The sequence below is a fragment of the Pseudomonas sp. GM24 genome (assembly GCF_000282235.1).
Classification (GTDB): domain Bacteria; phylum Pseudomonadota; class Gammaproteobacteria; order Pseudomonadales; family Pseudomonadaceae; genus Aquipseudomonas.
In genome coordinates this window covers 1-57,421 of sequence record NZ_AKJR01000008.1, presented here as the reverse complement: position 1 = coordinate 57,421, position 57,421 = coordinate 1, and the positions used below count along the sequence as shown (strand labels likewise).

Sequence of the window (57,421 nt, the reverse complement as noted above, 5' to 3'; positions counted from 1 at the left end):
CTGCGATCTTTTGATCTGGGGATTTACTCCTCTTCGGAGGTGCCTTCGGCGCGCCAGTAGCCGACGGCTTTGATCAGTTGCTCATCCAACCCGTGCTCATCGATCAGCACCCGGCGGATCTGCCGTGAAACTTTCGTTTCGGTGGCTACCCACGCATACAGATTGCCCTTGGGCACCTGCAACTGCTTCACCGTACTCAGCAGGTTGTCCTTGCCACCGTCACGCAACACCCAGATCACATTGACCTGCGCTGCGCTTTCCAGCACTTGTTGCTCGGCGCCGTTCTCCACTTCGATCACCACCAACGCCTTGCGATTGGCCGCCAGGCCTTCGAGGCGGCGGGCGATGGCGGGCAGGGCGGTTTCATCGCCGATCAGCAGGTAGCTGTCGAAAATGTCCGGCACGATCATCGAGCCGCGCGGCCCGCCGATGTGCAGGAACTGCCCCGGTGTGGCTTGCTCCGCCCAGGTCGACGCAGGGCCGTCACCGTGCAGAACGAAATCGATGTCCAACTCCAGCGCGTCGAGGTCATAGCGACGCGGTGTGTAGTCGCGCATTTGCGGTTTCGGCCCATCGTCCTTGCCGGCGCCGAGCACCATCGTCTCCAGCGCGGCGGCTTGTTCGGCGTTCTGCGGGAACAGCAGTTTGACGTGATCGTCGGTGCCCAGGCTGATGAACCCGGCCAGCTCCGGTCCGCCGAGGGTGATGCGGCGCATACGCGGCGTCAGGTCGACCACGCGCAGGACTTCCAGCTTGCGGCGTTTGATTTCGTGCATCACGCGGTGAATGGTTTGGGTATCGACTGCAGTCATTCGGCTTTCTCCGGGGCAGGTTGAACGGCAGGGCCGTCGACGATGGCTTTGGCGGTGTCGTTGAGCAGGTCACGCACGCGCAGGATTTCTTCGGCGCTCCAGCGGCCGTGGTGCATCTGCAGGGCATGGCGCAGGTTGTGCACGGCTTCATGGATTTCCGGCGGCCGATCATGGCCGCGCAGCGAGCGTTTGCTCACATCGATGCGCATACGCACACCGTCCAGCGCCACGGCTTGCTCGCTTAAAGACAAACGACCGGCGTCGGTGGCGCTGTAGCGTTTTTTGCCGCCCTCGGCGTCGCCGGTGATCAACTCGCTTTCTTCGAGAAAGGTCAGGGTCGGGTAGATCACGCCGGGACTGGGGCTGTAGGCGCCGTCGAACATGCCTTCGATCTGGCGGATCAGGTCGTAGCCGTGGCACGGCTGTTCGGCGACCAGCGCCAGCAGCAGCAATTTCAGGTCACCGGGGGCGAACACCCGAGGGCCTCGGCCGCCGCGCTCGCGCCCGGGGCGCTTTTCGAAGCCGTCACGGCCGTCGCCGTGTTCGCGATGGGGGGAATGATGGTCTCTCATTTCTGTCTTCTCTCGTCGTGTTTAGATACAACTTAAGATATATCTTGGAGAGTGTGCAAGACGTTTTTCCCCGAGAAAGGGCGTCGCCTGACGAGCGGCAGATCCGATTCGGGCGCAAGCAGCGAATCTCGGCCGGTTGTCGGAAACGATAACTTGAAAGTTAAAGTCATCGCTCTATTGTGTGTAGAGTATATGTTCTAAATTGCACTAAGTTGCCGTGCTGTCAGGGTAAAGTTGCTGTATGGTTTTTTTACTGAAACTGTCTGTAGGGTGAAACTTACAGTCAATGTTTTGAATATCTGTTTTATGTTCTTTTTTCTTGCGGGTCATGGGGTTGTTTAACTACGCGGTTGTCGGAAGTTGCCTGCTTACTTCCAAGAGTTAACAGTCGATGATGCTTCGGCATTGAAAGTTCAAGTTGACCTGGCTCAACTCGGGCAGCGACTCGGGCAGTGATTGTCTTGAACTTTCAATGTTCATCCCCCTATCAAGAAAACAGGTACATAACGATGTTCAAGAAACTCGCAATCGCCGCTCCACTGGCTCTCCTGGCACTGGGTTCGACTGGCGCATTCGCCGCTGGTGAAGCGTCGCACTCGATCAGCCTTGTCGCGCATGTGCCGACCAACGGTTTCTATGTAGTGCCGACCGATCCGGACCTGGTCAACAAAGACCAGGACATGAGCTACCAGCCGAGCACCGGGAAAATGCGCGACGTCAATGGGTTCTTCGATGTGCGCAACAACAACGGTTCGGTACACGCCAGCCTGGAAAGCCAGCCGAAGCTGGTCGCTGGCAATACCTCGATCGACCTGCAAGTCATGCTTAACAACAAGGAACTGACCCTCACCCCGCAAATGGTTGTGGGTGAATCGGAGTCGGACGTCAACTACCGCGCACCGCTGAAAATCAGCGCGGTGGGCAGCAACTTCGTGCCGGGGGATTACACCGGCTCCGTGGCGATGATCTTTGATGCCGTGCCACCGGTTGCTGGCAACTGATCGCATTGATCAGGCACTAAGGCGCGCTTTTACCAGTGGCGCTAACCGACGGGGCAGATAGCAGTGTTTGTCCCGTCGGACTTTCCTTGTTTGTAAATCAGAGTACGAGTTCATGTTCCCGATGACACCCATCGCGGCTGCGCTTGCGCTGTTGTTTTGTGCCAGCGCAGCCGTGGCGTCCAACTCCACCGGTACCACGCCCCGCAGTCTGCTGGCGCAGGCCAAGGGTTTGCCGGCGGATTTCGAAGAGCATTTCTTTGATGTGCCTCTGGCGGTACGGGTCGAAGTCGATCAGCAACCGCTGGGTGAGGCCATGGTGGTGTTGTCGCACGATGATCGCATCACCCTGCTCGAATTCACTGACACCAGCGATAACCGTCTCGGTCCGGCCGAGCGGGAAAAATGGGCGAGCTATCTCAAGCCCGGCGTGCCCTTGGGCGCGTGCAGCGGTTCCTGTCCGGACCAGTTTCTGGCGGTGCATTACAACCTGGAAAACTCCCTGGTCTCGATCCTTACCGAAAATGCCGAGCGCGACGTTGAGGCCAAGCGCTATTACGAGCAGCCCGACAGTGGCAGTCACGGCCTGATGGTGCGTAACCAGCTCAACCTCAACGGTGGTCAGGAGCAGGATCTGGGCGGACGCTTCGGCCTCGAAGCCAGTTCAAGCCTGGGCAACTGGAGCCAGACGCTGAACCTGCAAGTTGCCCGTCTTGGTGGCCCGGACGACAAGCTTTATCACGCCATCCAGGAGCTGCACACCCAGCGCGAACTGCAAGGCAGTTTTTTTCGTCTGGGCTATTTCACCCCCAATTCCGAAGGGCTGATGCGCCAGCCGCGCACGTTCGGCACCAGCCCCGACACCGCCGTTGGTGTGATGTACGGCAGCTCCGACAGCCTGGCCATCAACAGCGCGATGCCCAGCGTTTATCCGATCTATGTCACCGCCAACCGTCAGGGCTCGGTGGAGATTTGGCGCGATGGTCTGCTGATCAATACCCAATCGGTGCCGGCCGGTTTGCAGACCCTCGATACCCGACCGCTGCCCGGCGGCATTTATGAAGTGGAAGTACGGCTGATCGAAGACGGTCAGATCACCTCCACCACCCAGGAGCTGGTGTACAAGCCCAACAACTGGCGCAACCTCGATGAGCGCTGGCGCTACAACGTCTTTGCCGGCGAAGAACAGAAACTGCTGAGCAACTGGGACACCCAGGCCAGCGGCAATCCGACGGCGGGCGCGTCAGTGAATTACCTGCTGCATCCGCGGGTGATCCTCGGGCTGTCGGCGCGGCAGATTCGCGAAAAACTGCAATACGGTACGTCCATCGACTGGACCCTGGCCAATCACCTCAGCCTCTACGCCAACGTCTACAAGACCGAGGATTACGGCACTGGTCTCGACTTGCAAAGCCTCTACAACTATGGCGCCGGAAGCATCGTCGTCAGCCACAGTCGTAGTTGGCTCGACACTACCTATACCTACGACACCCTGCCCGATGGCACTCGGGTTCGTCCGCGCAACGTGTTCATCGGCCAGACCAGCAATTCTTCGCTGGCGCTCAACCATCGCGTCAGCAGCAAGAGTTCAGTCAATGCGCGGGTGTCGCACAGCGAAGGCAATGTCGAAGGCATGGGTATGGATCTGGGCTGGACGCAGCGCACCACCCTGCTGGGCAGTGACGCCAGTTGGCGGCTTTCGTTGTTTGATCGGCCCGGCAGTTACAGCAGTGGTGATGCGCGCAATCGCGGGGTCGACCTGAGCATCAACATGGCGCTTGGCGCACCCGGCCAGCAGATCACCGGCAGCATCGGCTCACGCACGGCCCGCGACGGCACACGTGACAACAACGCCTCCCTCGGCTGGCGCAAGGATTTTCAGGATCACGTCCTGCAAAACGTGTCGCTCACGGCACTCACCGATACTTACGGGGTGGGCGTCGCCAGCCTCGCCAACTTCCGCACCGACGCGGTCAATGGTGATGGCTTCATTCAGCGCTCCTCCTACAACGGCAACTTCACCGGCGGCCTCAACGTTGACAGCACCTTGGTGGTCGGCGGGCAACAGATGCTCATGACCAGCCAGAGCGATGTGCGCGGCGCCGGGATGATCGTCGATGTCGAGTCGGATATCGAGGACATCGTCCTGCGGGCTGACGATTACAGCGGTGGCGGGGCGGCGTTGAAGCCGGGGCGCAACTTCATTCCGATCACCGCGTACCGGAACAGCTCGGTGAGTTTTGATTTCGAGGGTACCCACGTGCCGGCGGCGAGCATTGAACCGGCACGCACCCGTTATCACCTGAACAAGGGCGGGGTCGAGTACCGCAAAGTCCGCGTGATGAAAACCCTGACCGTGCTCGGTCGACTGGTGGACGCACAGGGACGGCCGCTCAAGGGCCATCACGTGATCAACCACGCCAGCCGCGGTGTAACGGAAGTCGACGGCTTCTTCTCGATGGAAATGAACGCCGGCTCACCGACCCTCGAAGTGCGTCAGGGCAACCAGTTGCTGTGCCAGTTCCGCCTCGATGCCGGCAGCCATCGCAGCGAAAACGATGTGTTGATGATCGGCGACCTGCGTTGCACGCCGGACACGCTGGCCGACGTTACGTTCACCGAACAGAAGGCAGGTTGATCCGATGAAGATAATCACAAGTGGATGTGTATTGGCGCTGGCGCTGAGCATGTCGCCGGCACAGGCCATCAATCAGGAGATCCGCGCGCTGTTTCAACCGGATGCTTCTCAGCCGGGCAAGAACCTGTTCGTCAACCAGACACCCAATAGTGGCTATTGCGTGAACTTCCCCGCGCAATGCGCCAGCAACAACATGTTCAGCATTGAGTTGCCCGTCCGCTACAGCTCAGGCGAGCTTAGGCCGGGTGACGATGTCTCAGTGCAGGTTCCGGCTGGCTGGAGACGGTTGACGGTCACCAATCAGGATACTCAGGAAACGGAAACCGTAGAGGTGCGTATCACCGGCATCGGTTCCCGATTTGTCCTCAGCGATAGCGTGGATAACCTGACCGGAGTGGCAGCCCCCACAGGCCATGACATCCTCTGGACGTCCCTTAGCGGTTGGCTTTATGCCCCGGCGCCTTGCCAAGGCACTAGCGTGGCCGGGTACAGCGATCGCACCTATCGCTTTTTCTGGCAGACGCCTGTGCAGGCGCCCTGTACCAAAACCGCCGCTTTTCGCATCCCCTCTATGTACTTCGAGAGGATTGATTTTGCGTATGAGCTGAAAACCCCAAACCCGTTGAACATGTCGAGCGGTCTGTACACCGGATCCATCTCCTACAGCATGGGTCCCAACGGTGATTTCGATATGGGCGCGACATTTCAACCGGATGACGGCAACCTCACCCTGGACTTCGTGCTGGACGTACAGCACACCCTCAAGGTCGATCTGCCGCCGGGTGGCAACCAGGTGTCGCTGGAACCCCAAGGTGGCTGGGCGCGCTGGATCGACAGCGGGCGCAAGCCGACACGGATTTTTCGCGATCAGCTGTTTTACCTGTCCGCCTCGTCGCGCTTCAAAGTCAAGATGGTGTGCAATTCCACTGGCGGCCCGGCGTGCAAGCTCGGCAGCCCCAAGGGCAATACCACCGAGGTCGAAGTATCCCTCAGCTTGCCGACGGGCATTACCGGTCCCAGCGGCAATGTCACCCGGCATCCGTTAAAACACGACGAGTGGGCGGGGCCGTTCCTGCCAAGCCTGTACGTGGATCGCAAGCCCGGCACGCTGCATTTCGACATGACCCCGTTTGCCATCGAATTCCTGTTGCGCCCCGGCCTGAGTGACCGGCTGCGCGGCAACATCACCATTATCTGGGACTCGGAAGCATGAGCGGTCCCGCCTGGCCATTCTCGACATTCATGGAGTTGAAAACGATGAACCGTGGTTTTCTGCTGGGCCTGCTCAGCGTGTTTTGCCTGACGGCGCAGGCCGGTCCGCAGATCAATGTCGGCACCGTTTACGACTATCTCGACGCCGATAAAAGTACCTATCTGAAACGCGTGTTCAATAGCGGCGACGCGACGGCATTCGTCAAGATCAATGTGCTGGAAATCATCTACGACAGCGATGGCAAGCCGCAGGAAATTGCAGTCGAGAACGCTGCCGACGGCGCCTCACGCAATGGTTTGATGGCTAGTCCGGCGCGGCTGATCGTCCCGGCTCAGGGCATGCAAGGCACGCGTTTGCTGTACATGGGCGAGCGTGATCGTGAGCGTTATTTTCGCGTGCGTTTTGTCCCGGTAGTCCCGGAAAAGGAAGACGACTTTGTGGTCAGTGGCGAAGAGCGGGATGAGTACAAAAAATCGCTTTCGGCCGGGGTCAATGTCATGACCGGATTCGGCACGATCTTTTTCGTGCGGCCCAAGGACGTTCGTTTCGCCACCGTGGTCAATGAAACCGAGAGCCGCTATGAGCTGCGCAATGACGGTAACACCGTAGTGATTGTCGATGAGTTCAAGAGCTGTTCGCTGAGCAAGGAAACCGACTGTGGTGCGACCACCAAGCACCATGTGCTGGCGGGCAAGACTTTCGCGTTCGACAAGGACAAGGGGCGCGAGTACCGCTTCTTCCTGATCGAGGGCAGCGCCAGAAAAACCATAAAGACCGCCAGTCGCTAGGTCTGTTTTCCAATGACGCATCGGGTAAACCACATGATCAAGCAATGCATCCTCGGCACGCTGATGGCCACTGCCGTGTTGGCCAGCGTTGGGGCCTGGGCCGCTCGCGAAGAACACACCTTTGAAGTGTCCCTGACCATTCCCAGCCGGCCGTTCTACATTATTCCCGCAGAGCCGGACTGGATTCACCGGACCCAGCGGCTTGCCTGGGATTACCCGCGTGCGACGCTTGGTGGCCTGGAGAAAAATTTCGACCTGCGCCACGACAGCGGCGCGATCGAGGCGCGCCTTGGCTCCGACCCTTATCTGGAAAACGGCCGCCCCGGCGAGGTGATCGAGTTACAGGTCACGTTCAATGCCGTGGAGTTGAGTTCACACATCACGCCGCGCCAGGTGCTGTCTCAGGAAGAGGCGGCGGCCGGCAAACGCGTAGCCCTGAAGATCAGCCCTGTCGAACCGGCGGGCGGGTATCGCTCCGGCGATTACAGCGGCAACGTCGTGTTGTTGTTCAACGCCAGGGCGCCGGGTGTCGAATGAGGCTGCTGCGTAGTCATCTTCGCGCCTGGCCCGATCCTGTGGCGGTCTGTTGCTGGCGCTCAACGTCAGCGCCGCAGCGGCCGTAGTGCATCACATCGAAGCCCGGCGTGGCGTGAAGTTACTCAGGCCACGTCACCGTGATTCGGGATTCGGGATTCGGAAGTGGCGCAGGCGCGATGAAGCTCTGCCAGCTTTGACCGGGCTGGCAGAGCAACAGCGTTGTCGTCAGAAACCCGCTCTGGCCAATGCTTCACGAGTCAACTGCCTGGACAGTTCATCGCGCTCATAGCCAATGTTGTCCGACAGCCGTCTGTGGCGTGCGGCGCTCATGGCTTCGCCGCTGAAGACCTCTGCCTGCGGTATGCCCAGTTGATCGGCAAGGCTTTCCATTTTTCGCGCCAGTTGATTGAGCGGCGTTTGTGGCGTGGCGTTGGCCCATTCAGCCTGCGCATCACGCAGCTCATCGAGCCGTCCCAGTTTTTCCGCGTAAAAATCATCATTGGTTTCATAGCGGTCCGGGTGGTTCTTGCGCAAATGAGTCTCCCAGAACTTCTTCGAATAGAGGTGGATCATTCCGTTGACCAGACCATCGCCCTGTTCGCGTTTGATGATCGTGTTATAGGCCGCGTCGAGTTGTTCGGTACTGACGCCGGAGCGAGGTCGGTAGAGCATACCCTCGGCCTGCCAGGGCAGCCCCAGTCTTTCGGCCAGCCCGGTCTCATAGGCCAGATGGATTTCTACCTCATCGGGAGCGGGGATGCTGTTATCGATCTTGTTTTGCTGTTTCTGACGCTGGTATTCAAAATCTGCCTCATCGGTCACTCGGTTCAGTCGGGCGGCACTGCGGGCGAGGCGTACGAGTCTGTCATCCAGAGCGCTGGCTGATGTCGACTCTTCGTAGGCTTTGGATACCAGTACTTTCATCCCCAGTGAATTGAACAACTGAGTACCCAGATCGCCGCAATCGTCGGGGGACACAATCTGTTTGAACAGTTCTGCGCGCAGTTGTGAATCGATTGCCGCCGCTTCGACCATTTCCCATACGCGCCGGGTCAAATTCTGTCGACCGCGACTCGTCCGGTAATCCGCGCTTTCCCTTTGCTTGCGGATAACGCTGAAAAAACCGGCGGAGTCTGGTTCGGCCATCAGGTCATGCCAGGATTCTTCGCGATATTTTTGCAACGCTGCGGACGGTCCGAACCCGCCAGGCTCAACGGGAAACATTTGCCAATGGCTGAGCTCGTTGCTGGCTGCCGGCAAATAGCTTTGCACCAGACCCAGGCCTGAAGATTGCCGATACAGGCCATAACGCACCCTGTCCTCATTGGTCAGTTTTTCCAGGTCAAAGCGCGCGCGGCTGAGGACAAACGCCTGATCGGAGCCGGGCGTGACCTGGGGCAGGGTATTGATCGGCGCCCGCCGCATGTCGAGCATGAAACCGCGCCGTCGCGGCCAGTCGCCGCTGCCGGGTTCGAACAACCCCTCGGGCCAGGTTTTAATGTCGGTATTGGCCAGGCCCAGTTCATACAACTGGGACATCCGCCCGACATCGGGTGGCACGCCCAATGGATTACCGTTCAGGTTCAGCGTGCGCAGACGCACCAGTGCGTTGAGGTGTTCGCCGGACTGTGGCGTCAAGTGAATCCGGTTGTCGCTCAGATCCAGATACTCGAGCCGGCGCATTTGGCCGAGGGTGGAAGGTATCTCTTTCAGACCGCACTGGCGGGCGCTCAATTGCCGCAGCTGCGGCAGGCTGCCGAGTAGTCCTTCAACGGTAGGCGAGAGGGGCATTTTGTTGACTCTCAGCGAGGTGATCTGCTCAAGGTGTTTCTGCAGGTCAGGTTGTTCGCGTAAATCTTTCCACCACCTTTCGAGCTCAAAGCTCAGGAAATCGGACGTCAGGTCCAGCGTATAGCCTTGTTCGGGATGATTGCTGCCACCTTCGAACAGATCGCTTTTTCGCTCGAAACATTCAATCAACTTGTCTTCGATGTGCCTGCCGCCGTTGTGCATGTAATCCAGGGATGCTCCGTAGGCCGGATCTCCCGAGTCGTCCATGCCGGCGGGGTAATTGTCACGCCATTTCTGCAGTGCCTGGTGCAGATCCTCGCGTTCGTTTTCCAGCTGTTTGATCGCGTTTTCGGGGTTATCACCCTTGCGTTTCAACACTTCGATGAAGGTGGTCACCTCGCTTTCCTTCATGTACGGGTAGAGCTGCCTGATTCGTTGTTCCGGTGTCTGTTTGGCAAACGGCCACGGCCAGCCGCGCAGCAGCGTTTCGGTTTCAATCGTCGCCACCGGGCGGATGGGTGGCTCTGCCAGCGCGGTTCGGCGCTGTGCAGGGGACGTGGCCTGTTCCATGATCCATAGCTTCAGCGGGCGTCCCTGACCGCGTTGATAACCCACTTCAGGCAAGGTCTGGACAGGCACCGCATGAAGAATCGACTCGTAGAAATCATCGCCTTCATGCAGTTGGCGGTTATTGGCGTCGAGCACTTCATAACGCCCCCGTTCGTCGCGGATCAGACGTCTGACGGTGGTTGCGTCAGCCGGCCCGACACTGCAGCGCAGCGGTCCGTCAAAGCTGCCATCGCGAACCTCCAGGCGCAGGTCGGCGAAGGTGTCGGTATTGACTCTGAGGGTGTTGAGCGCGAGGCGTTCAGTCTCCGCAGTGATCAACTCATCGTGATAAAAACCATCGTAAGCCCGGGTAGCGGACGCTTCGAAATCCAGTTCTCGGGCTTGGTTTTTGAGGCGCAGCGGCAGGCGTTGTTCATCGGCGATGCGTTGCAGTTCGGCGGGTTTGGCCTGCGCCACGACTTTTTCTGCAAGCTCGAGTGGAAGATCCGGGAACGTCTGTCGGACGCGCTGGATATCGGCTTTGCCTGATCGTTCCCCGGCTTGATAAACATGCCGGGATACGGCGCCGCTGCGTTTGTCGACGTCATCGGCGAGCTGATTGCGTAAGGCCGCAACACGCTCGCCAGGGGGAACCTCGCGCCCCAGCAGACTGTTGAACTCTGCCTCGGTAAGAAAACCCGCCACCCGATCCGGCAACTTGCCCGCGTTCAGATCGGCGAGACTGATGCTCAAGGTATCGGCCTCCAACGCTTGGGGGTTGCCGTACTTGCGCGAATAGCCGGCCAGGTCGGTGTCGGCAAACACCTCCAGCGCCCGGTTGTACGGCCAGCCTGGCAGGCTGGTCAGCACCGGTTCCAGCCACACCGATTCAGCGGCAATCGGCTGCCCGTTACGGATGTTGGCGGTGGCGATGCGAATATCGTCGTAGGCACTGAACCGCTTGACCGTGTCGGCCAGCAGCGGTGGTGGTGGACGGGTGTCCACATACATCTGGCGCAGAGCGTTGTGGTCGGTACCGCTGCTGATGCGGATCTGCTCCAGTTCCCTGGGGGAAAATCGCTCGACGCGATGGCCCAGGCGCCGCATCAGTGCTTCATTTGGCCAGTCTTGCGGGGTTTCCGCTTCATGCACCCAGGCGCCGTGGCCATTGTGTTCGATCCGTGGCTGGTAGGCGTTGGCGCGGTTCGGGTGCTTGATGCGGTGGGTGGTGGACGTCGCGTCAGTCGAGGCTTTTTCGACGAAGTACAGCTTGCCCTCCAGTGGCAGGACGTTTTCGTTGCCGTACTGATGCAGTCCCTGGTGGTCAGGTTTGGCGTCTGGCGAGAGCATCAGTTCATTGCGTGCGTAAGGGCTCAGATCCGGGTGCCATAAACTGTTTTTGCCATCGGGCAGCTTGACCGGTTTCATAGCGTCGACCAACGGCGACAGCTTCACGCGAAAGGCTTCGCCGATCTGCGCGCCCGCAGTGAAGGCGGCCAACTGGATGATGTCGGTCACCACGCTGATGACATGCCCGGCGGCTTCCTGCCAAAGCCCTTCGGCCAGATCGACGATGCCTTCGATGACGTCGCTGGTCAGTTGGTAAGCGGTGTAGGCCATCATCAGTTCGCCCAGACCCGGGACGAAGGGAGTGGCGATCAACAAGGCGACATTGGCAATGTCCGAGAGGATTTTCTTGAAGTTGTCCCACCACGCCCAGCGCGCCTTGCTGTCGGTGTCGGCGGTGGAGACGGCGATTTCCCGGGCATCGTTGAGAATCTTGTTGAGCTTTTGCTGATAGGCGTGGCGCCAGTAATCACCCTGTAATTTCAACCGGCTGAATTGCAGGTTGGGATTGTCCACCGGATCCTTGCGCCACGCCGGTCGCTGGTCGGCCGGATCCTGACGCGGGTGATACCTGACGATGAACAGTCGCTGTTCGAGTTCAGCGAAGAAGTGTCCGCGCTGCTGCTGGTCGACAAACTGGCTGAAGAATTGACGATAGGTCTGTTGGCTTGAGGCACTGAATCGGTCTTCGCGAAACTGCCGCGTCAATTCATCGCGCAATGCTGTCAGAGAGTCGTACTCCTTGAGCGGGTGATCCGGATCGTGAGGAATGTAGGCGATCACCCGTCGAACACCGCGGTTGTCCGATATCGCATGCGTCAGTAGCAGGATCCCGGTCAGGCGGGTGCCGAGCAGCGACAGGTCAGAGCACTGCATTGAACGGCCATTGAGCCGCAGTTGCGGTTTGCCTTCGGCCAGGGTCAGCAGCATTTTGTAGGCGTCGTACTGGATATCGTCCTTGATCAGTGCCAGGTGCGCCGCGACGGCGAGGGCGTCTTTCTGACTCTCGTTCACCTTGTGTTGCAGCACGCCTTCAGCCAGCGGTTCACCCGGTAGCAGATAGCTTTCCAGATGCTTTTTATACTGGGCGCCGATATCCAGGTCGCGGCACAGCGTCTGGAACTGGCTGATGGGCATGGCGCTTTTGATCGGCACGACATCGAACAGACCGCGTTCATCGGGTTGGCTGATGTAGTCCGAGCCAGGACCTACCGTTTCGCTGTTGGCGAAGTTGTGCAGGGCGGCGTCCAGCAAGGAGACAGTGCGGGTCACGACACCTGCGGAGAAATCGATGGCGTACCACGGTTTTTCTTTCGGCAGGTACAGGCGTAGAAAGGTGCTTTTGACGTCCGGCTCGATGCCGTGACGTTGTTTGATTTTTGCCTTGAGCAGCGGTTCGGCGAAAGCGTACAGATCGGTTTTCGCCAGCAGGTGGTCAACCTGGTTCTGCGAACCCCAGGCCTTGAGGTTGGCGTCGGCGAGTTTGTTCAGATAGGCGGCGGGCGCGGTGGTGTACCAGGCTTCATTCTTCAGTGGCGAGGCTGCCAGGGCGAGGCCCCGGCTGACGGTAGCGGTCTTGAAATTGTCGTCGACGGCGGATTTGATGAATTCGTAGTGCCGTCCTTTGTCCGTGTTTTCCGCAGGCTGGGGAGAGAGAGACATGGCCAATCATCCTTGATTGTTGAGGAGTGATCAGCCTACTCAGGGCAGGGCAAAACAAAAGTTCAAAGATCGGGAGGCAAACGGCGTTGCGCAGCACCAACCCGACGAAAATTCGAATCTGAAAAATACATGAATACCACCCGCCGAATCGAAAATTCGTCACTCTGATGCAGAAAAAACCGACACGATTTGTTACCTCGCTGTAGGGCGCGGCGCTTCGAGCATCGCCACGCTGGCGGTTTTCGTTGGCGTGCATTGCGAGTCGCTGCCCGGTTGCAGATACGGCGTCAGAATCGGCGCCATGCCCTTGAGCACCTGCACTGGCAGGGCCGAGGTGAACTTGAAGTTCTCCGCCGAGCGCCCCGGGACGAACGCGGTGAGGGTGCCGAAATGGTGATCGCCGATGTAGAACACGAATGTCGCCGTGCGGTTGATCGACTTCGAACTGAGGATGCGCCCGCCCGAACCGATGGCTTCGATGCGGTTGTCACCGGTCCCCGTTTTGCCACCCATGGCCAGTGGGCTGCCATCAGCCAGTTTGAAACTGCCGGAAACACGTTTTGCCGTACCGGCGTCGACCACTTGCGACAGCGCCTCGCGCATGGCCGTGGCGACTTCGGACGGCATCACCCGTTTGCCGACATGCGGGTCATTGACCAGTTGCGTTTCGTAGGGTGTGCCGGCGGCGAAATGCAGGCTGTCGATGCGCAGAGTCGGCATGCGCACGCCGTCATTGAGGATGGTGCCGATCAGCTCGGCCAGTGCGGCCGGGCGGTCACCGGAACTGCCAATGGCGGTGGCCAGCGAAGGCACCAGATGGTCGAACGGGTAGCCGACTTTCTGCCAGCGCTGGTGAATTTCCAGGAACGCTTCGATCTCGAGCATGGTGCGAATACGGCTGTCACGAGCGCCCTTGTGCTTGCTCTTGAACAGCCAGCTATAGACTTCCTGACGTTCGAAATGGCTGGCCTTGACGATCTCGCTGAAGGTCGCGTCCGGGTGGTTCAACAGGTAGCCCATCATCCACAGGTCCAGCGGATGCACCTTGGCGATGAAGCCTTGATCGGGCAAATCGTAACTGCCGGGGCCATAGGAATCGTAGAGGCGGATCAGGCGATCATCGGTGAGTTTTTCGCTGAGCTTGGCGCCTTTGAGGTGTGAGCGCACGAAGGTATTGAAGTCTTCCTGACTCGCCTCCGGCAGCAAGTAACGATGCACGGCGGCCATGCGAATCGGCGTCGGGCGCATGCTGTCGAGAAAGGTGTCGAGGCGCGCTTGAGTGTCTTTGTTTTTGTACTTTTTCCAGAACTTGAGCTGGAACGAGGTGCCTTCGCGGTCGGCGAAGCTCGCCAGGTATTCCTGCCGGCGCGGGTCACGATCATCCTTGAGCAACTCGGCACTGCTGTTGGGCCCCGAATAAGTGACATAACGCACCACGTCGCGCATCAGCCGAATGAACGGCAGGTTGATCGACTCGCGCAGGGAATCGCGCAAGGTCGGCAGGCGGCCGTTGTCTTCCTTGCGAAAGTTATGGAACGTGTGCAGGCCGCCGCCGGTGAAAAACGCCTCGCCGGGGCTGGCCGAGTATTTGCGGTCGAGGGCTGCGCCGAGCATCTTTGAAAGGTCGTGGTCTTTGTTCTGGATCAGGTAGTCGATGACCCACTGGCTCAAGCGGTCCTGATCGGGGACTTCGACTTTCTTCAGTTCCGGCACGCCCATTGCGCCGTACTTGTCGTGGAGTTCGGCGATGATTTGCAGGTAAGTGGTGAGCACGCGCATTTTCGCCGTTGAGCCGAGTTCGAGTTTGCTGCCTTCGTTGATGTCGAACGGCTGGTCGGTGCTGTCGGTCTGTACCCGCACGCGGGAACCGTCCGGGGTCAGCTCGAAGAGGGTGAAGCTGTAGCGCACTTGGGTGGTGCTGGTCGGCGTCAGCAAGCGTTCACCGAGCAGGCCGATTTCGGCGGCGTAGGCCGGGTCGGCGAGTTTTTTCAGGTAGGCGGTGGCCTGGGTTTGCAGGTCGCCTTGCAGCGTGCTGGTGGCGGACAGATCCAGGCGATCGAGATCGTACAGTGGCCGGTTGAGCATGCTCGCCAGACGACTGCGGGCGACGCTGATGCCTTTGTTGGTTTCGATCGGTTGCATGGTCGGCTGGGTCTGCCAGTCGCGGTAGGTGACCTTGCTGGCGAGGGCGGCATCGGCCAACGCGCTGTCGATCACCGCGTTCTGCTTGAGCAGGCGCAAGTGGCTGTCGGTGAGGTTGGCGAGTTCCTCGCGGCCCTTGGTCAGGTAATGCGAAGGGCGACGCTGGGCGATCATCAACGAAAGCATTTCACGCAGGACCAAGCCTTTGGCCGCCATGGTTTTCGGATCCGTGGCCGGACTGTTCAGCTGTGCATTGGCCTGGTTGAAATCACTGCCGTACCAGACGCGCAACCCCTCCGCCATGCCATGCACTTCACCATGCCCTGGCACCGCCGAGAGCGGCACGCTGTTGAGGTAATCGCGCACGATGTTCTGCCGTGCCCCCAGAGTTTGCGGGCCGGGCTGATAGGCGCGCACGCTGGCGGACATCATCTGCCGCAGCTTTTCGGCACCGGAGACTGTCAGGCCATCCGGTGAGTGCCGGTACTTTTCCAATTGCGTCGCCAGCGTACTGCCGCCTGCCGATTGGCCCGGCAATCGCAGCAGTTTCGCCACTTGCGACCAGGCGGCCATGCCGAAGCGCGGCCAGTCCACTGCCGGGTTGGCCAGCGGCTGTTTCGGGTCGAGCAGGAAGCGGTTTTCGATAAACAACAGGCTGCTGACCACCACTGGCGGGATGGATTCGAAGCTTGAATACAGCTGCTGCGGGTAGTTGTACTTGTACAGCGGCGCAGCCCGGCAATCAGTGATCGACAGCCCGGCCTGGATCTTTTCCGAATACGGCACGAACAGGCCTTTGTCGGTGTAGCTGAGCAGCGCCGGGGAAAAACGCGTCTGCTCGGTGATGACGTAATTGCGTTTGAGCAGGCGTGGCAGAAATTCATCCAGCGAGCTGTAGCCCAGGCGCAAATCGAATGGCCCATTGCCCGGATAGCGAATTGCTTCGCTGGGGCCGGGTTCGAGATGGTAAGTCAGCGACGCGGCGTACTGGCTGAGCTCGCGCGACTGGAAGCGCGAGGTGCGCATTTCCTTGGACGCGGCCAGTCCCACGACAATCGCGATAATCACCAGCAACAACCAGAAAGCCTTCCACCCATGCCGGTTGCGGCGGGTTTTTTCAGGGACAGGCGCTTCATCCACACGGTCAGTCGGAACCACGGCTTTACTCGAATCGGTTTGCCACAAAGCGCCCATAGTCGATTGATCCATTCACGCAGATTGATCGGACTTGTCTGAAGCTTAGACGGTGGTTGGCGAGGGGCGAGGGAATTGTGAGCGGGATGCGCCTCGAAGCACTGAGCCGTCTCGACCACTCGATGAGTGGCCGGGGCTTTTCGGTTTCTACCACGTGATCGTCCCCCGCCACACGATCACGCGGTTCGCTCGAACTTCGGTTGCCGGGGTGGCTGGTCTGATCGTTTTGACAGGCTCCTGACGGCTAAAAAGCATGACTGCCTGTATATGTTTTACAGCGAGCGAAGAGAGCGGGAACAAAACTTGATAAGGCTTTTATCGACTTGTGTTTTCCGGCTGTTTTTTTTCTTCGAATGATTTATTTTCATGATGTTTAGTGTGATTGCGCATTGTTTGTTAGAAGGAATCGTTGGTTGGATTTTACATACAGTTGGTAAAACACTTAATTGGTAATGGTTGTCGGCTTTTTCTTTAAGTGTTTTGGAGGTTTAATTTTTCCTTGTTTTAATCCTGAAGGAAAAGTGTATGTCTGAGTTTGAAAGTTCTACTTCGAATGTTGTTTCGGCAACTGACAGTGATACAAATAATATTGATTCCATAAAGCGTGAAGCCGAAAAGGTTTTGCCTTGCGCACTGGCAGATTTTGCCGGCGCTTTATCCTGGCAAATTCCTTTAAGTGTCGAGCAGAAGAAACAGGTGTTGGAAGCCGTTCGGCTTTTTATCGCCGGTCTTGATGACACGCCGCAGCCGGATCAAGGGCTGCTGGAACTAATGAACATAGAGCAACCGCTCGCCGCCGACGCCTTGCGCGATCCAGCCAGGGCACTGGAAACCCTGATTGCCGGAACTCGCGGTCAGGCATTGGGGCTGGCAGTGCAAACTCACTTGAAAGGTTTTGCCTCGGATGTAAGCGTCAACGACTACGCGCTGGCCGCACTTCAACTTGACCTTGATCCGCAGTCGATTGAAAACCATCAACGCAATAATGTCGCCGGGTTCGATCTGGACAGTAAGCAACATTGGGGGGAACCGGTTGCAGCAGTATTCAACAAACTGCGCGAACACCTGATCAAAGACCGTGTCTGCAACTCCGAAATGGCTGGGTTGGGCGCTTACTTGTTGCTGGCCAGGCATGCTCCATTATTTCTGATCAAAGACCTGCCGACCGCAGTTAAATACGGTGGGCCGGCATGGTTCAACCTGTCCGTTGCCGCTGCGACCATCGAAGCTGAATCGCCGGGCAAGGTTGCAAAGATGAAGTTCGCACAGGTCATGGTCTGCGCCGAAAGTGCAGCGTTGATCGACCCGGCCGTTACTCAGTACGCGCAGACCGTTACGCTGATTGATTGGGGCGTTGTCCACGGGCTGGTGGAAAGGAAAAACGATGGACATTACACCCCGGCTGAACTGGATGTACTCAAAACACGTTTCAATGAGGCCTTGGCCGACCGGCTCAACACGCCAATTCTGTTGAGCAGTGTGTTCCCGAGTCGCAAGGAAATAGCTCGGGCCGGCCTTAAGAAGGAGTTTGGCGAGAACTATCCGATTGAAGAACACGTCCTTGAATGGGACCGCTCGGTGGGGGCGAAAATAGTCGGCGCACTCTCCCCGGTACCCAGTGCAATCCAGGGGCCGGTCGGGATGCACACGTTGCTGGACGTTGCAATGATGGACGGGACGTACAAGTGGAAAACCAGCCACTCACTCGTTAACTTCCGTATTCACGACATCAACGAACTGGATCTGCGTGTACGAAGGATCTTCAACCGTGAGTTTGAAGCGACGCTCAATCACCTCAAGGAAGGTACCCGGTTAACCATACGCCATCTGATTTCCGAGTTACCGCTGGAAGACCGAGAGAACATTGAATACGGCAAGATCGATTTTTATCAGGACAAGACCATCAAAGCCGGTTTGCAGTTTCATGACAAGTTTGTGCGTGCCGGCAACCAAAATTTGACCCTGAGAGTGGAGCAGGGCATCGATAAAAAAGTCTCGGTGTATTACATCGATCTGAAAGCGGGCTCAATCACCAAAAAAGACGTTGATCCCGTCACACAGACAGACAGGGTCAGCGTGCATATCCCCAGCGTTTCGTATGGTGTGAGGCCGTTCTATCTTGCTGACAGGGACATCGCCAAAAAACTCAAGCGAAGACCCTCCCCGTCATGGACATTTCCCGTTCCCGACAGTTATTCCAGCGAGAGAACCCGCATCATTGCCGATGCCTTTGTCGAACATCTTGATTACGACAGTGAAGATATTCTCAAAGCCGCTGAAGGCCTGACCACGTGGGATCAGGAAGTGGAGGTGCTGGAGAGGAGTGTGAAGTTTCTGCTTAATCTGATTCCCTTCAAATCGGCCATCAGCAATTTTATCGACGGCAAATACCTGGACGGTGCAATTGACCTGTTTCTCGACGTGTTGGGATTCGTTACCGCTGGCGTGAGTGCCACGGCAAAGTTGGCACAATTGGGCGCCAGGACGGCATCGGCACTCAGCAAGGCGCTCAAGGCCGCGAAAATCATCGGCGCACTGGTTATCGGCGAACTAAATCCGTTCAGCGGGTTGCACGGTCTCGCATCGGGAGGCGCGCGGCTCGCAGGCAACGGAGTCAAGTTCCTTGCGAACCGCGGCCTGGGAAATATCGCCAGATTGCGCGGCGGGGCTGCGGGTAGCTACGAGCTGTTGCAGGCGGTGGGAAAACAACACGGGACTGCATTGCCTGGTACTTGGAAGGTAGGCGAGCAGAATATCGCTGGGATAGGCGTTTTGAAGAATGATCAGTGGTATCCCTACAATCCTGTAAACAACAGGATCTATGGCGCCCCTGGCAACTTTCAGCCCAGACAAGGCCGTTTGGGCAGCCTTTCTGGAGTGGATGCCGGCTATGCCGATCGCTATGCGGGTTTTAGCGCCAATATCGCGGCTGCCCGCACGCCACTCAACTTTCCAGCCTTTAGAAAAGCTTATGACGACGGGCTGGATATTCTGGAGGCCATCACTGATTACAGCTTCCGAATGGACACGCAGCAATTGGTCGAGTTGGCGGCCCAACCCGGCCGCCGCCCTGAAGAAATGGGGGCTCTGGTAAGGGAGATAGAAGACAGCCTGTTTGACGACGCCACGTTTTATACAAATCTTCTCCGTCAGGACATGCCCAAAGGCGTAACAGTGGAGCCGTTCTCGCAGTGTTATTTTCTGGCACGGGTCGATATGGCTTCCAATGGCAGATGCGCCGCCCTGTCATACGCCATGGCGTATGCCTATCTTCATCGGCGAGAAGGCACTCTTTTGAGCAATGTCTTGAAGGCCGCCGAGAAGCAAACTCATCCGCAAGCGGCGCGATTTATTTCCGCTCTGGAAAAGAGTCAACAGAGACTGGGTCCCAAGTATTCGTTTCATACAGGTGGGGCGCCTAAAAAAATGGATGCCCAGAACATCATTGATGAACTCGTCGCTTCTCGTGATTCAAAAATCCTCATGATCGGTACTAAAAGTCACGGAATGGTCGCCGGCACCCGATTCACAGGCGGCAAGCAGGAATGGTTTTTTTTCGACCCTAACTCTGGCATGGCGATATTTGAAACCAGACAAACCTTACAGCAAGGTTTGTCTAAAGCGTTCGGGAACGGGTCCTTGGCGAGCACCTTCAAGACCTATGGAAAAAAACGCGGCGGCGCTGATTATGCTGTCAACGAGTTCCGGCCTGGCGATGTCGAATTGACCGACGTCCGTGACACTCTCGAAAAATTTTCCGCCATGCCCCTGAGCGTGTGATCCGCCCTGAAGGGGCAACTCCTCGAACCTCGTCCGTACGGAGGGCGCGGAAGCGCCGGTAGCGCGTTACCGAGAGTGGTAAAAAGCAGGGCGAAGCAGAACGGCTTGCTCTTTTTGTGAATTACTCGCCGCTGTTTTCAGTGGCGAGTTTTCCTACTGGTGCCAGTTGATCCAACGGGTCTGCTGGCCTTCTCGCGACAACTCCCGCCTCAGGCTTTTTGCCGGTCTCAAGTACAAGATGTGGCTGTGCCCGGTCAGCTCGTACTTTGCGCTGGCGTTTCTGGTCCTGCTGACCGTGTTGTTCTACGTGTTCAAGCTGCAGCCGAATAATCTGCCGCAAAGTGCCGCGCGTTCGGTGCTGTAAGGTTTCAAGCGTTCAAGACCATCAACAAAGATCGCTGCCTGCAGCAATACCTACATCGTTAAATCATGTAGATATTGTTTCAGGAAGCGATTTTTTTTGTTGTAACAGTAATCTCAAAATTTTCATTTGTTATGTTGAGAAGCATTTTTGGATGTGCGTCTGGGCGGGTCAAATGAATATCTGTCTTTGCTGTGCGCCAAGTTATGGTGGTCGGTGTCTGTTGTTTATAATGTTCTGTGACATTCACTAAGTAACAGTTTTTTCATGGTTGTTGATTAAATTGTTGTCTGTCGGTGTTGGCGCGCTATATCGGTAATGGTTCTTCGGTTTATGTTCTGCCGAATTCATTATCTACTTTGGATTCTATTAATCCCGTCAAGGAACAACAGATGTCTGAATCCAATGTAGACGTTGTTGCTGAAGTATCGTTATCCGAAAATGATCAGCTGGAAAAAATCGCAACTTTTCTGCAAGTCGAAAAAGTCACTGTCCATCCGTTTGCTGACTTTGCCGGAGCATTATCCTGGCCGATTCCACTGACGGTCGCGCAGCAAAAAGAGGCCTTGCACGCCACGAGTGTTTATCTGGACAGCCTCGATATTGTGTCGATACCCGGTGCCGGAGTACTGGACTACCTGGACGCTGACGAGCCGCTTTCAAATGCGGCACTGAGTGATCCGCACTCGGCATTGGCTCGCCTTATTACCAGTCCTCGCGGGCAGGCGCTGGGGCAGGCGATCCAGACCCGCTTGAACGGAATCGCCACGGATGTCAGCGCCAGGGAATACGCAATGGCTGGCATCCATTTGAGCCTGCATGAGGGGGATATTGATCAACCGTCGCCTCGCAAAGTTGCCGGTTTCGACCTGGCCGGGGAGAAACTTTGGGGCAGACCTGTTTCGGCGGTTTTTGGCAATCTGACTGATTACCTGATCAAGGAACGTCTTAGTAGCCGGAAACTGGCTGGATTGACGGCGGCACTGTTGCTGCTTCGCAAGGCGCCCGAGTTTCTCGTCAAGCAGTTGCCTGCCAGTTTGAAATACGGCACGACGGCATGGTTCAACCTGAGAGTCGCTGCGCGAACGATTGAGGCTCACACACCCGGAAAAGTGGCGTATATGACGTTTGCCCAAGTCATGGCCAGTGCAGAAAGCGCTGCGCGGATCGACTCGCAAGTTGCGCCGCAAGTCAATGCCGCCGCCCTGGCAGATTGGGGCGTGGTCAGCGGCGTATTGCAGAAGAATAATGATGAACATTACCCCCAGGACGAGTTGGAAAACGTCAAGACACACTACAACCGGCAACTCGCTGACCGCCTCAATGCTTCGATCCTGTTGAACAGCGAACTTCCGAGCCGCAAAGCCATCGCGAAGCACAGACTCAAGCAAAAATTCAAAGGCGACATTCCTTTTGAAGAGCGGCTGCTGCAACAGCCCACTGTGGCCGCTGTTGACGGTGCCTTCTTGTACCCGACCCTGAACGGTCGATATTCGCTGCTCGACATCGCCATGATGGGAGGCCCTCCCTACTATCAATGGACGACCCGCGATCCTCGCTTGCAGCCGCTGCTTGACCAGATCAATGCGCCGCTGGAACTCGGCGTGGTCGACGCCTTCCAGACTCAATTCGAGAGTGCCGTCAGCAACATCAAGCAAGGTTCCCGGCTGCTGGTTAAACATCTGCTCGCCGAGTTGCCTCTGGAGGACAGGAAAAATCTCGAATACGGCCAAGTCTCTTTTTACCAATACAAGACTTACCGTTTGAGTATGGGCTTTTTCGGCAAAAACCTGACATCCACACATGGCACCCTGCGAGTGAAAGTTGATCTGGGCCATGAGTCGAAGCTTTATGAGATCGATCTCAAGCAAGGCGTTATTCATACCCGCAGCTACGATCCAGAGGAGGTGACGGAACGCACCGATGCTTTTGTTCCGAGCATCCAGTACACCATCGAACCGTTCAAGCTGGCTGACGAGTCGAAGGCCGGGAAGCTCCTGCCACAGACCGCAAACAGAACTTCGGTGCCCGCCAGTTACTCGAGCGAGAGGACCGAGCTGATTGCCGACGCCTTTGTTGAACATCTCGATCTGGACAGCGGGGCCATTCTGAAGGCCGCCAGTGGCCAGACTACGCAAGACCGGGAAAACGCAGCGGTGCAGAAGGTTATTGATTTCGTGGTCGACCTGATCCCGTTCAAGTCGGCGATCACCAATTTCGTCAAAGGCAACTATTTCGACGGTGCGATGGATCTGTTTTTCGATGTATTGGGATTCGTGACTGCCGGTGCGAGTGTTGCCGCGAAATTGGCCAGGATAGGCGTTTCCACGGCATCAGCCATCAGCAAGACACTCAAGGCTGCGAGAATAATTGGCGCGGTGGTGATTACCGAACTCAACCCGTTGACCGCTCTGCGCGACGTGGGGGTGGGAGTTACCCGGCTTGTCGGTCACGGGCTCCAATTCATCGGAAGGCACGGTCTGCAGCAAATCATGAAATTACGCAAGGCGATGGACCTCAGCGAATTGGTGCAGATGTTGCGTAAAGAACACGGGCCGACGCTGATCGGTGCCTGGAAAATAAACGGACTAAGCGTCGACGGCCTCGGTGTGCTGAAAAACGAGCAGTGGTATCACTACAATCCGCTGAGCAATCGTCTTTATGGCTCGCCGGGTGATTTCCGGCCCAAGCCTGGCCGCTTCGCACTGGGCGGATTCGACAATAACGACTTCAAGCGCTTCACCTTCAAGCCAGCGGAACTCAGCGGACTTGAAGCCAATGCCCACGGTATTTATCGCAGTGCCGATGGCCAGCGCTTCTATATCCGCAACATCGATGCAACCGGCAAGGAAGCGGTGTATGGCATCAGGAATGATTTCAATCTGAAAGTTGATTTAACGGACGTGGTGATTGTTGATCCTTTGAACAATCGTCCCCACGGTCCCCGACTCTGGCAAGTCGCGCCGGATCAATGGCAGCCAGTTTCACTGCGCGGCGGCGATCTTCCGCCGGGGGCAGCAGACGTCCCGGCTGGCGAGATTGTTGATGAAAGTGCCAGTGTCAGCCATCAGCTCGTATACACCTCAAGCAATCCGCTGCGTCCGGACCCGGCATTTGTGCGCGAGCGGCTGCCCAACGGTTTATGGGAGCCCGTTATCGAAGCCGTCACTAAAAGTGAAGTTGAGCACTTGGCGTACGATTGGGGTGAGTCTTCCCTGATGCAATATTCGTTTCAGCTCACCAGCATCAATGAAGCGTTGTCGCCAGCGCAGTTGAGCCGGTTTACGGTGGCAACAGGGTTGTTGCAGCCGGTTCGAGTCAACTACAGCGACGAGATCACGAAACGACTGGTCAACAAGCAGGGCGGTTCGAGTTTCGCCTTTGTCATGGAACGCATTCAGCCCGTCAATTCGCCCCGGGCTGAATTCAATGCACTGAAAATTCATGACCCCAAATTCGGCAAACTTCCGCAACCATCGAATGCCGTGGTGGGTTATTGGGCAGCGCAGGGAGGCTATGTCGATATCCCGATCCATCCCAAGTGGGGCGAGCCCGATCATGTATTTACGCCAGGCTTCGGTGGCTGTTCGTTGGTGGTCGATCAGTTGGACGCCAGTCGCCTGCGGGTACGGCATGTCGAGGGTGGAAAGGAACTCGCTCAATACAACGGCCTCGCCACTTATGAACATGGCTTGGGTCTCAGCGCGTCCATGGAATATCCGGACTATGGATTGCGCGTGAATGCAAGCGGACAGGTAGACTCGAGGATGGTGGGTTTCGCCTTCATGAAGTACGACCATTCGGCGCGGTCCTGGAGGTTGCATTTCCAGATCAGCGAAGGCGCTGCAACAATCGTAAAATATTCCTCGGCGAAACCTGGCTGGATAACGCGGCCGGACACATTGGTCGGCGTCCACCCCAATTCCAGAGTTACCAAAGTGGTGACCAGACCGGTGCTGATCATTGATACGGTGGGCGCCGGGTAATGTGACGCTGCACCATCCTTGTGCAATACTCGCCGCCATTTTCGGTGGCGAGTTTTCCTACTTGTGCCAGTTGATCCAACGGGTCTGCTGGCCTTCTCGCGACAACTCCCGCTGAATCTTGTGGTTTATAGAGTGAAAAATCCTGCCTCAGGCTTTTTATACTGCACGCCCCGCTGATCTTGCAGGTTCTCTTGCAGGACGCGTCTGCCCACGAGGCAGGCGCGGTTTCACAGCAGCCAAGGCTTATCGGCCGACGCTTCGACACTCGGTGGTCATATCCAATAACAAGACGAGGTTGTCCCCCTATGCCAACTGGCAATCACCTGCCTCACGGCGACACCGCTCAGGGCGGTCCGCTCAAACGCGAACTTGGCGAACGGCATATTCGCCTGATGGCACTCGGTGCCTGTATTGGCGTCGGTCTGTTTTTAGGTTCCGCCAAGGCCATCGAAATGGCCGGTCCGGCGATCATGCTGTCTTACATTCTGGGTGGTCTGGCGATCCTGGTGATCATGCGCGCCCTCGGCGAGATGGCCGTGCACAATCCGGTCGCCGGCTCGTTCAGTCGCTACGCCCAAGACTACCTCGGCCCATTGGCGGGCTTCCTCACGGGCTGGAACTACTGGTTCCTGTGGCTGGTGACCTGCGTCGCGGAAATCACCGCGGTGGCCGTGTACATGGGCATCTGGTTTCCCGACGTGCCTCGCTGGATCTGGGCCCTCGCGGCGCTGATCAGCATGGGCTCGGTCAACCTGATCGCGGTCAAAGCCTTCGGTGAATTCGAGTTCTGGTTCGCCCTGATCAAGATCGTCACCATCATCGCCATGGTCATCGGTGGCGTCGGCATCATCGCCTTTGGTTTCGGTAATGACGGTGTGGCGCTGGGGATTTCCAACTTGTGGGCCCACGGCGGCTTCATGCCCAACGGCGTGACCGGCGTGCTGATGTCGCTGCAAATGGTCATGTTCGCCTACCTCGGTGTCGAGATGATCGGCTTGACCGCCGGTGAGGCGAAGAACCCGCAAAAGACCATTCCTGATGCGATCGGCTCGGTGTTCTGGCGGATTCTGCTGTTTTACGTCGGCGCGTTGTTCGTGATTCTGTCGATCTACCCGTGGAACGAAATCGGCACGCAAGGCAGTCCGTTCGTGATGACCTTCGAGCGTCTGGGCATCAAGACCGCCGCCGGCATCATCAACTTCGTGGTAATCACCGCCGCGCTGTCGTCGTGCAACGGTGGCATCTTCAGCACTGGGCGCATGCTCTACAGCCTGGCGCAAAATGGCCAGGCCCCGGCCGGTTTTGCCAAAACGTCGAATAACGGTGTACCGCGTCGTGCGCTGTTGCTGTCGATTGCGGTGCTGCTCTTGGGCGTAATGCTCAACTATCTGGTGCCGGAGAAAGTCTTCGTCTGGGTGACCTCGATTGCCACCTTCGGCGCGATCTGGACCTGGGTGATGATCCTGCTGGCCCAGCTGAAATTCCGCAAAGGCCTGAGCGCCAGCGAACGTGCCGGCCTCAAGTACAAGATGTGGCTGTACCCGGTCAGCTCGTACTTCGCGCTGGCTTTCCTGGTGCTGGTGGTCGGCCTGATGGCGTACTTCCCGGACACTCGCGTGGCGCTGTATGTGGGACCTGCGTTCCTGGTGCTGCTGACGGTGTTGTTCTACGTGTTCAAGTTGCAACCAAGTAACGTGACACAAGGTGCTGCGCGTTCGGCGTCTTAAGTAAAAAACGCTGATACAGCCTAGCCCCGATCGCGAGATCGGGGCTTTTTTGTGGGGGCTGGTGCCGCCCGACCACTGGTCTGAAACAGCGATACAAAACCGCCGTGGCCGCTCAAAGCTTTATCACACACCGCTCCCCGCGCAGTCGTGAACAGAGGCGCCGCCATGAGGATCAGCGATTTTGTCGTTCGCGAGCTCGGTCGTCGCCAGGTTCTGCTGTTCTTTGTGCTGGCGACCGGGTTGTATGTTCTGCCGTTGATCCTCGCCGACTTTCCTTACATCGACGACAACTGGCGCGCACTGGCCGCCGGTAATGCCTGGACCGGTTACGGGCGGCTGTTTGCCGACTGGCTGTATCAGGCGTTGACGTTCACCGGCGCTGCGCCGGATGTCTTCCCTTTGCCTTTGCTGCTCGCCACCTTGGCGATGAGTCTGGCACTGACCCGGCTGACGTTTCACTACTTTGTCGAGCCGACGCTGGCCTGTTGTCTGGTGCCATTGCCGCTCTGGTACAACCCGTTCCTGCTGCAGAATCTCTCCTATCAGTACGACGGGCCAAGTATGGCATTGAGTCTTGTCGCGATGATCTACGCGATCACCTTTCACGGTGCGACTCGGGTGCAGTGCTGGCTGATACCGGCGTTACTGATTGCACTGGGCACAGGGTTGTACCAGATCAGCGTCAACGTCTTTCTTGGCTTGTGTTGTGTGGAGTTGCTCAGGGCGTTGCACCGGCAAGTATCGTGGACTGAGGTCTGGGGTTTGCTTGGCGGCAAGCTTGCGCAGTTCGGTCTGGGCATCGCGATCTATGGCGTCACCGCGTATCCGTTCATGACAGCCGGGCGCTATTCAGAAGGGCTTGATGGGGCAGGGCATCCATTCCTGCAGATCGGCACGAACATGGGCCGCGTGCTGGAAAAAACCGCGCTGTTGTTTCACGGCGGATATCTTTGGGTGTTTGCCGCTTTGGTGCTTTGTGCGTTCTTGGGGCTGGCCCGTCTCGGTCGTCCGGATCGGCGCGCAAGTCATGTGATCCTGGGCCTGACGGTTTTTGCTGTATTGGTGCTACTGGTGCCAGGTATCACGCTGTTGTTTCGCGACTTCAACGAGGGCGCGCGCACGTTGATGGGGTTTGGCGTGCTTCTGGTGTGTTTGTTTTACCTCAGCCGTCTGGCGCTGGCGGCGCATAACCGCTGGTTGCCCTTGCTGTTGATCATCCCGCTGCTGGCGACGTTGTCGCTGTCGTTTGCCTACGGCCGCGTGTTGAGCATGCAGAAAACCTTCGCCACTGCAGCCCTGTACAGCCTCGGTCACGACATCGCCACCCATAGCGAACTGCGAGAAGCCAAGCGTATATACCTGTCGATCAACTACTCCGATCGCTGGCTGGCCAGCGCCGAGGGATCGTTCAGGCAACTGCCGGTTTTGCGTTATCTGCTCAATGTCGACTACTACATGCTCGCGGAAAACCTGCCTTCGGTGGGCATCACCAACGTGGTTGCCGAACGTGAGCGCCGCAATGCCACGCACGTTGGCTATCTGCAATATCCAGCGCTGGTGGAAAGCCTGTATTACCGCATTTATCTGCTCGGCGATTACGGGTTTATCGTCATGAAGGAGCCGCCGCACGGGCGGTTGTTGCAATGGTGAGTGCTGATTATTCGTCGGGAGGAACGCGCCAGTCTGCGGTGCAGACCGGCGCTTTTGCCGTTATGCCGCGGCCACTTCCTGCGGCTCGAAACTGTCCGCTCGCGCCATCTGCCACATCCGCGAGTAAAACTCGCCATTCACTTCCCCGGTAAGCAGTTCCCCCGGTTTCAGGAACACATGCAACTGCGAGAACAGTTTGATTTCGGTCGCCGACATGCGCCGCACCAGATGCTTGGCCGACAGTTGTGATGGATGTTCAAGCCCGGCCGCTGCGAGCATTTCCGCCAGAGCCTTCAAGGTGTTGCGGTGGAAGTTGAATACACGCTGGGCCTTGTCCGGCACCACCAGCGCACGTTGGCGCAAGGCATCCTGAGTCGCTACGCCGGTCGGGCATTTGTTGGTGTGGCAGCTTTGCGACTGGATGCAGCCGATGGCGAACATGAAACCGCGCGCGGAGTTGGCCCAGTCGGCGCCGATGGCCAGCACGCTGGCGATGTCGAAGGCGCTGACGATCTTGCCGCTAGCGCCGAGTTTGATCTTGTCGCGCAGGTTTAAACCGACCAGGGTGTTGTGCACAAACAGCAGGCCTTCGCGCATCGGCACGCCGATGTGGTCGGTAAATTCCACCGGTGCGGCGCCGGTGCCGCCCTCCTTGCCGTCGACGACGATGAAGTCCGGGAGGATGCCGGTTTCCAGCATGGCTTTGGCGATGCCCATGAATTCCCACGGGTGGCCGAGGCAGAACTTGAAACCGACCGGTTTGCCGCCGGACAGCTCTCGCAGTTGCTGGATGAACTGCATCATTTCGATCGGCGTGGAAAACGCGCTGTGGCGTGACGGCGAGACGCAATCTTCGCCCATCAGGATGCCACGGGTTTCGGCGATTTCCTTGGTGACTTTGTGCTTGGGCAGGATGCCGCCGTGGCCGGGTTTGGCGCCTTGGCTCATCTTGATTTCGATCATCCGCACTTGCGGGTTCTGCGCTTGGGCGGCGAAACGTTCCGGGTCGAAACGGCCGTCGCTGGTGCGGCAACCGAAATAGCCACTGCCCAGTTCCCAGGTCAGGTCGCCGCCATGTTCGCGGTGATAGGGGCTGATGCTGCCTTCACCGGTGTCGTGGGCGAAGTTGCCGAGTTTCGCGCCTTGGTTCAACGCGCGAATGGCGTTGGCGCTGAGCGAACCGAAGCTCATCGCCGAGATGTTGAACACCGACGCCGAGTACGGCTGGCTGCACTGCGGGCCGCCAACGGTCACGCGGAAACTGCTCGGGTCGCTCAGCGGTGCCGGGCGCATCGAGTGGCCGATGAATTCAAAACCGGATTGATAGACATCGATCAGCGTGCCGAACGGTTTGTCGGCGGTTTCGTTTTTCGCTCGCGAGTAGACCAGCGAACGTTGCGCGCGGGAGAAGGGCAGGGCATCGCTGTCGGACTCCAGCAAATACTGGCGGATCTCCGGGCGGATGCCTTCGACCAGGTAACGGATGTTGCCGAGGATCGGGTAGTTGCGCCGTACCGCGTGGGGGCTTTGCAGCAGGTCGAACAGACCGATCAGGCTCAGTACGCCGGTGACGGCGGTGATCGGCCACAGCCAGTCATGTTCGAGGAACGGCAGGCTGGCGAGGGTGAACATCACACAGACGGCAAAGAAGGCGTAGCGGCTCAGGAGTGACAGGCTCATACGGTTTCCTTGGTTCGGACTCGGAATAATCAGCGAAGATTGAGGGATAGACACATTCCCTTGTAGGAGTGAGCCTGCTCGCGATAGCGGTATATCAGCTACGAATGATTTGACTGACCCGACGTCATCGCGAGCAGGCTCGCTCCCACAAAAAGCAACTTCACCAAACGATCAGGCGTTTTGTGCCTGAAGAAATATCGAAAACAGCTCGGACTGGGATTTGATCCCCAGCTTGCTGTACATGTGTTTCTTATGGACTTTCACGGTTTCTACGGAGATTTCCAGCTTACGGGCGATTTCTTTGCTGGAGCAACCGCTGAGCATCAAACGTCCGACATCCAGTTCCCGGGCGGTCAACTGCGCGCCCTTGAGTTGCTGCACCGACGCCTCCAGTTGCACCCGCCAATCGGTCGGCGCGGGGGCGGTGGCGAGGGCCACGGTCTCGTTGATTTCATAAGGCAGGCGCTGACGCAACAAGCCCAGCACCCAAGGCTGGATCAATGACAGCAAGGCGATCTGTTCGCCAGTGAAACGTTTTTCACTGCCCAGCGACAGACACAACGTGCGCTCACCTTCCAGCTGACAATTGAACTGGATTTCGTCCGCCACGACATTCAGACGAAAGTATCGCTGGTAATACTCGGTCAGTTCGAAATGCTCCGGCGCCACTTCTGACAGGCGATACAGACCGGTGCGCGTTTGCTCACGGCAGGCGATGTAGAACGGGTCAAGCAGGTACAGGCCACGCAGATAATCCTGGAATAACGGATCAGGGCTGCCGTCTGCGCCGGGGCATTCGGCGAAGACTTGCGGGTGTTGATCGGCGCTGAACAGCAGCGCCACCCAGCTATCGAACGGCACGTACTGGTCGAGCAACCGCACCAGTTGCGCCCAGAAATTCGGCTTGTCGAGCGCGTCGATCAGTTGCCCGACGGCGCGGTGCCAGGTGATGTCGTCAAACGAAAGTGTCATCGATCTACCCCTATCGGGTTACCCCGGCCGCGTAATTCCCTGGCCGCTCGCTTGCTGCGCATACTGGCCCACAGACAGCCACCGGGCAATCTTTCCGCGCCCGTCGCTCAGCACAAGGAATTCCCATGAAAGTCGAACTCGCCCAACTGGCGGGCCGTGACAATGCCACGGCCTACAACCTCGAACGCGCCCTGGCGGCGATTGCCGCGTGCGCGGCCGACACGCAATTGATGGTGTTCCCGGAAACCCACCTGATGGGCTTCCCGACAGCCGAAACCGTGGCGCAAACCGCCGAATCCGTCGACGGCCCGACCGTCAGTGCGGTGCTGGCAGCTGCGCGCGAACGCAACATCGCCGTGGTGATCGGCATGGCCGAGAACGACAACGGCCATTTCTACAACACCACGCTGCTGATCACCCCTCAAGGCATCGCCCTGAAATATCGCAAGACCCATCTGTGGGCGTCGGATCGCGGCGTGTTCGAGGCCGGCGACCGCTATGCCACGTGCGAGTGGAACGGTGTGCGTATTGGCCTGTTGATTTGCTACGACATCGAGTTTCCGGAGTCGGCCCGTGCCTTGGCACAACTCGGTGCCGAACTGTTGATCGTGACCAACGGCAATATGGATCCGTACGCGCCGACGCACCGCACCGCGATCATGGCCCGCGCGCAGGAGAATCAGGCCTTTGCGTTGATGGTCAATCGCGTGGAGGCGGGGGATGACGGTTTGATGTTTGCCGGTGGCAGTGCGTTGGTCGATCCGCTGGGGACGCTGTTGTTCGAGGCCGGGCGTGAGGAAGGGACGTTCTGCGTTGAACTGGATTTCGCGCGGTTGGAGATTGCGCGCAGGGACTACCGCTATCTGGATGATCAGCGTTTGAAGTTGCCGGGGGAGGTGCTGGAGCGTGGCGATGGTGTTCGCGAATTGTTGATTCCACGCCGTTGACCGCTGCCCTCACCCTAGCCCTCTCCCAGGGGGAGAGGGAACTGACCGAGTTGATTATCCGAGGTACGCCGACCTGCAATACCGAGTCGCACTGAGGATTTGAAACTGCGAATCAAACTCAGGATTTGAAACTGCGAATTCAAGTTGAACTCAGGATCTGAAACCCCTGGAGATCGGCTCCCTTTCCCCCTCTACCCCTTGGGGGCGGTCCGACGTTTCGGGAGGGCTGGGGTGAGGGGGAAAAACTTCAAGTCGAACAAAAAAACCAGGCAACACCAGAACAATAAAACCAACCCGAAAACATTCGCCGAACCCGGCTCTGCCATAAATCCAATAACATTCGGAGTAAGTCGCCCATGGCTCGTTTGCAACGCACCCTTTCATTAGGGTCGGTGGTGCTGTTCGGCATCGCCTACATGACGCCGATCATTGTCCTCGGCACCTTCGGCATCCTCGCTCAATCCACCGCTGGCATGGTGCCCGCCGCGTATCTGGCGGCGCTGGTGGCGATGTTCTTCACCGCCATGAGCTACGGGCGCATGGCCGCCGCGTTTCCAGTGGCCGGTTCCGCTTACAGCTACGTGCGCAAGGCGATCAGCCCGAAACTCGGCTTTATCGCCGGTTGGGCGGTGTTGCTCGATTACCTGTTTCTGCCGATGGCGATCTGGTTGATCGGCGCGGCTTATCTGGCCTCGGCGTTCCCGTCGATCCCGCAATGGATCTGGGTGCTGGCGTTCATCGGCATCACCAGCGCAATCAACATCATTGGCCTGAAACTGGCCAACGGCATCAATGCTCTGTTGATGCTGGTGCAGTTTCTGGTGCTGATTGCTTTCGTCGCGCTGTGCGTGCACTACATTGGCGGCGATGCGGGCACGCCGTTGTGGTCGATCAAACCGTTCTTCAACGGCGACATGCAGATGCCGCTGATCATGAGCGGCGCGGCGATTGCCTGCTATTCGTTCCTCGGTTTCGATGCGGTCAGCACCCTGACCGAAGAGACCCGCGACCCACGCCGCACCATTCCAAGGGCGATCATGTTGATCACCTTGATCGGCGGACTGATCTTCGTCGGTGTTTCGTATTTCGTGCAGATCGCGCACCCGTCGTTCCAGTTCGACAGCGTCGATTCGGCCGCCTATGAAATCGCCCGCAATATCGGCGGCGATCTATTCGTGTCGATTTTCCTCATCGGTCTGATTGTCGGCCAGTTCGCCTCGGGACTGTCGGCGCAGGCCAGCGGCTCGCGACTGCTGTTCGCCATGGGCCGCGACGGCGTGCTGCCCAAGTCATTTTTCGGCACCTTGCACGCGCGCTTCGGCACACCGGTCAACAGCATCCTGCTCTGTGCCGTGGTGGCGTTGCTGGCGCTGAAACTCGACGTGACCACTTCGACCTCGTTCATCAACTTCGGCGCTTTCCTGGCGTTCAGTCTGGTCAACCTGTCGGTGATCTTTCATTACTGGATCGGCGGCGAGAAAAAAGGTCCGCGCGAGTGCCTGCTGTTTCTGGTTTTCCCGTTTATCGGGCTGGTGGCGGACTTGTGGCTGATGGTCAGCCTTGATCATCTGGCGGTGTATCTGGGGCTGAGCTGGCTGGCGATCGGCGTGGTGTACCTGGCGGTGCTCACTGGTGGTTTCCGTCGGCAGCCGCCGGAGATGGACTTTCAGGAAACCACCTGAAGCGCCCTCAGGCAGCGGGCCGGTTCTGGCGCATCGGCAATTCGACGCGAAAGGTCGTGCCGACGCCCGGTTCGCTGCGTACGGAAATGTCGCCACCGTGCTTTTTGACGATGCCGTAGGACAGGGACAGGCCCAGCCCGGTGCCTTGGCCGACGGGTTTGGTGGTGAAAAACGGATCGAAGATTTTCTGCAGGATGTCCGGCGCAATCCCCGCGCCGGTGTCCGCGACTTCCACCCAGGCCGTGTCTTGTTGCTGCCCGGTGCGCAGGGTGATGGTGCCGCGCTCGGGGCCCATGGCCTGCGCCGCATTGACCACCAGGTTCATGATCACTTGATTGATTTGCGACGGCAGGCACTCGATGTCCGGCAGGGGCTGGTACTCCTTGATCAGGTCGGCCTTGTACTTGAGTTCGCTGGCGACGATGTTCAGGGTCGACTCGATGCCTTGTTGCAGATTGGCCCACTGCCATTGCTGCTGGGTATCGACCCGGGAGAAATCCTTCAGGTCCTTGACGATCTGCCCGACCCGGCCAATGCCTTCCTTGGATTCGCGGATCAGCACCGGGATGTCCTCGAGCAGAAAATCCAGGTCGGCGTCTTTGCGCAATTGCTCAAGCCGCGCCACGGACTCACTGTCTGGCATTGGCCCAAGCGTCTGCCAGGCGTCGAGTACGCTGAGCAATTGTTTGAAGTAGCCGTCCAGCGTGCCGAGGTTGGAGGAGATAAAGCCGATCGGGTTATTGATTTCATGGGCCACGCCCGCCGCCATTTGCCCCAGTGAGGCAAGTTTTTCCGACTGCACCAACTGACTTTCCAGTTGCTTGCGCTCATCGATTTCCCGCTGCAGTTCTGCGCTGGCCTGCTTGAACTGGGCCGTGCGTTGATCGACCAGATGTTCCAGGTGATGCATTTGCAATGACGCACGTTCGGTCATCTGCCATTTGGTCAGCAGGGTGTTGGCCATCTGCTGCACTTCGATGTTGTCGAACGGCTTCTTCAGAATCAGCAAGCGGTCATGCGCCTGCAGACGCTCCAGCAGTTCATCCCAGGAATAATCCGAGTAGGCGGTGCAGACCACCACTTGCAACTGCGGATCCTGCTGCCACAGATGCTCGATGGTTTTCGCGCCGTCCCAGCCGTCGGGCATGCGCATGTCGACAAAGGCCAGCGCGTAGGGGCGTTGTTCTGCCAGGGCCTGCATCAGTTTGCCCAGGCCCTCTTCGCCGCCATAGGCGGAATCGAGTTCGAACAGTGGGCGCTGGGGGCGTGTCTGGGCACCGAACAGTGCCGCTTCCATCTCGTCCAGTTCCACGGACTGCGCCGCCGGCGGCGCGAGAATCTTGCGAAAGTCTTCATGAATCGACGGCATGTCGTCGATCAGCAGAATGCGGCGGTTCGACAGCTCGCTCATGCGTTCTCCGTGATGCTGATCAGGGGGATCTGCAAGGTGAACAGCGCACCCTGGCCAGGGCCGTCGCTGTGCGCGGTGAGGTGGCCATTCATCTCGATAGCCGCCAGGGCGCAACTGTGCAGGCCGAAGCCGTGGCCTTCCTTGCGGGTGGTGAAACCGTGGGCAAAGATTCGCGTCATGTTTTCCGGCGCAATGCCTTCGCCGTCATCCTTGACGCTGATCTCAAGGAAATTGTTATCGACGATCCTGACCGCCAGGGTCATGGTGCGGGGGCGGTTGCTGAGGTCGGACATGGCGTATTTGGCGTTGCTGATGAGGTTGATCAGGATCAGCAGCAATCGGTGTTTGTCGCCCATCACCTGCGGCACCTCGGCGTACTCCCGGACCACCGTGACATGGTGGCGGGTCAGGGCACCGGCGTTCATGCGCAACGCGTCTTCGAGCAATTCGTTGATGAACAGCGGTTCGGTCATGCTGTTGGCGCCAGCATAGGATTGCTGGGTGGCGACGATGTCCTTGATGTGATCGACGCTTTTGTTCATCTGATTCAATTCGTCGAGCATTTCCTGTTGTTCCTGGGCAATCGCGACCACCAGTTGGTTGAGGTAACCGGGGAGCAATTTGCCTTTGGCGTCTTCGCTGAGGAACGCGCCGAGGTCATCCGGGTGTTCATTGATCAGTTGCATGGCCTTGCCCAGGCCTTGGCTCTTGCTGTTGCGCAGCTTGCGCGTGATCAGGTCGCTGGAGATGTTCACGCTGTTGAGCACGTTGCCGACGTTGTGCAGCACATTGGTGGCGATTTCCGCCATGCCGGCCTGACGTGCCGCGTCGAGCAGTTCGCTCTGGGCGTCCTTGAGTTCGCGGGTGCGTTCTTCGACCCGTTGTTCCAGCGCATCGTTGGCCGTTTGAAGCGCATTATTGACCCGGTTGATTTCGGCGAAGCTGCCGATCAGGCGGATGGCCAGCCACACCAGCGACAACATCAACAGCACCGAAAACAGCAGCAGGTAGAAGTGGTATTGCCGGTCGACCTGATCGGCGCGCTGCTGATCGTGATCGAGCATGGTGGTGATGTTGTCGAGGCTGTCAGCCACGGGGATGTTTTCGATGTTTTCGAGCAACTGGTTGACCAGTGGCTGTTCGCGAGCAATCAGTGAGATATGGCTGCTCAGGATTTTGATCGGGGTCTGAAACGCCGGCGGCAGGCGTTGTGCATTGACCTTCAGCTTGTTCAGGCCGACCTCGATGTCGGCGGCCCGGTCGTCGGAGGTGACCTGGGCGAACTCAAGGGCGCTGAGCAGCAAGTCGTAGGTATCGGTGATGATGTTTTGCAGCTGCAATTTATCGAAGTCCGACAGGCTCGCCAGTTGCTGCTGGATGTCGTCTTCAGCGGTGGGTAAAAAAGCCAGGGAGTTACGCAACAGCGCGTTGTGCGATTTGAACTGTTCGACCAGACGGGTCTTTTCCTGCATCGCCTGCAGGAAACGCTCGTGAGCTTCGTTCCATTGCGCCGAGTCTTTACGCCCGTGCCCGGACTCGATCGCTTCGAAGCGCGCCCAGAGCCGGTTCATTTCGTTCATCGGCGACACCAGCGGATCGTAGTTGTGGGTGAGCGCCACTCGCGCCTTGAGAATTTCGTTTTCCCACAGCGAGTTCTGCTGTTTGATCTGCCGGATCAGATCCCGTGATTCGGTGTACGTCATGCTCTGGTCAGAGCTGGATTTCAAGTACAGAAACAGCAGAGTCGAGGCCAGCGCCAGGGCGACCAGGGTCAGCAACAACAGGCTGCGTCGCCGCGAGATGTTGATCATGGCTTGTCTCTCCCTTGGCCGGTGAGGGTGGTGAGAAACAGAATGATCAGTGTTTTGTCCTCTTCACTCGGTAAGCGCCCCAACTGGTACCGGAACATCACATCCACAGCATCTTCGAGGGTGAGCGCCGAACCGTCGTGAAAGTACGGCGCGGTGATCGCGACATTGCGCAGGCTCGGCACCTTGAACACGGCCCGGTCCGCTTCGTCGCCGGTCACGTTGAAACGTCCCTGATCGGCCACGGTCGGGTTGCCGCGATCGACTATGTAATCGCCGAACACGCCGAACTTCTGGAACATGTTGCCGCCGATGTTCACCCCTTGATGGCAGGCAATGCAGCCGTATTCCTTGAAGCGCTGGTAACCGTACTTTTCCTCCAGAGTGAGGATGTCGGTGTTGCCGAGCAGGTATTGATCGAAGCGTGAGTTGGGCGTCAGCAGGGTGCGTTCAAAACTGGCCAGCGCCTGCTGGACATTGGCCTGGGTCACGCCGTCCGGGTAGGTGGCGGCGAAATCACGACGATAGTCGGGGTCGTTGCCGATGCGTTCGATCACGGTGCGCCAGTCGCTGCCCATTTCATGGGGGCTGGTGATAACGACATTGCTTTGTTCCTCCAGCGTTTTGACGCGGCCATCCCAGAACTGACGAAAGTTGAGGGCCGCGTTGAACACGGTCGGTGTGTTGACCGCTACCGGTTTACCGTCGAAGCCCAGTGACAAGGCGCGGCTGTCGGCCCCGTTCTTGTCGAGTTGGTGGCAGCTGGCGCAGGACAGCGTGTTGTTGATCGACAAGCGTGGCTCGTGGAATAACCGTCGACCGAGTTCCACGCGCCGGGCATCCTGCTGCGGCACTGCGGGCAACGGTTTGAGCGGCTCGTCCAGTGGCTCGGCACTGGCGCCGACGCAGAGTCCGCACAGCAGCAACGCCATGGCGTGGTGGAACAGGCTCATCGGCAAATGTCTCCCTGACTCAAGGCCGTTTTCACAGTGATCATTCAATCGCCCAGGGCGTGGGTTGCGTACCAGCGAGCAACTGCGCAAACGTGTCTGCCGGCAGCGCCTTGCTGAAAAAGTAGCCCTGGCCCTCTTCGCAGTGGTGGGCCTTGAGAAACGCCAGTTGTTCGGCGGTTTCGATGCCCTCGGCGATGACGTTCAGGCCCAGGCTCTTGCCCAGGTTGATGATCGCGCTCACCAGCGCGGCATCGCTGCGGTCGTTGCACAGGTTGCGAATGAACGATTGGTCGATCTTCAGCACATCGATGGGAAACCGCCGCAGGTAGCTCAGGCTGGAATAACCGGTGCCGAAGTCGTCGATGGCCAGCCGCGTGCCCAGCGTTTTCAGGCGGTTAAGTGCTGTCATCGTCGCTTCGACGTTTTGCATCAGCACGCCTTCGGTGATTTCCAGTTCCAGCCACTCGGGCGCCAGACCAGTCTGTTGCAGTACGCGTTCGATGCCGGCGACGAAGTCACGCTGGCGAAAATCGATGGGTGAAGTGTTGACCGACATGCGGATCGGCGGCAGTCCGGCCAGTTGCCAGGCACGGGTCTGCCGACAGGCTTCAGCCAGCACCCATTTGCTCAACGGCACGATCAGGCCACTGTCCTCGGCCACCGGGATGAAGTCCGCCGGATAGACCCAGCCATGCCCGGGTTTTTGCCAGCGCAGCAGTGCTTCGGCACCCACCACGGCGGCCGTGCGCAGGTCGATTTTCGGCTGATAGTGCAGGACGAATTCATGTTCCTGCAGGGCGCGGCGAATGCCCGACTCGATGCTGTGCTGTTCCCGGGCGTGCTGGTTCATGGCTTCGATAAAGAAGCCGATGTTGTCAGGCCCCAGTTCCTTGACGTTGCGCATCGCGGTCTCGGCCTTCTTGATCAGCTCGGTGGCTTCGAGGCCGTCATCGGGGTAGACGCTGATGCCGACGCTGGCAGTGACGCTGACATCGTGACCGGCAATCGTCTGCGGCAAGCGAATGGCCGTGAGGAGTTTTTCCGCGACGGCGTGGGTTTGCTGAGGGTGGTTGATGTCGCCGAGGATCACTACGAACTCGTCGGAGCCGTAGCGAAACACCGAGTCCGAATCACGCACACAGGTCAGCAGTTGTCGGGCGACCCGTTTGAGCATCTCGTCGCCCGCCGGATGACCCAGCGCGTTGTTGATACGCTTGAAGCGATCCAGGCCGAGAAACATCACCACCAGTTGTTTGTCATGCCGTCGGCACACCGCTATGGCCTGGCTCAGGCGATCACCGAGCAGGGTGCTGTTGGGCAGTTCAGTGAGGCTGTCGTATTGCAGCAGGTGCGAAACCTTGAGCAGTTCGTGCACCCGCGCCTCAATGGTTCGCTCAAGGCTGAGCATCTTCAGCGCCGCGTCTTGCGCCAGTTGCCATTTCCACGTCAGGGCGTTGGCCATCTGGCGGATTTCCAGACTGTCGAACGGCTTTTTCAGGATCAGCAACTGGTCGCCAAACTCCAGCCGTTCGGCCATCGCCTCCCAGCTGTAGTCGCTGTAGGCGGTGCACAAGGCGATTTGCAAATTCGGGTCGACTCGCCACAGTTGCTCAATGGTTTCCAGGCCGTCCCAGCCGGGCGGCATGCGCATGTCGATAAAGGCGAGGGCGTAGGGATTGCCACTGGCCAGTGCCCGGTTGACCAGCGCCAGCGCTTCCTGGCCCTGATAGGCGGAGTCGAGCTGGAAGCTCAGGTGCGGCGTCTGCTGAGTGCCGAACAACGTTTGCTCCAGTTGCTGCAAATCCGCTGCGTCTGAAACCTGTGGCGCAAGGATCTTGCGAAAGTCATCGTGGATCGCCGGCGTGTCGTCGATGATCAGGATGCGCCGGTTGGTCTGGGGAAAAGGCGCTTTCATGCCTCGTCCTCCTTCGGTGCGAGGAGGGAACTGTCCTTGAGCAAATGCCCGGCCTGTTCGGCGCTGACCGCCGCGCTGAAATACAGGCCCCGGGCACTGGGCAGCGCGGCTGCGGCAGAGGGCGCGCGCGGCTGCTCCGGCGATGGCTGGCCTTCAGCGATGATGCCGATGCCCAAGTCCCGGGCGAAGTTGACGATCGCGCGCAGGGCATTGGCGCCGGCGACATCGTGGGCGGCACTGTCGACGAAACTCTGCGCCAGTTTGAGGTGATTGACCCGGTAGGTTTTCAGATAGTCGAACGATGAGTATTCGGTGCCGAAATCATCGATGGCGATGGCCACGCCCAGTTCACGCAGGCGCGGCAGCGCATCGTTGTGCGTCCACTTGGTCTGGGCCAGCGTGGCCTCGGTGACATCGAAGCGCAGCTCCCAAGGGGCGAGCTCCCAGCGGGCGGTGGTGCGTAGCACGTTGTAGATCAGTTCCGGGCCGCTCTTGAGTTGCGCCAGCGAGAGTTTGATCGCCATCACCGGCGGCGCGACGCCTTCGTTACGCCACAGATGCATCTGCTGGCAGGCGTGATCCAGCACCCAGCGTCCGAGCGGAATGATCGCGCCGGTTTTCTCCGCAATCGGCACGAAGTCGGCGGCCGCCAGCAGACCGCGACGGGGATGCTGCCAGAGGACTTGCGCCTCCATGCCGAGAATTCGGCCGCTGTGCAGATCGATTTCCGGCGCATACCGCAGCATCAGTTCATTGCTCTCGAGGGCGGTCATCAATTCGCTGACGAGGGTCATGCGTTCGGCCACTTCCCGGGAGATTTCCTCGGAGTGGAAGTGGTACTGGTTGCGGCCCATTTCCTTGGCGCGGTACAGCGCCATGTCGGCCTGCCCGAGCAGCGCGTCGGCATCGAGGCTGAGGTCGCTGTAACTACTGATGCCGATGCTCACCGAAATATGCAACGCATTACCGGCCAGGTGGTAGGGCGCCAGCAGCGTGTCGCGGATGTTGGCAGCCATCGTGGCCGATTGGGTCGGGTCGCTGACGTCCAGTTGCAGGATCGCGAATTCATCGCCGCCTAGGCGCGCCACTACGTCACTTTCGCGGACGCCGAACTTGATACGCCGGGCGACCTCCTGCAGCAGCAGATCGCCCACCGGGTGGCCCAGGGTGTCATTGATCCGTTTGAAATGGTCGAGGTCCAGGTAGAACACCGCGAACGGCATGGCGCCCCGTCGCGCGGCAGCAAACGCCTGATGCAGGCGTTCGATCAACGTGGCGCGATTGGCCAGGCCCGTCAGGCCATCGGAGCGCGCGAGCAAGGCCAGTTTTTCCTCGGCCAGGCGGCGTTCGGTGATGTCGAGGATGATGCCTTCGACTTCCAGCAGGCGGCCGTCCTGATCGCGCACCGGAATGTAGCGGTTCTCCACCCAGCGCCAGGTGCCCTGGCCGGTGCGCATGCGGAATTCGATGGACGCGCCCGACGCATGCCGATCCAGCACCCGGGCCATGGCCGCATCGACGTTCGCCTGATCGTCCGGATGAATCAGTGCCTGCGCCCAGTCGGGCGACCCCACCAGATCGGCGGCGACATGACCGTAACGGGTGATGTTGTGGGAGATATACATCAGCGCAAACGAGGGTTCGCCGCGCAAACGGTAAAGAATGGTCGGGCTGTTCTGCACGATCATATTGGCATCGGACAGCTCGCGGGTGCGCTCCTGCACCGCAGCTTCCAGCAGGGTCATCTTCAGCTCGGCGTCTTCGGTCATCTGCCATTTGACCGTGAGGGCGCTGGCCATCTGCCGTATCTCGATGGCGTCGAAGGGCTTTTTCAGGATCAGCAACCGGTCGTTGAGCGCCAGACGTCGGTCGATGTCCTCCCAGGAATAATCGGAATAGGCCGTGCACAGCGCAACTTGCAGCTTGGGGTCGATCTGCCACAGCCGTTCGATGGTCTCCAGGCCATCCCAGCCCGGCGGCATGCGCATGTCGATGAAGGCCATGGCGTAGGGACGGTTTTGCGCCAGTGCGGCCTGGAGTTTTTCCAGGGCTTCGCGGCCCTGAAACGCCGAATCCAGTTCGAAATGTTGGGATTGCTGTACTGAAGGGGTGCCGAACAGCAGGCTCTCGGTTTCGCCCAGACCATCGTCGCCGGGGATGACCGGACAGAGAATCTTGGCAAAATCGCCATGGATTGCCGGGCTGTCGTCAACGATCAGCACACGGCGATTGATGTGCACGGTTGCTGCTGTCATGCCGCGCCGCCCGTGGGGAGGCATGCTGTGATCATCCGGGGCATCCTTTTCCCTCGCCATTTGCCTGCTTGTATCAGCCGATGGTGTCTTGCGCTGTCTTCAGCATAGTCGGCTCCTCGGTACTACGCTTTCGGCCCCGGACAAAGATCGGCGTGAATGCCGGCGAAAATCATCTAGCCTTGGACTCAGGCGCGGACCGGCGCAGTGTTGGCTCGGTGCGTCGTAATTTCCCTGTTTGCTTGAGGCCATGCCATGGAAGAGCCATCCGCGCCGATGCCGGCGCATCGACCCACTGTGCTGCTGGTCGACGACGAGGAGTCGATCCTCAATAGTCTGCGTCGCCTGTTGCGCGGCCAACCCTACGATCTGCTGTTGGCCACCAGCGGCGCCCAGGCGCTGGAGCTTCTCGCGCAGCAGCCGGTAAATCTGGTGATGAGCGATGCGCGCATGCCGGGCATGGATGGAGCTTCGTTACTGGCGCATGTCCGTGAGCGTTATCCGGCGACTGCGCGGATCATGCTCACCGGCTACGCCGATCCGGCGGCGATCATCAAAGCCATCAATGACGGGCAGATTCACCGTTACATCAGCAAGCCGTGGAATGACGAGGAGCTGCTGCTGATTCTGCGCCAGTCCCTCGAACACCAGCATTCCGAGCAGGAGCGCCAGCGTCTGGAACGCTTGAACCGGGTGCAGAACGACCAGTTGAAACTGCTCAACAGCACCCTCGAAAAGCATGTCGCGGCGCGCACCGCCGAACTGCAGCAGACCGCCGACATGCTTGATCTGGCGTACGAAGAGCTCAAGCACAGCTACGTCACCGGCACTGAAGTGTTCTCGCTGCTGGCCAATCTGCGCTTGCCACCTGCCAAGCAGACCAACCGGCAGATCATCGAACTGGTGCGCAGCTACTGCAAACAGCACGGGCTGGACGAGGCCACCAGCCGCGATCTGACCATGGCTGCGGCGCTGTACAACATTGGCAAACTGAGCTGGACCGACGCGATGATGACCACGCCCTCGGATCTGCTGCGCCATACCGAACGCGAGCGCTATCGCAGTTATCCGAAGCAGAGCGAATCGTTGCTCATGACCCTGGATCCGATGAAGGATGCGGCGCGTCTGATCCTGCATCATCAGGAGCGCTGGGACGGCAGCGGTTTTCCTGACCGGCTCAAGGGCGAGGGCATTCCGTTCGGTTCACGCTTGCTGAAACTGGCGGTGGATTTCGTCGAGTTGCAGCGCGGTCTGATCCTTGAGCGGCAGATGAACAGCGATGAAGCGCTGCTGTACCTGCGCCAGTACGCCGGACGTTTGTACGATCCCGATCTGGTCGAAGACTTCATTCAGGTGTGCGCGGCGTTCCTCAGCGACGTGACGCTGGCCGATCCGTCGGTCAAGGTGCTGTCTACTCGGGATCTGGCGGCGGGGATGATTCTGGCGCGCAATCTGAATGCCGATAACGGCATGCTGCTGCTCAACGCCGGCAAGGTGCTCAGCGCCCTGCTGGTGGAAAAGCTGATTGCGTTCGAAGCCATGGAGGGCGGCAAGTACACGATTTTCGTCAAGGTGCCGGAGGAGGTTGAAGCCACGCTCAAGGCTCAGGGTGAGTGATTTACGGGGTGACCTCAGCGGCGCTCGCATGGGATCCTTGGGGTTTTTCACGCTGGTGGCTGCCCCATGACTTCTGTATCCCTTGTCTCTGCAAACCTGATTCGTATAGCCGCCGCGCTGTTGCTCAATCCCGAAGGCCAGACCCTGCTGGTACGCAAGCGTGGCACCACGGCATTCATGCAACCGGGCGGCAAGATCGAGGCGCATGAGTTGCCGGTGCACGCGCTGGCCCGCGAGCTGGAAGAAGAGTTGGGGCTGCAGATCGATCCTGCGCAGGCCAGGTTTCTCGGCCAGTTCTCGGCGCCTGCAGCCAACGAGCCGGGGTGTGTCGTGCAGGCCGAGATCTTCCAACTGACCATCGACGCTGAAGTCACGCCGGCCGCAGAAATCGAAGAAGTGATCTGGGTCGATCCGACCACTGATCCTGCTGTCGTTCTGGCGCCATTGACACGCGACCTGATCCTGCCGTTTTATCGCAACTCGCTGAGCGCAATCGCCTGATCATCCACGCAAAGGACTTTGCCATGATCCCGCTGCAAGACCTGCTGATTTTTGCCGCCGCTGCCCTGCTGATGGTGCTGACGCCGGGGCCGAACATGATCTACCTGATCTCGCGTTCGATCTGTCAGGGACGCAAGGCCGGGGTGACGTCGTTGCTCGGCGTGGTGGCGGGGTTCTTTGTGCATCTGTTTGCGGCGGCGGCCGGTTTGACCGCTGTGTTTCTGGCGGTGCCGATGGCCTACGAAGTGCTGAAATGGGCCGGCGCGCTGTACCTGCTGTGGCTGGCCTGGCAAGCGGTGAAGCCTGGCGCACGCTCGCCGTTCCAAGCGCAGCAATTGCCGGCGGACTCGTCGCGCAAGCTGATCACCATGGGCTTTCTCACCAGCGCGCTGAACCCGAAAATCGCCGTGTTCTATCTCTCGGTATTTCCGCAGTTCATCACCCCTGAACACGGCTCGGTGTTCACCCAAAGCATCATTCTCGGCCTGACCCAGATCAGCGTCAGTTTCTGCGTCAATCTGCTGATCGCGCTGTTCGCGGCGGGCATCGCTTCGTGGTTTGTGCGTAACCCGACGTGGCTGGCGCTGCAGCGTTATTTCATGGGCTTCGTCCTCGGCGGTCTCGCTGTGCGGCTGATGCTTGAGCAGCGCAGGACGCCGTGAGCATGTGGATCGAACGGCTGGACGCCAGTCATGCCCTGGCTTACCGCGAACTGATGCTCGAAGCCTATGACCGCCATCCGCAGGCTTTTACCTCAAGCGTGCGCGAACGCGCGGTGATGCCATTGAGCTGGTGGGAAGGGCGCCTGACCAGCAAGCTCGATGTGGTTCTCGGTGCCTTCGATGGGGGCACGCTCGCCGGCATCGTTGGCCTGGCCTTCGAACCGCGCGAGAAGGCGCGGCATAAAGCGACCCTGTTCGGCATGTACGTTTCAGCGGATTTTCGCCAGCGCGGCCTGGGCCATGAACTGGTGCAGGCGGCCATTGCCGAAGCGCAAAACCACCCGGCGCTGAAACTGCTCCAGCTCACCGTCACCGCCGGCAATGACGCGGCGTTCAAGCTCTATCAGCGCTGCGGCTTCATCCAGTTCGGCCTCGAACCACTGGCGGTGCGGGTGGGCGAGGACTATTTCGACAAGATCCATATGTGGCGTCAACTCTGATATTCCACTGATCCCTGTGGGAGCGAGCCTGCTCGCGAAGGCAATCTGACAGTCACTATTTGTGTGTCTGATACATCGCTTTCGCGAGCAGGCTCGCTCCCACAAGTGACTCAGCGCACGGCGCTGACACCGTCGAGAGTCGAGAACGACGTGTCTTTCGCCGTCAGCAGAAAATCACGCATGTACGGCGCATCGAGCATGTCGGTACGAATCGCCGCGTACAACGTCGCGAACAAGCCTTTTTCCCCCAGCCGTTTGCCCTTCACGTAACCGCGCGAGCTGTATTCATGCAACGCCCAGTGCGGCATGCCGCAGACGCCACGGCCGCTGGCAACCAGTTGCATCATCATCACTGTCAGCTCTGAAGTGCGCACTTGGGCCGGCTCGATGTCGGCCGGTTCCAGGAAGCGCGTGAAGATGTCGAGGCGGTCGCGTTCCACCGGGTAGGTGATCAGCGTTTCCGTCAGCAAGTCTTCGGGGACGATGTACGGTTTGCTCGCCAGCGCATGCTGATTGGCCACCGCGAGCATGGCTTCGTAGGTGAACAGTGGCACATAAGTGATCCCGGCGATTTCCAGTGGATCGGACGTCACCACCAGATCCAGATCGCCACGGGCCAGCGCCGGCAACGGAGCGAAAGCGAAACCCGAGGCGAGGTCGAGTTCGACTTCCGGCCAGGCATCGCGGAACTGGTCGATGGTCGGCATCAGCCACTGAAAGCAGCTGTGGCATTCGATGGCCATATGCAAACGCCCGGCGGTGCCACCGGCCAGCCGACCGATATCCCGTTCAGCGGCGCGTAACAGCGGCAGGGTCGCATCGGCCAGTTGCAGCAGGCGCAAACCGGCACTGGTGAAGCGCACCGGTTTGGTCTTGCGCACGAAAAGAGCCATGCCCAAGCGCTCCTCAAGCTCCTTGAACTGGTGCGACAGCGCTGACTGCGTCAGGTGCAAACGGTCGGCGGCATCGACCAGACTGTCGGCTTCGCGCAAGGCATGCAGGGTTTTCAGGTGGCGGATTTCAAGCACCGATGGCTCCATGAGGAAAACTTTTGATTAACGCAAAGAGGGTGAGTTTGTCTCAAGTTGAGAGCGCTGTCGACGATTACACCTTTTTACGCGTGCAGTCTCGAAGTCGCCTGCCATTCCCTGATCGTTTCAACGGCTCAACGTGGGTTCCGTCGTCGAACCATTGGCTGCGCGAACACCTCGCCGCGCTACTGTCAGATCTGACAGTAGCGACGGGCGGTAGCACGTGTGGATTCAAATCCCTTCGAAATGCTGCAAAACAATCGACTGTGCGGTGATTCTGGAATCGAGCAGGGTCGGGTCGTCAGCGTGAGTCAGGTGGCGATGCGCTGGCAGTTTCAGGTGAGCCCTTTCGAATTTGCGCAAAGGTCGGGTCGCCGAGCGGTAATGGAAATGTGCGTACCAGAGCAGTTGCTCAGGTTCGCGCGTGATGTTCCAGATTTCATATTCCTGCAGGTAGTCGGGTTGCCCCTGATGGTCGGTGATGCGCCGGATCGCAAGGGGTCGGCGGATCACTACGGCGTTCTGTCCGATGAGGTCATCAAGCATACCGTCGGTGGGCTTCTGACTGGTCAGTGAGTATTGGGTGCGCAGGGCACGACCTTCGACGATCAGCTCAGCGGCCTGATCGCGCAATTGCTGAATGATCGGCTGCTCTGGCGACTTGGCGGCGATGCGATTGGCGCGGGTATTGAGCTCGCCTGCCTGGCTGGTCATCATGTGTTCCAGGTTGACAGGGAGCATGTCCCGGTCGGCGTTGCTCTGCACTTTGGCGCGGTAAGCTGCCACGTTATCCAGACGCTGCTGTGCTTCGGTGAGCAGTTTGGCCAGACTTAACACGGCGGGCGAACGGGTTGCGATGTTTTGCGGATTGGTCAGGCGTAATCTGCCATCGGCGCCTTGTTCCCAGATCTCTTCATGGCCACCAGGCCCGGTACTTTTATATTGTCGGGTCTGGGTCGCACTGTCCCATTGCTCGACGCCATGGCGCAGTTGATTGTCTTCCGTGATGAACACACGCTGTTGCGGTTGTCCTGCAACGCTTGGCCCGGGCGGTTTGTTGATCCCGGCGCGCGCCCGATCGGCCAGTCGGTCAACGCCTTCAAGCAATGGCTCGACCACTTCCAGATGAAAGAATTGCGGATAGCTGGCGGTCCAGGCGGCCATCTCGCGACGGTACTCGACACAGACGTCGACGCACTCCTGAAGAATCCGGTTACGTTGGGCGACCGTGCCAAGAATGTTCGGCAGGTCGTACTGGCTGTACAGGACACGGTCGATGTTATTTCGAAGTGGCTCCGCCAGTTCCAGCAGATAGAGCCACGACGCATCATCGGGGCTGCCGGCTTTCTTGACGATCTCAAGGCGTTGAGAGGTTTTCAGGTACAGCAGGGATGTATCGCTGTGCAGAACGTTGATGTTGTCGACGAGTGCGGACATCTTCGGCCGGTCTTTGGCAAGCATACGTTCATACCATTGATTGACCTGCTCCTTGAACCCTTCCATATGGTCGAGCTTTTTCACGATCTCGACACGCAAGACACGTATCTCTTCCATGATTTCCAGGCGCCGGGCCAGTGTGCCGTCTGGCAGAGCATCGCGTACCTGCTTGAGCTCCTTGATCTTCAGTGTCATGGCGTGAACATTGTGCGATGCGTGAACTGCGCGCCGCCGATAGCGATCGGTCAATAACCATGCGGTCTTGCTTTGCATATCGGCGACTTCCCTGCGCTTTCTGCGATGGGCCACCTCAGTCAGCTCGGTCAACGTCTGGTAACGCTGTTGGGCTAATTGGATATCGCCGACGCAGGCGGCTTCGACCGCCGGCCACATGGCGGGGCGTTCCGCTACAGAGGCGGCGCGGTAGGCGTTCAGTACCAGGTCGCTTTTTGCACCTCGGGCCTGCAGTTGATCAGCCAGTTCGTCAGCGGCGGCGGTCAGTTGATGGTGACGGCGAAAGTTTCGATCCACCAGCCAGCGCGGCAGGCGCTGCCGAATCGCCGGTGGCCAGTAAGCATCCAGCGTATCGGCGACACGCCCGGCAATATTGCCGCCACCGGCCAAGCCGCTTTCAAGGGGCTCCCCGTAGACGCCGAACCATGTGTCCCATTGCCCGTTTTCATCCAGTGCGATCGGCTGCTTGTAAGTTTTTCGCGAGTTACCGGACAGACGCCAGCTGCGCGAATCCCGGCTCAGCTCCACTGGGTAGAGGCGACCCTGACGTTCAATGAAATCACCCTCGGCATGCCGGTAGATCCCGCGGTAGAGGCCATGGCTGGCGGGTTCTGTGCCTGTCAGGGAAATCGGCTTTTCATATTCGTAATCCTTGAAGCGCGCCAGCACATGCCGGGCGTGACGCTGCGTTTTGATCTGCAATGCCGCCACGTTGCGGACCACCGCGTGAAGTTGGCGCGCCCGAGTCAACGCGCGGGTCGTGCGCGAGAGAGTCGAGGCGGCTGCTTCGCCCGGGAGCAAATCCATGAAAGCGTCGACCAACGACAGCAGCATCGACTCGATTTCCACCAGACCGTCAGCCACGTCGCCACGCAGAAATGCAGCGACGGCCTGATTGGCAGCGGTCCAGGCCTGATAAAGCGCCAGCACACTGCCGACGAAGGGCACCATCCCCAGCGCCATTTTTATGTAGTTAAAAGCGCGCGGACCTTTCAGGGCATAGCGCTCGAAGAACAGTTCATCGTTGGAGCGCGACGTGCCGCGATGGGCTTCGATCAACCGGCCCATGTGAGCATCGAGCAGGTGCGCTGCCAGCGAGGTACTTGCCGGCCAGCGCACGCCCACTTCAATAATGGCGTCGAAGTTTTTTTCCACGGCCTGGCCGATACGGCTGATATGAGCCCTGACGTTGCCTTGCAACGTCCTGCCCGCCAGATACTCGATCCACTTGTCACTCCCGCACAACCGGAACAACCCTTTGCGCGCCGCTTCAAGATTGTCGTAGCGGCGGAAAAACTGCCCGTCCTGGCTGTCTGGCAGATACAGCAAAGTGACGCCGCTGATCTGTTCTTCGATCAGGCTGACGCCGGACAGGGTTACCGGCCCTTCGCCGGGGGTATCCTTGCCGCCTGCTTTCAGAGCGACCGGCAGCAGGACCAGGCGCTTGCCGTTGGCTTGCCACGCGTCTACGGTGCTGGCATCGATGGCGATGTTCAGCAAGGCGGACTCATCACGGCTGAGATGTTTTTGCAGGCGGGCAGTCTCGCTTTGTATTTTGAGCATCAGCCGCCATGGCTCGATCAGGCTTTCCCGGCGATGCTGTTTGACGAAGAGCGACTCGCTGCTTGCGCCCCTGAATGCTTCATTGATCTTCTGTTCATACGCCTTGGGCAGATCCAGTTCCGGCAGCACCTTGCGCAGATACCTCAGGTTGATGCCGTTGAGCAGGCGGGAGCGATCCTTTTTATGCGTCGCGGTGACCTCCAGGCGCAGGAAGACCAGGCGTTGCGACAGCGAGTCATTGAGCACTGATTGCACATTATCGATATTCAGCTGGGCCAGGTCCTCAAGTGACATTTTGCTGCGGGACTTGCCAGGGACAATGACGGTGGTTTTGCGAATGCCACCGGGCCCTGCCTCAGGAACCTGTTCGGTAGTGGTCGAGTCGGGCAACTCGACTTGTATGGAAAAATGGCCTTCAAGGGAAAAATCCTTGCGCAGTCGGGCGTACAGGTGTCGGCGGGTGAAGTCGTCACGCGGTTCCAGCGCGAGCGTCATAAGGGCGTGGCTTGTGCGCATCGCTGCGATATACGCCTCGATGTTGTGTTTCAGCCCGTTACGCTCATTCTCGTTGAGTCTGGTCAACCAGCCTGGCCGATGGCCGGCGAGGGTGGCGGTGCGTTCCTGCTCTTGCAGGTGAGCAAAGGCCAGGCTTCGGGCGTCGTGCAGCGGAACCTGCACAGTGGCGAGACAGCCTTGGCGCAGAATTTCCAGGGCGTCCGCCTGCTCGGGCAGACCGCGCAGAAGGGTGGCTTTTGATTCGAAGTCGGTTATCAGCTCATTGAGGCAGTGATGCAGCGGGTCTGTGGTGAGCGGGCTCAGTTGCAGGGTCAGATCGCTGGCGTGGTCCGCAATCCTGAACACCTCGCGCTCCAGTGTCTGGCGATCAGCAAAGCGCTGCAGGCCCCCACCGGTGCCTGGCCAGTAGAGCAGCAGACTGGACGTCGATGCCCGGTCCGTGAGCATCACCTGGCGTCCGATCACCAGCACGCCTTTGAGCCGTTCACTCTGCGTCGTACGTATCTCGTCCTTGGTTTCGGTCAGTGACAAGGTCAGGCTCGCTGCCGTGATGTCCGGGTCGCGTTCGGCGGCAACAGGGTTGTCCAGCACGGCTTTGAGCAGATCGTGATCGGCGCTGTCGAGTTGGCCCAACGCCGCTTGCAGATTGCCTTCGGCATACAAGCCATCCCGGTGCGCCTGACGCAGGGCCGTGAGCGCCGTGTTGAAAGTGCTGACGTCGAGCGGATTGTCGCGGTACAGCAGGGATGAGGCGGCGGTCTCGCCGGCTTGCTCAGCGGTTTCCAGCGTTTTGAGGGCTTCCTTGCATTGCCGATATCGAGCACCGTCGCCATCGTTGCTCTGCAAGCGTTCAAGCGCATCGCGTTCGCGTTTGAGCGCTGATTGTCGCACGGCCAGTGGAATGCCGGCCGACAGGCTGCCGAACAGCGATTCGTCCTCCATCTCGCTATCACTGCCGGGCGTGAGCGGTTTTGGCGGGGCCGCCACAATGATCGCGCTGCTGCGTTGATGATCGATCAGGTCGACATGTATCAGTGATCGCGCGCCGTGCTCTTTGATCCCGGGAGTGTCTTTGTTGGTATTGCTCAACGCATCGAGTTGCGCGTGGTGTCGACCTGCGAACAGATCGCTTGCCCCGGTGACCATCGGGTCGAGCGCTGCGCTGTAGTCAACGCGCAGTATTTCCTTGGGCAGTCCCGTGGGGATCGGTACCTGACGGGTCAGCCACGTCTGCATTGCTGCGCGTGTATTGAAGGCCTGGATCGATGTGGCGTTGCAGGGCAGATAAAGCAATGGTGCCGCTGTGGACACATCGCCGACGCTGACGACCCATGCACCGGGGAGTTTGACCTTGCTGTCGTTGCTCAGTACCAGCGCCAGTTTTTCCGTATGAATGGGCTGACCATCGATCGTCAGCGCGTCAGCACCTGAATCAATGATCAGTTGCAGCGTTTTGAGTTGCGCTGCGGTAATCGTCTGATGAGCGAGAGCCATGTGCGCAGTGGCTTCGAAATGCGCACGGTAAAGCTGCGTGGCTCGGGTACGGCGCGACACAGGCGTGCGCGGCGCTCGCGCGTCCCAGAATTGTGCCCAGCGAGTCTCGTGGCTTTTACGTGGGTCGAGGGCTTTGAGTTTTTCCAGGAGTTGCAGGGGCTTCAAGGCATACAACGGATGATCTGCGCCGATACCGGTGAGGTCACAGCGCTGATCCAGGTCGGTTTCCAGCGTCGGCTGTTGAACGACAAAGGCACAGGCATCGGTGAGGCTGACGATATGTTCCGGCTGGTCATCGGTGGCAGCAAAGCGCAGTCCGGTTTTTTCGCCATCCAGTTGCAGTTGTTGGCGCAGCAGTTCATTGACGCTGTCGCGCAGGGCCGGGCTGGCGGCAAACAAGTCGCGCAAACCCTCACTGCTGGTGCGCCAGCGTTGGTTGGCCCGCAGCAGCAGACTGTGATCAATCGTTTTCGGCAGGTGCTCGACGGTCTCTGGCAACGGTGACGGTGCGGGGAGCTCATCCAGAATAAGGCGATCGGGCATGGTGGCGTGACTCGCATTGGCGGGGCGGGGAATCCGTCCCTGAGCGGGTCATTCAAGAGAAATCGCGCAAGGCGATGGCGGTACATAGATATTCTTTGCGACCAGCGTCCATGACCGCTCGGCACTCTTCATCAAACTGTCATGGAAGTGTGGCAGCGCGCTTGAACAAACTTCATCAGACTCGCGCTCTACTGGGGTTCTGCGTTTCGGTGTTTTTCATGGTTAAGGCTTTTTTATCGGTCGCGGCTGTTTTGGTCGCGATTTTTTTCGGACCGTCGTCCTGGGCGGCGGCGCGTTGCGACGTCAATGTGCCGACAGAGCACGTTGATCTGCAGCAGGTGAGCCTGGCTTACCAGAGCATTGGTCGCGCGTCGGATCCGGCGTTGTTGCTGGTCATGGGCCTGGGCGGACAGTTGATCCACTGGCCGGACGAAGTGGTGGTCGCGCTGTGTCAGCAGGGCTTTCGGGTGATTCGCTATGACAACCGCGACGTCGGTCTGTCGACCTGGCGTCAGGCGCCGGCCGAAGCCAACCTGACCTTTGAAGTACTGCGCTACAAGCTCGGTCTGCCGGTGTCGGCGCCCTACAGTTTGACCGACATGGCTGACGATGCGCTGGGCTTGATGGACGCGCTGCACGTTGAGCAATTCCACGTGCTGGGCGCGAGCATGGGCGGGATGATTGCCCAGCACATGGCGGCAATGGCCCCGCAGCGGGTCGAGAGCCTGACCTTGATCATGACCACTTCGGGCGCCGAAGGATTGCCGGCACCGAGTGCCGCGCTGGTTCAGTTGTTGTCGCGTCGCGGCGCACCGAATCGTCAGGTGGCACTGGAGCAACAGGCTGATTTGCTGGCGGCACTGGGTAGCCCGGCGGTCGCGGATGACCGGCAGGCCTTGCTGCATCAGGCTGCGCTGTCGTATGACCGTGCGTTCAACCCCGAGGGCGTGAAGCGGCAGATCATGGCGATCCTTGCCGAGCCGAGCCGGGTGGCATTGCTCAATCAATTGCGGGTGCCGACGCTGGTGGTGCATGGCACGGCGGATCCGCTGTTGCCGGTGATGCACGGGGTTCATCTGGCGGCGCATATTCGCGGCAGTCAGTTGAAGCTGATTCCGGGGCTGGCGCATCGTTTTCAGGAGGCGTTCAAGGCGCCGTTGCTGGCGGCGGTGCTGCCGTATTTGCAGGCGCATCGTGAAGACACCTCGCACTGGGCGCAGATTGAACCGGTGGTGGGCGCGAATCTGCTCTAAACAAAAGTGGGCGGTGTTGGTATGGCCCCTTCGCGACCTCATTTGGAATGCGTACCTCTGTGGGAGCGAGCCTGCTCGCGAAGGTGCCGTTACGGTCACCACAAAATCCGGAGCAGGTGTATCGTGCAAACTTTCCCGCACGATTTCCCCTGCGAGGTGTTTGATGAATTCCGCTCTGAAAATCGACTTTGTCAGCGACGTGTCCTGCCCTTGGTGCGTCGTCGGTTTGTATGGCCTGTTACAGGCATTGGAAATTCTGCGCAACGAAGTGCAGGCCGAGATCCGATTTCAGCCATTCGAACTGAATCCGAAAATGGGTGCCGACGGGCAGAACATTGCCGAGCACATTCAAGAGAAATACGGCTCGACCCCGGAGCAATCGCAGAAGAATCGCGAAGCCATTCGCGCCCGTGGCGCCGAACTGGGGTTTGCCTTTCGCACTGATGGCAACAGCCGCATCTACAACACCTTCGATGCGCATCGCCTGTTGCACTGGGCCGGTCTTGAAGGTGTGCAGTTGGCCTTGAAAGAGGCACTGTTCAAGGCCTATTTCAGTGATGGCGGCAATCCGTCCGATCACCGGCAACTGGTGCAGATTGCTGAAAGTGTCGGGCTGGATCGTCAGCGAGCCGAGGCTGTACTGGCGTCGGACGAGTTTGCCGATGAGGTGCGTGAAGAAGAACAGCTGTGGCTGCAGCGCGGGGTGAGTTCGGTGCCGACCGTGGTGTTCAACGGGCAGTACGCGGTGACGGGCGGGCAGCCGGTGGAGACGTTTGTTGGCGCGATCCGGCAGATCATGGCGGAGTCCAAGGGCGGGACGGTCAGCTGATATCGGTAGGAGCCAAAAGCCCCTCACCCTAACCCTCTCCCGGTAGAGGGGACTGACGTTGTATTTGGCTATCCGCCGACCTGATGCATTGAGTCGATTATGGATTCGGTACTGCACTTTCACGTCGGCGGAGATCTTCAATATTCAGCGGTCGGCCCCCTCTCCCTCTGGGAGAGGGCTGGGGTGAGGGTCAGCTGTGTAACCGAACCCAGACCGTCACCAACACCGTAGCAGCCATCAACCACGCCACCGCCGCCACGGCCAACGAAGCCTCCAGTCGCAGCCGATCCACCATCACATACAACGTCGCCAGATACACAAAGTACGGAATGATCGACCACATGCCGAACACGATCGTGGTCTTCAGATCTTCAATCGAACGCCCCTTGCCGACGATGTAATGCGCAATCAATGCAAACGTCGGAAACAGCGGCACCAGCCCGGCGATGTAGTAGTTTTTGGTCTTCGACAGCGCCGCGATGATCAGCACCACCGCTGCGCCCAGCAAGGCTTTGAAAAAAAGATCCACATCGTTCTCGCTTAATGGCTCAGGCCGTATTTTTTTACTTTGTCGAACAGCGTGGTCTTGGCCATGCCCAGCTCAAGACTGGCCTGAGTCAGGTTGCCGCCGCTGCGTTGCAGGGCGTCGCTGAGCAGGTTGCGTTCGAACGCTTCCACCGCTTCGGCAAACGCCAGGCCTTGTCCACCGCTGCTGGCGCCGGATTTTTTGAACGCTGGCAGGCCGAGGGCAAAACGCTCGGCGACGTTGCGCAGCTCGCGCACATTGCCTGGCCAGTCGTGGCTCATCAGGTTAGACAGGGTCTGGTTGTCCAGCTCCGGCAGCGCGCGGTCGAAACGCAGGGCCGACTGCTGGGTGAAGTGTTCGAACAGTTGCAGGATGTCTTCGCGGCGCTCGCGCAGGGGCGGCAGTTCCAGGGTCACGACGTTGAGACGGTAATACAGGTCGCTGCGGAACTCACCGGCCTTGCTCGCTTCGTCGAGGTCGGATTTGGTCGCCGCGATGACCCGGCAATCCACGGCCACGCTCTGGTTCGAGCCGAGGCGTTCGAGGGTGCGTTCCTGCAACACGCGCAGCAGCTTGATCTGCAACGGCAACGGCATGCTTTCCACTTCGTCGAGGAACAGCGTGCCGCCGTCGGCGTGTTCGATCTTGCCGATACGCCGCTTGCCGGCACCGGTGAAGGCATTGGCCTCGTGGCCGAAAATCTCGCTTTCGAAAAGGTTTTCCGGCAGGCCGCCGCAGTTGAGTGCGACGAATTGTTTGCTGTGGCGACGACTGAAATCATGCAAACAGCGCGCGACCAGCTCCTTGCCGGTACCGGTCTCTCCTTCGATCAATACGTTGGCCGAGGTGTCGGCGACGTTGGCGATCAGTTCGCGCAGATTCTGCATCGCCGGCGAGCGGCCGATGATCCGCCCCTCGAGGGAATCGCGTTCGGCCAGTTGGCGGCGCAGCGAAGAGACCTCGCGGGCGAGGCTGCGTTGCTCCAGCGCACGCCGCGCGACGTCGACCAGACGCTCCGGCGAGAACGGTTTTTCCATGAAGTCATAGGCGCCTTTCTGCATCGCGCCAACGGCCATGGAAATGTCGCCGTGGCCGGTGATCAACACCACCGGCAAGCTGCGATCGCGTTGTTTGAGGCGGGTCAGCAACTCCAGGCCATCGATGCCCGGCAGGCGAATGTCACTGATGACGATGCCGGCAAAGTTGTCGCCGACACGCTCGAGCGCTTCTTCGGCGCTGCCAACGCCGACACAGGGGATGTCTTCCAGCGTCAGCGCCTGTTGGCAGCCGAGCAACACATGGGGGTCGTCTTCGACGATCAGCACACTAAGGTCGTGGTTCATATTGGCTCGGCAGGAGTAGGGCTTACCAACGGTAAACTGAGGACGAAGGTGGTGCCACCGCTGGCGGGGTGTTCGACACCCAGATGCCCGCCGGTGGCGGCCGCGAGGCTGGCGGAAAGGGTCAGACCAAGGCCCAGGCCTTGTTCGCCGGGCTTGGTGGTGAAGAAGGGTTCGAACAGATGCTTGCGCGCTTCGGCGTCGATGCCATGGCCGTTGTCACGCACGCGCAGACGATATTTGGCGTTGAACTCTTCGCCCTCCAACCACAGCTCGGGCAGGGGTTGCGCCTGCATGGCGTCGAGGGCGTTGCCGATCAGGTTGACCAGAATCTGCTCGAGGCGGGTCTGGTCGATCTGCACCTGGACATCAATGAACTGGCGGTGAATGTTGACCGCCGAACTCTCCAGGCGTGCCCCGAGCAATTGCAGCGCTGCCTCCACGGCTTTGCCGAGGCTGGCCTGGCCCTGGTTGTCACCGCGCCGGGCGAACGAACGCAGGCTGGCGGTGATCCGGCCCATGCGGTCGATCAGCTCGTTGATGGTTTTCAGATTGGTGCTGGCGACATCCAGTTGACCCCGTTCGAGGAAGCGCACGGTGTTGCCCGACAGCGTACGCATCGCTGCCAGCGGCTGGTTCAATTCGTGGGCGATGCTGGTCGACATCTGGCCAATGGCAGCGAGTTTTCCGGCCTGCACCAGCTCATCCTGCGCACGGCGCAGGGTCTCTTCGGCCTGACGGCGTTCGCGGATCTGGCTCTTCAGACGCTCGTTGCTGGCGCGCAGGTCGGTGGTGCGTTCGGTAATCCGACGCTCCAGTTGATTGTTGGCTTCCTGCAAGGCTTCGCGGGCGGCAAGTCGGGTGGCGATGACCTTGCGCCGCTCGTTCCAGGCGATCAACAGGAACGCCACCAGCGCAAACGCGACCGCCACCAGAACCCCTTGGTTGATGGCTTCGCGACGCAGGTCCTGCAACGGCGTGAGCAGGGTGAAATTCCACGGCGTGTCGGTCAGTGGCCGGGTCTGCGCCAGATAGCTTATGTCGTCATCGTCGGAGCGCACTTCGCTGTTGGCGGGGAAGGTGAGTTTTTCCACACCTTCGGACAGGGTTTCCCGGGCCAGCGGTTGCAGCTCGTTGAGCGGGAACCAGTAGTACTGCAGGCTGCGCGCGAGTTTTTCTTTGATTTCGTCACTCAGCGGAATCACTGATTTAAGGCGACGTGCCGGATCACTGGAAAGAATGATGATGCCGTTTTCATCGCTGACAAAGGCTTCGAGACGTGCGCGTTGCCAGCGTTCTTCCATGGCTTCCAGGCGCACCTTGACCACAGCGACGCCGATGATCTTGCCGTGCTCTTCGAGGCCGTGGGCGAGGTAATAACCGGGCTCGCCGTTGGTGCTGCCGATGCCGTAGAAACGGCCTGGCTCGCCGCGTACGGCTTTTTGGAAATAGGCGCGGAAAGACAGGTCTTCACCGAGGTAACTGTCGACATCGCGCCAGTTGCTGGTGGCCATGACACGGCCAGTGGTGTCCATCACGTAGATGGCCCGACTGCGGCTGCGCCGGTTCAGGCCTTCAAGGTAATCGTTGACCGCTTGCCGGTTTTCCGGAGTCGGGTCGGCCAGCAGCTGCGACACACTCGTTTCGAGTTCCAGCAGGCTGGGCAGGTAGGTGTATTTGCTGATTTCGCTTTCGACGGCGCGTGCGTTCAGTTCGAGCTGGCGCTGGCCGTTTTCGCTGAGGCTGCGAATGCCAAAATGCTCACTGGTCCAGAAGCCGACGTAACCCAGACCGATCATCAGGATGATGACCAGCGGCGGCAGGAACAGATGACGAATCAGACGGGGTTTCACGGCAAGTGATGGCGGCGCGGCGCGATAGAGATTGGGGTCGCATTTCATCACAGTTGCCTTGGGTCAACCACCACAACAAACTTCACCAATCCCCTGTAGGAGCTGCCGCAGGCTGCGATCTTTTGATCTTTAAAAACAAAGTCAAAAGATCGCAG

The 57,421-nt window shown here is 59.0% G+C and carries 34 protein-coding genes; 18 read left to right on the top strand and 16 right to left on the bottom strand.

Going from position 1 to position 57,421, the window contains the following annotated elements:
* Positions 1-23: 23 nt before the first annotated feature.
* Both PMI23_RS00610 and PMI23_RS00605 read right to left on the bottom strand, forming a co-directional pair.
* Positions 24-812: a siderophore-interacting protein gene (locus PMI23_RS00610; protein WP_007916795.1), complete on the bottom strand. Its 789-nt coding sequence runs from the start codon at positions 810-812 to the stop codon at positions 24-26.
* Entirely contained in the window at positions 809-1,384 is a 576-nt protein-coding gene (locus PMI23_RS00605) for a PadR family transcriptional regulator (RefSeq protein WP_007916794.1), read from the bottom strand. Before PMI23_RS00605 ends, PMI23_RS00610 begins: the two co-directional genes overlap by 4 nt.
* A gap of 509 nt (positions 1,385-1,893) precedes the next feature.
* On the opposite strand from PMI23_RS00605, the gene PMI23_RS00600 reads away from it, so the two are divergent.
* From PMI23_RS00600 to PMI23_RS00580, 5 genes are all read left to right on the top strand, one after another.
* The gene (locus PMI23_RS00600; RefSeq protein WP_007916792.1) at positions 1,894-2,385 is read left to right on the top strand and encodes a CS1 type fimbrial major subunit; all 492 of its coding nucleotides are present in this window, start codon (positions 1,894-1,896) and stop codon (positions 2,383-2,385) included.
* 112 nt (positions 2,386-2,497) lie between these two features.
* Positions 2,498-5,020: a CS1-pili formation C-terminal domain-containing protein gene (locus tag PMI23_RS00595; protein WP_007916790.1), complete on the top strand. Its 2,523-nt coding sequence runs from the start codon at positions 2,498-2,500 to the stop codon at positions 5,018-5,020.
* 4 nt (positions 5,021-5,024) lie between these two features.
* On the top strand, positions 5,025-6,233 hold the full coding sequence (locus PMI23_RS00590; protein WP_007916788.1) for a hypothetical protein: 1,209 nt from the start codon (positions 5,025-5,027) through the stop codon (positions 6,231-6,233).
* A 44-nt stretch (positions 6,234-6,277) separates the two neighbouring features.
* A complete protein-coding gene (locus tag PMI23_RS00585) occupies positions 6,278-7,021 on the top strand; it encodes a hypothetical protein (RefSeq protein ID WP_007916787.1) in 744 nt (247 codons plus the stop codon).
* A gap of 33 nt (positions 7,022-7,054) precedes the next feature.
* Entirely contained in the window at positions 7,055-7,558 is a 504-nt protein-coding gene (locus PMI23_RS00580; protein WP_042704860.1) for a CS1 type fimbrial major subunit, read from the top strand.
* A 225-nt stretch (positions 7,559-7,783) separates the two neighbouring features.
* Here the strand turns inward: PMI23_RS00580 and PMI23_RS00575 are convergent, their stop codons facing one another.
* Both PMI23_RS00575 and PMI23_RS00570 read right to left on the bottom strand, forming a co-directional pair.
* Complete coding sequence (locus tag PMI23_RS00575) at positions 7,784-12,907, bottom strand: dermonecrotic toxin domain-containing protein (protein ID WP_007916783.1); 5,124 nt, start codon at positions 12,905-12,907, stop codon at positions 7,784-7,786.
* A 192-nt stretch (positions 12,908-13,099) separates the two neighbouring features.
* Entirely contained in the window at positions 13,100-16,243 is a 3,144-nt protein-coding gene (locus tag PMI23_RS00570) for a transglycosylase domain-containing protein (RefSeq protein WP_007916781.1), read from the bottom strand.
* A 525-nt stretch (positions 16,244-16,768) separates the two neighbouring features.
* Between PMI23_RS00570 and PMI23_RS00565 the strand changes: the two genes are divergently transcribed.
* From PMI23_RS00565 to PMI23_RS00545, 5 genes are all read left to right on the top strand, one after another.
* Positions 16,769-20,023, top strand: coding sequence for a hypothetical protein (locus tag PMI23_RS00565; protein WP_007916778.1), 3,255 nt, complete (start codon positions 16,769-16,771; stop codon positions 20,021-20,023).
* Positions 20,024-20,261: 238 nt separating this feature from the next.
* Positions 20,262-20,387, top strand: coding sequence for a hypothetical protein (locus PMI23_RS30140; protein WP_256588356.1), 126 nt, complete (start codon positions 20,262-20,264; stop codon positions 20,385-20,387).
* Between the two features lie 389 nt (positions 20,388-20,776).
* Positions 20,777-24,370: a hypothetical protein gene (locus tag PMI23_RS00555; RefSeq protein WP_007916774.1), complete on the top strand. Its 3,594-nt coding sequence runs from the start codon at positions 20,777-20,779 to the stop codon at positions 24,368-24,370.
* 305 nt (positions 24,371-24,675) lie between these two features.
* Positions 24,676-26,097 carry an amino acid permease gene (locus tag PMI23_RS00550; RefSeq protein WP_007916772.1) on the top strand — a complete coding sequence of 474 codons (1,422 nt, stop codon included), beginning with the start codon at positions 24,676-24,678 and terminating at the stop codon, positions 26,095-26,097.
* 165 nt (positions 26,098-26,262) lie between these two features.
* Positions 26,263-27,747, top strand: coding sequence for a glucosyltransferase domain-containing protein (locus PMI23_RS00545; protein WP_007916770.1), 1,485 nt, complete (start codon positions 26,263-26,265; stop codon positions 27,745-27,747).
* Positions 27,748-27,807: 60 nt separating this feature from the next.
* On the opposite strand, the gene PMI23_RS00540 is transcribed toward PMI23_RS00545, so the two are convergent.
* Both PMI23_RS00540 and PMI23_RS00535 read right to left on the bottom strand, forming a co-directional pair.
* A complete protein-coding gene (locus PMI23_RS00540) occupies positions 27,808-29,427 on the bottom strand; it encodes an FMN-binding glutamate synthase family protein (protein ID WP_007949595.1) in 1,620 nt (539 codons plus the stop codon).
* Positions 29,428-29,598: 171 nt separating this feature from the next.
* The gene (locus PMI23_RS00535) at positions 29,599-30,399 is read right to left on the bottom strand and encodes a helix-turn-helix transcriptional regulator (protein ID WP_007916767.1); all 801 of its coding nucleotides are present in this window, start codon (positions 30,397-30,399) and stop codon (positions 29,599-29,601) included.
* A 125-nt stretch (positions 30,400-30,524) separates the two neighbouring features.
* On the opposite strand from PMI23_RS00535, the gene PMI23_RS00530 reads away from it, so the two are divergent.
* Together PMI23_RS00530 and PMI23_RS00525 are read left to right on the top strand one after the other, a co-directional pair.
* A complete protein-coding gene (locus PMI23_RS00530) occupies positions 30,525-31,346 on the top strand; it encodes a carbon-nitrogen hydrolase family protein (protein ID WP_007916765.1) in 822 nt (273 codons plus the stop codon).
* Between the two features lie 356 nt (positions 31,347-31,702).
* Positions 31,703-33,028 carry an APC family permease gene (locus PMI23_RS00525; protein ID WP_007916762.1) on the top strand — a complete coding sequence of 442 codons (1,326 nt, stop codon included), beginning with the start codon at positions 31,703-31,705 and terminating at the stop codon, positions 33,026-33,028.
* 7 nt (positions 33,029-33,035) lie between these two features.
* On the opposite strand, the gene PMI23_RS00520 is transcribed toward PMI23_RS00525, so the two are convergent.
* The 5 genes from PMI23_RS00520 to PMI23_RS00500 are packed head-to-tail and all read right to left on the bottom strand — an operon-like array spanning position 33,036 to position 41,370.
* A complete protein-coding gene (locus tag PMI23_RS00520; protein ID WP_007916760.1) occupies positions 33,036-34,439 on the bottom strand; it encodes an ATP-binding protein in 1,404 nt (467 codons plus the stop codon).
* A complete protein-coding gene (locus PMI23_RS00515; RefSeq protein ID WP_007916759.1) occupies positions 34,436-36,250 on the bottom strand; it encodes a DAHL domain-containing protein in 1,815 nt (604 codons plus the stop codon). Before PMI23_RS00515 ends, PMI23_RS00520 begins: the two co-directional genes overlap by 4 nt.
* On the bottom strand, positions 36,247-37,200 hold the full coding sequence (locus PMI23_RS00510) for a cytochrome-c peroxidase (protein WP_007916758.1): 954 nt from the start codon (positions 37,198-37,200) through the stop codon (positions 36,247-36,249). Before PMI23_RS00510 ends, PMI23_RS00515 begins: the two co-directional genes overlap by 4 nt.
* A 40-nt stretch (positions 37,201-37,240) precedes the next feature.
* Positions 37,241-39,115: a putative bifunctional diguanylate cyclase/phosphodiesterase gene (locus tag PMI23_RS00505; RefSeq protein ID WP_007916756.1), complete on the bottom strand. Its 1,875-nt coding sequence runs from the start codon at positions 39,113-39,115 to the stop codon at positions 37,241-37,243.
* Positions 39,112-41,370 (bottom strand): GGDEF/EAL domain-containing response regulator, encoded by a 2,259-nt coding sequence (locus tag PMI23_RS00500; RefSeq protein WP_042704859.1) that lies wholly within the window; start codon positions 41,368-41,370, stop codon positions 39,112-39,114. Before PMI23_RS00500 ends, PMI23_RS00505 begins: the two co-directional genes overlap by 4 nt.
* 252 nt (positions 41,371-41,622) lie before the next feature.
* Here PMI23_RS00500 and PMI23_RS00495 point away from each other — a divergent pair, with 252 nt between their 5' ends.
* The 4 genes from PMI23_RS00495 to PMI23_RS00480 all read left to right on the top strand — a co-directional run bounded on the left by PMI23_RS00495 (position 41,623) and on the right by PMI23_RS00480 (position 44,647).
* Positions 41,623-42,984 (top strand): HD domain-containing phosphohydrolase, encoded by a 1,362-nt coding sequence (locus PMI23_RS00495; RefSeq protein WP_007916752.1) that lies wholly within the window; start codon positions 41,623-41,625, stop codon positions 42,982-42,984.
* 66 nt (positions 42,985-43,050) lie between these two features.
* Positions 43,051-43,485 (top strand): NUDIX hydrolase, encoded by a 435-nt coding sequence (locus PMI23_RS00490; RefSeq protein WP_007916750.1) that lies wholly within the window; start codon positions 43,051-43,053, stop codon positions 43,483-43,485.
* Between the two features lie 23 nt (positions 43,486-43,508).
* The gene (locus PMI23_RS00485) at positions 43,509-44,147 is read left to right on the top strand and encodes a LysE family translocator (protein WP_007916748.1); all 639 of its coding nucleotides are present in this window, start codon (positions 43,509-43,511) and stop codon (positions 44,145-44,147) included.
* A 2-nt stretch (positions 44,148-44,149) separates the two neighbouring features.
* The gene (locus tag PMI23_RS00480; protein WP_007916741.1) at positions 44,150-44,647 is read left to right on the top strand and encodes a GNAT family N-acetyltransferase; all 498 of its coding nucleotides are present in this window, start codon (positions 44,150-44,152) and stop codon (positions 44,645-44,647) included.
* Positions 44,648-44,757: 110 nt separating this feature from the next.
* Here PMI23_RS00480 and metR read toward each other — a convergent pair whose 3' ends face one another.
* A complete protein-coding gene (metR, locus tag PMI23_RS00475) occupies positions 44,758-45,675 on the bottom strand; it encodes a transcriptional regulator MetR (protein WP_007916739.1) in 918 nt (305 codons plus the stop codon).
* A gap of 234 nt (positions 45,676-45,909) precedes the next feature.
* Positions 45,910-51,465, bottom strand: coding sequence for a dermonecrotic toxin domain-containing protein (locus PMI23_RS00470; RefSeq protein WP_007949593.1), 5,556 nt, complete (start codon positions 51,463-51,465; stop codon positions 45,910-45,912).
* 218 nt (positions 51,466-51,683) lie between these two features.
* Here PMI23_RS00470 and PMI23_RS00465 point away from each other — a divergent pair, with 218 nt between their 5' ends.
* Together PMI23_RS00465 and PMI23_RS00460 are read left to right on the top strand one after the other, a co-directional pair.
* Entirely contained in the window at positions 51,684-52,718 is a 1,035-nt protein-coding gene (locus tag PMI23_RS00465; protein ID WP_007916736.1) for an alpha/beta fold hydrolase, read from the top strand.
* A 163-nt stretch (positions 52,719-52,881) separates the two neighbouring features.
* Positions 52,882-53,547: a DsbA family oxidoreductase gene (locus PMI23_RS00460; RefSeq protein WP_007916735.1), complete on the top strand. Its 666-nt coding sequence runs from the start codon at positions 52,882-52,884 to the stop codon at positions 53,545-53,547.
* 190 nt (positions 53,548-53,737) lie between these two features.
* Here PMI23_RS00460 and PMI23_RS00455 read toward each other — a convergent pair whose 3' ends face one another.
* The 3 genes from PMI23_RS00455 to PMI23_RS00445 are packed head-to-tail and all read right to left on the bottom strand — an operon-like array spanning position 53,738 to position 57,314.
* On the bottom strand, positions 53,738-54,076 hold the full coding sequence (locus PMI23_RS00455; protein ID WP_007916734.1) for a GlpM family protein: 339 nt from the start codon (positions 54,074-54,076) through the stop codon (positions 53,738-53,740).
* 11 nt (positions 54,077-54,087) lie between these two features.
* Positions 54,088-55,416 (bottom strand): sigma-54-dependent transcriptional regulator, encoded by a 1,329-nt coding sequence (locus PMI23_RS00450; RefSeq protein ID WP_007949592.1) that lies wholly within the window; start codon positions 55,414-55,416, stop codon positions 54,088-54,090.
* The gene (locus PMI23_RS00445) at positions 55,413-57,314 is read right to left on the bottom strand and encodes a sensor histidine kinase (RefSeq protein WP_007916731.1); all 1,902 of its coding nucleotides are present in this window, start codon (positions 57,312-57,314) and stop codon (positions 55,413-55,415) included. Before PMI23_RS00445 ends, PMI23_RS00450 begins: the two co-directional genes overlap by 4 nt.
* Positions 57,315-57,421: the final 107 nt, after the last annotated feature.

Coding starts and splice junctions, on each gene's coding strand:
- PMI23_RS00610 (WP_007916795.1), bottom strand. CDS start 812: ATGACTGCAGTCGATACCCAAACCATTCACCGCGTGATGCACGAAATC.
- PMI23_RS00605 (WP_007916794.1), bottom strand. CDS start 1,384: ATGAGAGACCATCATTCCCCCCATCGCGAACACGGCGACGGCCGTGAC.
- PMI23_RS00600 (WP_007916792.1), top strand. CDS start 1,894: ATGTTCAAGAAACTCGCAATCGCCGCTCCACTGGCTCTCCTGGCACTG.
- PMI23_RS00595 (WP_007916790.1), top strand. CDS start 2,498: ATGTTCCCGATGACACCCATCGCGGCTGCGCTTGCGCTGTTGTTTTGT.
- PMI23_RS00590 (WP_007916788.1), top strand. CDS start 5,025: ATGAAGATAATCACAAGTGGATGTGTATTGGCGCTGGCGCTGAGCATG.
- PMI23_RS00585 (WP_007916787.1), top strand. CDS start 6,278: ATGAACCGTGGTTTTCTGCTGGGCCTGCTCAGCGTGTTTTGCCTGACG.
- PMI23_RS00580 (WP_042704860.1), top strand. CDS start 7,055: ATGATCAAGCAATGCATCCTCGGCACGCTGATGGCCACTGCCGTGTTG.
- PMI23_RS00575 (WP_007916783.1), bottom strand. CDS start 12,907: ATGTCTCTCTCTCCCCAGCCTGCGGAAAACACGGACAAAGGACGGCAC.
- PMI23_RS00570 (WP_007916781.1), bottom strand. CDS start 16,243: ATGGGCGCTTTGTGGCAAACCGATTCGAGTAAAGCCGTGGTTCCGACT.
- PMI23_RS00565 (WP_007916778.1), top strand. CDS start 16,769: ATGTCTGAGTTTGAAAGTTCTACTTCGAATGTTGTTTCGGCAACTGAC.
- PMI23_RS30140 (WP_256588356.1), top strand. CDS start 20,262: ATGTGGCTGTGCCCGGTCAGCTCGTACTTTGCGCTGGCGTTTCTGGTC.
- PMI23_RS00555 (WP_007916774.1), top strand. CDS start 20,777: ATGTCTGAATCCAATGTAGACGTTGTTGCTGAAGTATCGTTATCCGAA.
- PMI23_RS00550 (WP_007916772.1), top strand. CDS start 24,676: ATGCCAACTGGCAATCACCTGCCTCACGGCGACACCGCTCAGGGCGGT.
- PMI23_RS00545 (WP_007916770.1), top strand. CDS start 26,263: ATGAGGATCAGCGATTTTGTCGTTCGCGAGCTCGGTCGTCGCCAGGTT.
- PMI23_RS00540 (WP_007949595.1), bottom strand. CDS start 29,427: ATGAGCCTGTCACTCCTGAGCCGCTACGCCTTCTTTGCCGTCTGTGTG.
- PMI23_RS00535 (WP_007916767.1), bottom strand. CDS start 30,399: ATGACACTTTCGTTTGACGACATCACCTGGCACCGCGCCGTCGGGCAA.
- PMI23_RS00530 (WP_007916765.1), top strand. CDS start 30,525: ATGAAAGTCGAACTCGCCCAACTGGCGGGCCGTGACAATGCCACGGCC.
- PMI23_RS00525 (WP_007916762.1), top strand. CDS start 31,703: ATGGCTCGTTTGCAACGCACCCTTTCATTAGGGTCGGTGGTGCTGTTC.
- PMI23_RS00520 (WP_007916760.1), bottom strand. CDS start 34,439: ATGAGCGAGCTGTCGAACCGCCGCATTCTGCTGATCGACGACATGCCG.
- PMI23_RS00515 (WP_007916759.1), bottom strand. CDS start 36,250: ATGATCAACATCTCGCGGCGACGCAGCCTGTTGTTGCTGACCCTGGTC.
- PMI23_RS00510 (WP_007916758.1), bottom strand. CDS start 37,200: ATGAGCCTGTTCCACCACGCCATGGCGTTGCTGCTGTGCGGACTCTGC.
- PMI23_RS00505 (WP_007916756.1), bottom strand. CDS start 39,115: ATGAAAGCGCCTTTTCCCCAGACCAACCGGCGCATCCTGATCATCGAC.
- PMI23_RS00500 (WP_042704859.1), bottom strand. CDS start 41,370: ATGACAGCAGCAACCGTGCACATCAATCGCCGTGTGCTGATCGTTGAC.
- PMI23_RS00495 (WP_007916752.1), top strand. CDS start 41,623: ATGGAAGAGCCATCCGCGCCGATGCCGGCGCATCGACCCACTGTGCTG.
- PMI23_RS00490 (WP_007916750.1), top strand. CDS start 43,051: ATGACTTCTGTATCCCTTGTCTCTGCAAACCTGATTCGTATAGCCGCC.
- PMI23_RS00485 (WP_007916748.1), top strand. CDS start 43,509: ATGATCCCGCTGCAAGACCTGCTGATTTTTGCCGCCGCTGCCCTGCTG.
- PMI23_RS00480 (WP_007916741.1), top strand. CDS start 44,150: ATGTGGATCGAACGGCTGGACGCCAGTCATGCCCTGGCTTACCGCGAA.
- PMI23_RS00470 (WP_007949593.1), bottom strand. CDS start 51,465: ATGCCCGATCGCCTTATTCTGGATGAGCTCCCCGCACCGTCACCGTTG.
- PMI23_RS00465 (WP_007916736.1), top strand. CDS start 51,684: ATGGTTAAGGCTTTTTTATCGGTCGCGGCTGTTTTGGTCGCGATTTTT.
- PMI23_RS00460 (WP_007916735.1), top strand. CDS start 52,882: ATGAATTCCGCTCTGAAAATCGACTTTGTCAGCGACGTGTCCTGCCCT.
- PMI23_RS00450 (WP_007949592.1), bottom strand. CDS start 55,416: ATGAACCACGACCTTAGTGTGCTGATCGTCGAAGACGACCCCCATGTG.
- PMI23_RS00445 (WP_007916731.1), bottom strand. CDS start 57,314: ATGAAATGCGACCCCAATCTCTATCGCGCCGCGCCGCCATCACTTGCC.